Raw genomic sequence first — 54,077 nt, forward strand, 5'->3', positions numbered from 1 at the left:
GGGTGGGGAGGGGGAAAACCGCTGGCCACTCGATGTCCGTGAATGACACCCCTTTGACCTTTCTCAACCCCCGATCCGACGAGACGGACCAGAGTGATTCCAAACTGAGGCGGTCCGCGCAGATGGGCCGGATCGACAGGGAGCACGACGTGAGCATCGACGCGGTGCAGGACCAACGAGCCGAGACGCGCCGGCGGACCGCCGAGGCGCTGCCGCTGACCGGCAACGAGGCGATCGCGCGCGGCGCCTGGGAGGCCGGCGTCAAGGTCGCGGCCGCCTATCCGGGCACGCCCTCCACCGAGATTCTGGAGAGCCTCGCGACCTATGATCCCGCCGACATCACGGCGCAGTGGTCGGTCAACGAGAAGGTGGCGCTCGACACCGCGATCGGCGCGTCCTTCGCGGGGGTGCGCACGCTCGCCGCGATGAAGCATGTCGGCCTCAACGTCGCGGCCGATTCGCTGATGAGCTTCTCCTACATCGGTGCCCATGGCGGGCTGGTGCTGGTCGTCTGCGACGATCCCGGCATCCACTCCTCGCAGAACGAGCAGGACACGCGGCTGTTCGCCCGCCTCGCCGGCGTGCCGGTGCTGGAGCCGGCCGACGCCCAGGAGGCGCTCGACTACGTCAAGGCGGCCTTCGATCTGAGCGAGCAGTTCGACACGCCCGTGATCCTGCGCGGCACCACGCGGCTCTCGCACACGCGCAGCATCGTGACGGTCGGCGCCCGCACCGAGACGGCGTCACGCGGCTTCATCGGCGACCACACCCGCACCGTGACGATCCCGGCCAATGCGCGCCGGCTGCACCCCAAGGTGATCGCCCGCGAGGCGGCGCTGTCGCAGTGGATGGTGACGTCGCCACTGACCAAGCGCGACGACGGCACCGACCGGCGCTGCGGCATCGTGACGAGCGGCCTCGCCTATCTCTACGTCAAGGAGGCGGCGCCGCAGTTCCCGGTGCTCAAGCTCGCCGGCTCCTACCCGCTCGCCGCCGACGCGATCCGCGACTTCGCCGCGACGGTCGAGCGCGTGATCGTGGTCGAGGAGCTCGAGCCCGTGCTCGAGGAGGCGATCCGCGCGATGGGCATCCCGGCCGAGGGCAAGAGCCTGTTCCCCCGGCTCGGCGAGCTGTCGGTCGAGCTTCTCCGCGAAGGCCTCGCCAAGGCGGGCCTCGTCGACATGCCGGTGCCGTTGGCGCCGATCGACATCACGCCGATGGCGCGCCCGCCGGTCCTGTGCTCCGGCTGCCCGCACACCGCGAGCTTCTACGCGCTGCGCAGCGTCGGGGCGCATGTCGCCGGCGACATCGGCTGCTACACGCTCGCCGCCATCGACCCGCTGCGCTCGATGGACACCTGCGTCTGCATGGGCGCCAGCATCGGCAACGCCGTCGGCATGGCCAAGGCCGGCACCGAGAAGCCGGTCGTCGCCACCATCGGCGACTCGACTTTCCTGCATTCCGGCATCCCGCCGCTGATCGACGCGGTCTACAACAAGGCCGATCTCACGGTGCTGATCCTCGACAACCACATCACCGCGATGACGGGCGGACAGGATCATCCCGGCACCGGCCGCGATCTGCGCGGCGCGGCGGCGCCGCGCGTCGACTACGCGGCGCTGTGCCGGGCGATCGGCATCGACTGGGTCCGGGTCGTCGACCCCTACGAGGTCGGACGCTTGTTGCAGACGCTGCGCGAGGCGACGGCGCATCGCGGCGTATCCGTGATCATCGCGTCACGGCCCTGCGTGCTCGACCCGGTGAAGATCAAGGGCGCGCCCGTGGCGGTGCGCGCCAGCGCCTGCATCGCCTGCCAGTCCTGCATGAATCTCGGCTGTCCCTCGATCACCTGGTCGGGCGAGCTGTTCGAGGGCCGCCACAAGGTGACGATCGACGCCACGACCTGCATCGGCTGCACGATCTGCGCCCAGGTCTGCCCGACCGACTGCATCCAGCCGGTGACGAGGGGAGCCCCCAACTGATGCGTCCGCTGCCGCACGAAGACGACTCCGCGCCGGCGCCACGCCCCGCGACGGCCGGCCTCAACATCCTGGTGGTCGGCGTCGGCGGCCAGGGCGTGCTGATGATCTCCAAGGCCCTCGCACTGCTGGCGCAGCGTCGCGGCTTCGCGGTGAAGCAGAGCGAGGTGCACGGCATGGCGAAGCGGGGCGGCATCGTGTTCAGTCACGTGCGCTTCGCCGAGCAGGTGTGGTCGCCGACCATCGCGCGCGGCGAGGCCGACGTGCTGGTCGCGCTCGAATGGGCCGAGGCACTGCGCTGGCTCGATCATCTGCGCCCCGGCCGCGGCATCTTCATCGCCGACACGCGGCGGATCGTGCCGCCCTTCGCCTGCCGCAGCCGCAAGCCGGGCGCGCCCTCCGCCTATGCGCGCGAGACGCCGGCCGACGTGGTGGGCCGCCACGCCGAGGGCTGCGCGCTCGATGCCACCGGCATCGCGACGGCGCTCGGCGATTCACGCGCCGCCAACACGGTGCTGCTCGGCCGCCTCTCCGCGTGGCTCGATTATCCGGTGTCCGACTGGCACGAGGTGATCGCCGCGATCGTCCCCAAGGGCACGCGCGAGATCAACCGCGCCGCCTTCGACGCCGGCCGCGCCTGGACGGCGCCCGATCCCGACGAGAGCGAGGCGACGGCCCTCGCGACCGCCGCGCCGGCGCCCGATCTACACATCGGCGTCACCATCGACGCGGCCTGGTGCAAGGGCTGCGGCATCTGCGTGAAGCTGTGCCCGGAGCGCTGCCTGGCGATGAGCGGGCCGACCGCGATCGTGACGTCGCCGACGGCCTGCACGGGCTGCCGGGTGTGCGAATGGCTGTGCCCGGACTTCGCCGTCACGGTGCGTAACGAAGGAGTGCCGGCATGAGCACGCTCATGACGACGGGGCTTGCCACGACGCGGCTCACCGCCCTGCACGGCAACCACGCTTGCGCGCTCGCCGCCGTGGCGGCCGGCTGCCGCTTCTTCGCCGGCTACCCGATCACGCCGTCGAGCGAGATCGCCGAGCACCTGTCGCACGAGATGCCAAAGGTCGGCGGCACCTTCGTGCAGATGGAGGACGAGATCGCCTCGATCGCCGCCGTGATCGGCGCGTCGCTCGGCGGGCTCCGCGCCATGACGGCGACGTCCGGCCCCGGCTTCTCGCTGATGCAGGAGAACATCGGCTACGCCGCGATGACCGAGACGCCCTGCGTGATCATCGACGTGATGCGGGGCGGCCCGTCGACCGGCATGCCGACGCGGCCGGCGCAGGGCGACGTGATGCAGGCGCGCTTCGGCAGCCACGGTGATCGGCCCGTGGTCGCGCTCGCGCCCGCCTCCGTGCAGGAGATCTACACCGAGACGATCCGCGCCTTCGATCTCGCCGAGCGGCTGCGCACGCCCGTGACGGTGCTGTACGATCAGGTGATCGCGCAGCTTCTCGAGAGCGTCGCCGTGCCGGCACCTTCGACCATTCATGTGCGCGATCGCAAATGGGCGAACGGCGCCGGCAAGCCGTTCGAGCCCTATGCGGCGGACGACGACGGCATCCCGGCGATGGCGCGGCCCGGCGACGGGCATCGCGTCCACACCACCGGGCTGACCCATTCCGAGAGCGGCTTCCCGACCCAGGCGCCGCCCGTGGTCGACCGCATGATGCGGCGCCTGCTCGGCAAGATCGACGTCCACGCGGCGCTCCTGGAAAAATACGAGACGCTCGCGACCGACGACGCCGAGGTGCTGATCGTCGCCTACGGCATCACGGCCCGCGCAGCGCGCCGCGCCGTCACGGTGCTGCGCGAGGCCGGCATCCGGGCCGGCCTGTTCCGGCCGATCACGCTGTGGCCCTTCCCCGAAGCTGCGCTGGCGCGGCTCGCCGGGCGCGCCCGCGCCGTGCTGGTGCCGGAGATGAATGCCGGCCAGCTCGTCCTCGAGATCCAGCGCATCCTCGGCCATGCGCCGCCGGTGCGCGCGCTCGGCCGCATCGACGGCGAGCCGATCACGCCGAACGAGATCGCGACCGCCGTCAAGGAGCTCGCCGTCCATGCTTGACGCCACGCCCCACACGACGTTCGACCCGAAGGAATGGCTGCGGCTCGCCTACATGCCGCATTTCATGTGCCCCGGCTGCGGCCACGGCATCGCGCTGCGCGCGCTGCTCGCCGCCGTGCACGACTGTGGCATCGCCAAGGACGACCTCGCGGTGGTCTGCGGCATCGGCTGCTCGGGCCGGGTCGGCGGCTACATCGACGCCAACACGGTGCACACGACGCACGGCCGTCCGCTCGCCTTCGCCACCGGCCTGAAGCTCGCCCGGCCCGACCTCACCGTGGTGGTCGTCACGGGCGACGGCGACTGCCTCGCCATCGGCGGCAACCATTTGATTCACGCCGCGCGGCGCAACCTCGACATCACCTGCCTGATGCTCAACAACGAGGTCTACGGCATGACCGGCGGCCAGGCGTCGCCGACCACGGCGCAAAGCCGCTTCACCTCGACGACGCAGGCCGGCGCCATCGAGCCGACCTTCGACGCCTGCGCGCTCGCCGCTGCGGCGGGGGCCGGCTTCGTCGGCCGCGAGGTGACGCGCCAGGCGCCGGCGCTCAAGACGCTGATCGCCCGCGCGCTGCGCCACAAGGGTTTCTCCTTCGTCGAGGTGATGTCCGACTGCACCGAGATCTACGGCCGCAAGAACGATCTCGGCGAGGCGCCCGAGATGATCCTCAGTCAGAAGGCCGACATGCGGCCCGAGGCGCATCGCGACGCGCCCGACCAGCCGTTCCGGCCGAACGCGCTGCCGACCGGCGTGTTCGTCGAGCGCGACCTGCCGGAATACGGCGCGCGGCTGCGTGCCCACGCCGCGGCGCTGCGCGGGGAGGTGACGCCATGACGATGACTCCGGCGACCAACCGACGCGAGATCCGCCTCGCCGGCTCGGGCGGCCAGGGCCTGATTCTCGGCGCGCGGATCCTGTTCGAGGCCTTCGCCGTGGAGGGCCGGCGCGCCTCGCAGTCGCAGAGCTACGAGCCGACCTCGCGCGGCGGCTTCTGCCACTCCGACGTGGTGGTGAGCGAGGACCTCTCCGACTTCCCGCTGGTCACCGGGCTCGACGCGCTGATCGCGCTCGATCAGGTCGGCTTCGACCGCTCGATCGCGCTCGCCAAGCAAGACGCGCTGGTGATCGCCGACCTGCGCATCGACACCACGGCGGCGCAGGGCCGCCGCCTGCACCGGCTGCCGCTCGCCGAGCGGGCCGTGGCGACCGGCAACGCCCGCATCGCCAACATGGTGGCGCTCGGGGCGTTCGTCGCGCTGTCGGGCCTCGTGCGCGCGGCCTCGCTGGAGGAGGCGATCCGCCGCGAGACGCCGGAGAAGTTCTCCGAGCTCAACCTCACCGCCGCCCGCGTCGGCCTGGCGCTGGGGGAACGGCTGGCGGCGTAGAGCGAGGCGACGTGAAACCGCGACAGGTACAGACTTCGTCATGGCCGCGCTTGTCGCGGCCATCCACGTCTTTGCAGCGGCGAAGCAGACAAGATCGCGGATGGCCGGGACGCGCCCAGCCATGACGGTGAGGTGAGGCATGCGTGCCCGCCCCCTACCCCTCGCACTTCTTGTTGGACGCCGCGTCCGTCCCGGTGGCGGCGCGGCATTGGCAGCGTGGCGGGCGGTCGAGCAGCGACACCGTGACGGTGGTGATGCGGTCCTTCTTGACCACGAGCTCGCACAACGGCAGCGGGTCGCCCGAGCCGGCGACGGCGAGCTTGTGGGTGCCGACTTGCTGGCGCAGCACCGCGGCGCCCTTTTTCAAAGGCTCGAGCGCCTCGGAATCGAGGATGAGCTTCAGGTGTGGCGGCGGGTTCGCCGGGACGGTGCGGATCTCGATGTAGCCGGTCGACTTCTCGAGCTTGCAGGCCGACAGGCCGATGGCGCCCAAGGCCACGATCACGGAGGTCGCGGCGAACCCCGCCGCGCGAGAGAAACGCATCTCACACTCCGGGCGGCTTGAGCCCACCGATCAGCGACTTCAGCTTGGTCGAGGCATCGCGGATCTCGCGCGTGAGATTGCGGATCACGGCGATCGCCTCGGAGGCGCGGCGCACCTGCATCAGCTCGTCGATGAAGTCCTCGCGGGTCTGCAGGGTGCGCAGGAGATCGGCGAACTCCTTTCGCGCGCTCTCCAGATCCTCGCTGGCGCGCTCGGTCTCGGTGACGAGCTTGCGCCACTGGTCGAGCAGGAACTCCTTCTCCTCGGGCCGGAAGCGGGCGTCCTGCTCGATCGCCTTGAGCTTGGCGCGGCCGTGCGCCAAGGCCTTGGCGCCGAGCTGGGAGACCGTGCCGTTGTCGGAGACCGCGCCGAGCAGGCCGGCGACCATGCCGCGCAGCTCCTCGATCTCGGAGCGCGCCTTGCCGACGTCGGACAGCTCGTCGATGGTGCGGGTGGTGTCCTCGATGCGCTTGGACAAATCCGGGTAGCTCTTCTTCAGCTCCTCGACCTGCTTGGCGTACTCCTCCACCGGCGTTACGGCATCGCCGCCGCCGCTCGACGAAGAGCCCGAGCCGGCCGACTGGGCGAAGGCCGGAGCGCCCGCGATCACCAGAGCCGAGACGAGCAGAAGAAGCGCGGGCAGCCGCGCGATGCGCGAAGAAAAGCCCGATGCGGCCGGGCGCGGAGCGACGAGAGATCGGAGCATGGCGCGGGCCTCGCGGCGGGCCGGGCGGCCGAAGCGGCCGGCGGCGGCAATGGATCGGTCACGCACTAGGCCCCTACACTTGGGGCGGATTCTTGGCGCCCGCAAGCCCAATCGTCGCAGCCGCGCCGCAGCCGTGCGGCCGCCCCGCCGGTGCTCAGCGGCAGCGCGCCGGAAGCTGCCGTGGCGGCGTCCGCTCGGGCTGCTCTGCGCCGCCCGGGCGCCAGAAGGCCAGCACGGCGCCGACCAGCGCGAGCCCGCAGCCGATCAGGATGTCCTCCAGCCGCTCGACGATGAGGGATGAGACGGAGCGCGGATCGGGCAGCGCGAGGCGGAACGCGATCAGCAGCATCACGGCGATCAGCGCGGTCTGCAGCCAGAACCGCTTCGGCATCTGCAGCGGGATCAGCGGCGCGATGGCGAGGATCAGCACGATCGAGACGAGCGGGGTCGCGATGGTGTGGATCACCACCCAGGCGACGACGACACCGACCGTGGTGCCGAACATGAACTCGACGATGCGCCGATAGGTGGCCTCGGCGCCCGGCTGCATGACGACCAGCGGCGCCACCGTGATCCAGATCGCCCGCGTCATGCCGAGAGCGACGCCGATCCACAGGCCGAGCGCCGCGACGGCGCCGTAGGCGAGCGCGTAGCGCAGCCATTCGTGATGCCGCTCCAGTCGCGGAACGACGAGGCCGGGCGGGATCGGCATCGGCCCGAAGCGCAGATGATCGACGGTGCGCACGGCGGCGGCGACCACGAAGGCGAGGCCGGCGAACCAGTAGTCGCCCGGCGCGAAGGCCGGCATGCCGGCGGCGAGGCCGAGCGAGATGGCGCCGAAGCGGGCGCCGAGATGCGGCCCCTTGCCGATCCGGGTGAGCCAGCCGGCGGCGACGAGCGCGACGCAGAACAGCGGCCAGAACGGATACTCGTAGCCGTGCAGCGCGGTGCCGAGCGCGACGCCGACCGCCATGCCGACGCCGATCTGAACGAGGGCGAGGAGCCGCGCGCCGAGACCGCGCTCGTCCTCGTCGGCGAAGCACGCCATCATGCCGATGAGTGCGCCGAGCAGCGCGCCGCCCGGCGCGTCCATCAGCGTGCCGGCCGCGAACGGAATCCCGATGGTGACGAGGAACAACCACGAGCGCCGCAGCCCCGCCGTGTCGGGCACGGCACGCCGGGACAGATCGCGCGCGGAACGCCACGACAGGTCTCGCGCGGCCCGCTGCGAAAGGTCGCGCGCGACGCGCAGCACGCGCACCAGCGGGCGGGCGAAGAGGCGGCGACGCGTGGGACCCGGCGCGGGTCGCAGCGGCACGACGGCATCGGAGGAACGACGGGGAGCGGACGACAACAACTCGGTAACCATGACTCGTTCGGACGCGGCCTCGCTCGGATGCAGCCGCCGCCCGGCCGGTACCAGGCGCGTCCACCCCTGCGATGCGTGGGAGGCGACATAATAGGGCGACAATGGGCGCGGCCCGGAAGCCGGACCGCGCCAGATCATCGTCGTGATCGGATGTTGCGTCCCTGTTATCAGGCGATCGGGGCAGGATTATGGACCCGCCCGGGGGACGGTCGGGCGCGGCGCCCGGAGCGTCGCTCGGCCCCCTACTCGGCCGCCCGGCGGGTGTGGCGCCCCTCGGAAAACTCCTCGATCATCTTGCGGTTGAAGGCCGGAATGTCCTGCGGGTTTCGCGAGGTGACGAGCCCCTGGTCGGTGACCACCTCCTGGTCGACCCATTCTGCGCCGGCGTTGCGCAGATCCGTCTGCAGCGACGGCCAGGACGTCACCTTGCGGCCCTTCACGCCGCCCGCGTCGATCAGCGTCCACGGGCCGTGGCAGATCGCAGCGATCGGCTTTCCGGTCGTGACGAAGTGCTTCACGAAGGCGATGGCTTTCGGCTCCAGCCGAAGCGCGTCCGGATTGATCACGCCGCCGGGCAGCAGCAGCGCCTCGAACTCGTCCGGGCGCACCTGGTCGAGGGTGCGATCGACCGGGATCTGGTCCTTCTTGTCGTGATGATCGAAGCCCTGGATTTGTCCGGACTTCGGCGACACCACCGAGACGTCGGCGCCACTGTCGCGCAGCGCCTTCACCGGCTCGGTCAGCTCCACCTGCTCGACGCCGTCGGTCGCCAGCACGGCCACCTTGCAGCCTTTCAGATCACGTGCCATGTCGTCTCTCCTGGTTCCTGATTTGATGTCTCCCTCCCGCCTTCTCTGCCCACCAGAGTCGTCGTCGTAGGGTGGGCAAAGGCGTGCCGAAGGCGCGACGTGCCCACGCAGTTGTAGGGTGGGCAAAGGCGCGAAGCGCCGAGCCCACGCCGTCCGCGTGTCCCGCACGCACGGGCATCACCGACCGCGTGGGCACGCTTCGCTTTGCCCACCCTACGGAGTTGGCTTAGGCCAACAGATCCTCGATCCTGATCGGCAGGTCGCGGATGCGCTTGCCCGTCGCGTGATGGACGGCGTTGGCGATCGCCGCCGCGGTGCCGACATTGGCAAGCTCGCCGAGCCCCTTGACGCCGGCCGGGTTCACCTCGGCGTCTTCCTCGGGCACCATGATCACCTCGATCGACGGCACGTCGGCGTTCACCGGGATCAGATACTCGGCGATGTTGTCGTTGATGTAGCGGGCCTCGCGCGGATCGATCTCGGTCGCCTCGTGCAGGGCCGAGCCGATGCCCCAGATCATTCCGCCCATGAGCTGGCTGTGCGCGGTGCGCGGATTCATGATCCGCCCGCCCGCGAAGGCGCCGACGGCGCGCGGCACCCTCACCTCGCGGGTGCGCGCGTGAATCCGCACCTCGACGAACTCGGCGCCGAGCGCGTACATGATCTTGTCGCCGTGCGGCCCGCCGGTGAGCACCGCTTTGCCGCCATAGACCTGACGCAGGCCATCCCGCGGCACGCCGGGCGGCAGATACTCGGCATACTCCTCCAGCGCCGCGGTGCCGAGCCGCTTCATCACGTCGGTGACGCTTTCGGCGGCACCATCGGAGGCGACCGCACGGCCGTCCGTGAACGACAGCTCGCCGGGCGCGCGGCCGGCGAGCGGCCCGTCGTTCGCCGTCGAGGCGGCGCGCACCAGCTTCTCGCGGATCGCGTCGCACGCCATGATCACGGCCGAGCAGACACTCGCCGTGGTGTTGGAGCCGCCGGCGACCGGGCCCGGCGGCAGATCGGAATCACCGAGCTCGACCCGGACGGCGGCGAGCGGCACGCCGAGCCGCTCGGCCGCCTGCTGGCCGATCACCGTGTAGGCACCGGTGCCGATGTCGTGCGCCGCGACCTGCACCCGCACCTCGCCGCTCGGCAGCAGGCGCACGCGCGCCGCCGTGGCGCCGAGATGCGTCGGATAGCACGCGGTGGCGCAGCCCCACCCGATCAGCCAGTCGCCGTCGCGCATCGAGCCCGGCGCCGGGCTCCGCTTCGACCAGCCGAACGCCGCCGCCGCCTCGTCGTAGCACTTCATCAGCGCGCGCGACGACCACGGCTTGCCGCTGACCGTGTCCTTGGTCACGTCGTTGATGCGGCGCAGCTCGACCGGATCCATGCCGAGCTTATGCGCCAATTCGTCCATGGCGCTTTCGAGTGCGTAGACATAAGGCACCACGGGCGGCGAGCGCATGAAACCCGGCGTGTTGCGGTCGGCATGGACGACGCTCACCTTGGTCGCCACCGTGCCGAAGTCGTAGAGCCGCACCGTGTCGGCGACGCCGGCGACCTTGTAGGCGTCCGGGCGCGACGTGACCTCGCGGCCCTCGTGCGTGTAGGCGACGATCTTGCCGTCACGCCGCGCGCCGAGCCTGATGCGATGCCGCGTCTCGGCCCGGTAGGTCGCGATGGTGAAGCCCTGGTCGCGGGTCGCGACGAGCTTCACGGGGCGCCCAAGCGTCTTCGCCGCGAACGCGACCAGCGCGGTGCGCGGCGTCATCTGCGCCTTGGCGCCGAAGGCGCCGCCGACGAACGGGCTGACGACACGCACCTTGGCCGGATCCATGTCGAGCCGCTTGGCGACGGCGTTCTTGAGCCCGTAGACGAACTGGCTCGGCTCGTGGATGGTGAGCCGGTCGCCGTCCCACAGGCAGGTCGTGGTGAACAGCTCGATGGCGTTGTGGTGCTGGGTCGACGTGCCGTACGCGGCCTCGATCGTCACGTCGGCCGCGGCGAACGCCGCCTCGGCGTCGCCCGCCTTGGGGAACTCCTTGCCGGCCGGTTCTTCCGTCACGCCATTCGACTCGAAGGTGGCGCTCGGGTTCTCGCGCGCATAGGCCGGCGTCACGGCGTGCGCCGCCTCGCGCGCCGCTTCGAGCGTCTCCGCCACCACCATGGCGATGATCTGCCCGTCGTGGGCGATCTCCGGGCCGAGTTCCTGCACCGAGGTCGACGGACCGCCGCCGCCCGGAACGTAGTCGAGATGCTTCAGCGCCTTGGTGTTCTCGGCCGTGAAGATCTCGACGACGCCGGGCACGGCGCGCGCCGCCGCGGTGTCGAGGTCGGTCAGGCGACCGCGCGCGATGCCGCTGGTCACCAGAACGGCGTGGGCGAGATTGCCGGCCGGCATATCGGACGGATAGCGGGCCTCGCCCGTCACCTTCAGGCGAGCATCGAGGCGCGGCTCGGGCCGGCCCATGTTGGCTTTCGGTTCGGGAGCGGCGGTGCTCATGATCGACTCCGGTCAGGCGTTCAGGCGGGCGGCGTCGAGCAGCGCACGCACCAGCGTGGCGCGGCCGAGCGGCACCTTGTAGGCATTGTGCTCGCGCGTCTGCGCGCCGGCGAAGGCGGCCTCCGCCGCCGCTTCTGCGGCGTTCTCGTCGAGGCGCCTGCCCTTCAGCGCCTCCTCGGCCGCGGGCGCTCGCCACGGCACCGTGGCGACGCCGCCGAGCGCGATGCGGGCGTCGCGCACCGTCCCGTCGTTGGCGAGATCGAGCGCGACGGCCGCCGAGGCGAGCGCGAAGTCGTAGGACTCGCGGTCCCGCACCTTCAGATAGAGCGAGCGCCGTGTCCACGCACCCGACGGCACCACGATCGACGTGATCAGCTCGCCGGGCGCGAGCCGGGTCTCGACGTTCGGATCGGAGCCCGGCGGCTTGTGCAGCTCGGCGACTCGCAGAGCGCGCCGCCCCTGCGGCCCGGTGATCTCCAGCGTCGCGTCGAGCGCCACCAGAGCCTGGGCGAAGTCGCCCGGATAGGTCGCGATGCAGGCGTCGCTGGTGCCGAGCACGGCGTGCTTGCGGTTGATGCCGTCGAGTGCCGCGCAGCCGGAGCCCGGCTCGCGCTTGTTGCAGGCCGACCAGCTCACGTCGCGGAAATACGGACAGCGAGTGCGCTGCAGGAGATTGCCGCCCAGCGTCGCCATGTTGCGCAGCTGCTGGCTCGCGGCGAGCTCGAGTGCCTGGGCGATCACCGGATAGTCGCGGCGCACCGCCGGGTGATCGGCGACCTGCGCCATGCGGGCGAGCGCGCCGAGCCGCAGGCCGTCGCCCGTCGCCGCGATGCCGCCGTGGCGATCGGCCAGCGGGTTGATGTCCACCACTGTCGTCGGCCGCATCACGTCGATCTTCATCAGATCGAGGAGGGTGGTGCCGCCGGCGACGAACTGCACCGGCGCCTCGACGGGACTGCGCCCATCCGAAGCGGAGGCTCGTGCCGCCGCCTGCGCGGCCGCCTGCGTTGCGACATCGAGACTGTCGGCACGCTGGTAATGGAAGGGCTGCATGGTCAGGCCCCCATCTCGGTCTTCGCCTGCTGGATCGCGGCGACGATGTTGGGATAGGCGGCGCAACGGCACAGATTGCCGCTCATGTACTCGCGGATCTGCGCGTCGCTCGTCGCGTGCCCCTCCTTGACGCAGGCGACCGCGGAGAGGATCTGGCCCGGGGTGCAGTAGCCGCACTGGAACGCGTCGTGATCGACGAAGGCCTGCTGCATCGGATGCAGCTTGCCGTCCGGACCGGCGAGCCCCTCGATCGTCGTGATCTCGCGCCCCTGCGCCATCGTCGCGAGGGTGAGGCAGGACAGCACCCGGATGCCGTCGAGCAGCACCGTGCAGGCGCCGCACTGACCCTGATCACAGCCCTTCTTGGTGCCGGTCAGCCCGATGTTCTCGCGCAATGCATCGAGGAGGGTCGTGCGCACATCGAGCGCCAGCCGATGCCGCTGCCCGTTGATGGTCAAACTCACATCGAGCGGCCGGCGCAGATCGGCGGCCGGCGCGGCGGCCTGGGCCTGCGCCGCGGCGCCGCCGAGCAGCGGGACCATCGCACCGCTCGCCGAGGCGCCGAGGAAGCTGCGGCGATCGAGGCCGGCCGAATCCGCGGAGGCGTGCGCCTCGGGTCGCCCGGAAGGATCGGGGGTCATGGGAACTCCGTCGCGTTCTTGAAGCTCGCGCCGGTCCCGGCCGGCACTCGTCGTCTAGAACGTCTCGAAGCTCACAAGGTTCGGTGGATGGGCCGACATCACCGCAGCGGCCGCGACGTACCGCCTCGCGCGAAGGCGGACGTCGTCACGTCTGCGGTCGCGCGGCCGTCTCTCAGCACGCGTTGGAAAATCGCTCCAGGCAGGTCTTCAGCACCTCGTCGCCCGGCTTCTTCCACCAGTCGTCCGACGAGAAGATCTCGACCTCGTGGTAGCCGGTGAAGCCGGCGTCCTCGATCATCTTCGCGATGGCCGGCAGGTCGATGACGCCGTCGCCCATCATGCCGCGGTCGAGCAGCATGTCCTTGGTCGGCACCAGCCAGTCGCAGATGTGATAGGCGAAGATGCGTTTCTCACGGCCGGCGCGGGCGATCTGGCTCGCGAGGTCCGGGTCCCACCAGACGTGATAGGCATCGATCGCGACGCCGACGTCCGGCCCGAGCCTCTCGCAAAGATCCAGAGCCTGGCCCAGCGTGTTCACGCAGGCGCGGTCGCCCGCATACATCGGATGCAACGGCTCGATGGCGAGCGGCATTTTTGAGGCGCGGGCATGCGGCAGGATCGCGGCCATGCCTTCTGCCACCATCTCGCGGGCGCCGACGATGTCGCGCGAGCCCTTGGGCAGGCCGCCGACGACCAGCACCAGGCACTCGGCCCCGATCGTCACCGCCTCGTCGATGGCGCGGCGGTTATCGTCGATCGCCGCCTGCCGGCCGGCCGCGTACGGTGCCGGGAACATGCCGCCGCGACAGTAGCCGGTGACGTCCATGCCGTGATCCTTGATCACCTTGGCGGACTCCTGCAGCCCGAACGCGGCGACCTGATCACGCCACGGATCGACGGCCTTGATGCCGTGCCGGGCGCAGGCCGCGACGGCCTCGCCGAGGTTCCACTGCTGGCGCACGGTGGCGAGATTGATCGACAGGCCTTTGTTGGACATGGCTGAACCTGAAGTGATCTGGTCGGGAGGTGGCGCGAGACGCGACGAGTGCGCGCGAGCGCCGGGAACGGGTCAGGGGATGGCTTCGAGAAGGGCGCGGACATAACCGGCGGCGCGGGCCGCGCAGGCGGGGCCGTCCGGCTCGTAGACGAAGGGTTCGACCCCGATCACGTCGCGCCAGCCGACGTCGCGCAGCGCTGCGACGATCGGCGCGAACTGCAGGTCGCCCTCGCCCGGCCCACGCCGGTTGGGGTCGTTGAAGTGGACGTGGCCGATCAGGCCGGTCGGGATCCAGCGGCGGATCAGATCCGGGATCGTCTCCGCCTCGGTGACGGCCGAGGACGAGCAGTCGATCATGGTCTTCAGCGCCGGATTGCCGACCGCGGTGACGATCGCGGCGGCCTCCGCGACCGTGTTGATGCAATTCGTCTGGCGCTTCGACAAGGGCTCGATGCAGTAGACGACGCCGGCCGCGGCCGCCGCGGGCGCCACCGCCGCGAAGGCGTCAGCGGCGCGCTCGAGGCCCTCGGTCTCGGCGCCCGGATCGAGCCTGCGCTGGTCGGGCGAGCCGTGGATCAGCACCCCGGCGCCGAGATCGTGCGCCAGCTCGCACAGGCGCCGCATCACGTCGATGCTCTTGTCGCGAACGCCTCTGTCAGTTGTCGTGATCGACAGGCCCGCGGGCGCCCGCATCAGATAATGGAGGCCGGTGATCGCGATCCCGGCGTCCGCGGCGGCGCGGCGCAGCGCGGCGCGCTCGGCCGCCGGCATCAGATGCGGCGCGTCGGAGAGCGTGAACGGAGCAATCTCCAGCCCGTCGTAGCCGACCGCCGCGGCGAAGCCGCACTGCCGCTCGAACGGCAGCGCGGCGATCACCTCGTTGCACAGCGCGACGCGCATCAGGCCTTGTTCCAGCCGAACAGCCGCGCCACGCCGCGCTGCACGGCCGGGATGGCGCCGAGGATCACCAGCGCCGTGGTGATCCACAGCACCGCCGAGATCGGCCGGGTGAAGAACGGCGTCATGTCGCCGTCGGCCAGCACCAGGGCGCGCCGCAGGCTCTTGTCCAGGATGTCGCCGAGGATCACGCCGAGCACCAACGGCGCCATCGGGTACTTCATCTCGCGCAGGACGAAGCCGAGGATGCCGAAGAACAGCGTGACGTAGATGTCGAACAGCCGCAGCGTGATGGCATAGGGGCCGATGACGCAGAGCACGAACACGACCGGCATCAGCCGCTCGCGCGGCACCTTGAGGATCTTCAGGAGCGGCCGGGTGAGGAGGATGCCGAAGATGCCCATCGCGAGGGTCGCCAGCACCACCATCCAGACAACCTGGAAGACGAAGTCCGGGCTCTCGATCATGATCATCGGGCCGGGCCGCATGCCGTGGATCAGCATGGCGGCGAGCAGCACGGCGGCCGGCGCCGAGCCCGGCACGGCGAGCGTGAGGGCCGGGATGATGGCGCCCGGGATGGCGGCGTTGTTGCCGGTCTCGGCGGCGCACAGGCCCTCCTTCGAGCCCTTTCCGAACAGCTCCTTCTCCTTGCTCGCCCGACGCGCCGCCGCGTAGGAGATCCAGGCGCCGATGTCCTCGCCGACGCCCGGAATGATGCCGACCGCGGTGCCGATCAGGCCGGAACGCACCACGGTGCGACGGTAGTCCCAGAGGTCCTTCCAGCGCGGCACAACGTGATCGACCACGCTGGTCGCCATCTCGGCGGCGCGGTTGCGCATCACGGTGAGGATCTCGGCGACGCCGAACGTGCCGACCAGGGCGGGAATCAGCGCGATGCCGCCGGACAGTTCAGACCAACCGAAGACGAAGCGCTCCTCGGCATGGATGCCCTCCTGGCCGATCATCGCGACGAACAAGCCGAGGAAGCCGGCGATCCAGCCCTTCAGCGCGTCGTCGAACGAGCACATCTGGCCGGCGATGACGATGCCGAAGATGGCGAGCCAGAAATACTCGTAGGACTGGAAGTCGAGCGCGATCTCGGCGAGCGCCGGGGCGATGATGGCGAGAAACAGCACGCCGATGAAGGTGCCGATCATCGACGAGGTGGTGGCCAGCCCCATCGCCTCGCCGGCGCGGCCGGCCTTGGCGAGCGGGAAGCCGTCGAGCGTCGTCGCGGCGTTGGCCGGCGTGCCCGGGATGTTGAGCAGGATGGCGGAACGCGAGCCGCCGTAGATGGCGCCGACATAACAGGAGATCAGCACCAGGATCGCCTGCTCGGGTGCCATCTTGTAGGTGAGCGTCGTCAGCAGCGCGACGCCCATGGTGGCGGTCAGGCCGGGCAGCGCTCCGATCGTGATCCCGACCAGCGTGGCCCAGCAGACGTTGAACAGCGTGGTGAAGTTCGCGAACGTCTCGAACGCGGCGAACAGATGCCCCAGTCCCTCGAACATGATCGATAACCTTTAAGGAAGCCGGACGAGGAACAGCGTCTCGAACATGTAGGGGATGAGGCCCGCCGCCAGAACCGCGATCAGGGCCGCGATGGCGAACTTGCGGCCGCGCGAGGCCCAGGCCTCGTTCCGCTCCCATTCGAAGGCGACGATGAACACGAACACGAACAGGCCGGTGGCGAACCAGAACGGCGTGTGGCCGACCAGCACCACGGAGTAGACGAAGCACAGCACCGAGCAGAGCGCGAGACGGCGCCAAGCGGCGCGGCGCTCCTCCGGCGTGTCGTCGTCGAGCGGGATCTGCGGCCCGAAGGCGCCGGCGAAGGCCGAGCGCAGCGCCAGCACCAGGCCGAGCAGCGCGATGACGGCTCCGAGCAGGCCGGGCACCAGACCAGGCGCCGTCCACGGATTGATGCTTCGCTCCTCGAGCCGCGGCATTCCCCACGATTCGGCGAAGGCCGCGACGCCGAAGACCACCAGGATCACCCCGGTGATCAGGTCGGCGCGGGCGAGAGGTCTGGTGTGCATGGATCCTCGCGAGATGGGCAGGACGTGATGCGGGGCGGGCCGGGCCCGCCCCGCCGCGTGATCGATCGGGTCCGATCAGGGCTTCGGAATGCCGACAGTCGCGGGATCGACCTTGGCTTCCTTGCGCTCCCACATGCCCCAGGCGAACTCCTGGATGGCCGGCATGACGGCCTTCTTGGCCTCCTCGCCGTAGAGGGCCGCGACGATGGCGCCGCGCTGGGTCGCGTACTTCTTCAGCGCCTCGGACTTGCCGACCTTGTCCTTCCAGATCATCTCGAGCGTGGTGATCACCTCGGCCGGCGTGCCCTTCGGCACGAAGATGCCGAAGTAGTTGTCGGTCGCCTTGTAGGCCGGGATCGACGACGTGATGGTCGGGATGGTGCCGACGCCCTCGAGCTCGAGCGGTTTGGTGGCGAACACGCCCAGCGCCCGCAGGCGCTTGGCGCGAAGCATCTCGGCCTGCTCGACGGCGAGCTGGGTGGTCGCCTGGGTCTCGCCGCCCGCGGTGGCGATGACGGCCGGGTTGCCGCCGTCATAGGTCACCTGGCGGGGCTGCACGCCGGCGGCCTGGGCGAAGGCGCCGAGCGCCGCGCCGCCCGAGGAGTTGATGCCGGCGGTGGCGACCGTGATGCCGTTCGGCTTCTCCTTCATGGCCTTCACGAGGTCGTCGAGCGTCTTGTAGGGGGTCGCCGCGTTGACGCCCATCACCGACGCGTTGATCACGCCGAGGAACAGGTGCCAATCGTCGAGCTTGGTGTTCAGGAGCCCGGTCACCGGATAGGTGCCGAGGTCCTTGGCCGCCCCCGAGGCGAACATGTAGCCGTCCTTCGGCGCCTCGACGACCGACTTGGTGCCGATCGAGCCGGACGCGCCCGGCTGGTTGACGATCACGACCGTCTGGCCGATCGCGCCTTCGATCTCCTTCGCCAGGAGCCGCACGACTTGGTCGGTCGAGCCGCCGGCGCCCCACGGCACCACGACGGTGATGGGCTTGGTCGGCTTCCACGGATAGTTCTGGGCGTCGGCGACGCCCGTGAGGGCGAGGACCGCCGCGGCGGCCGCGAGCAGGGTTCGTTTCATTCGAGGTCTCTCCCTTTGTGTCGTTGGTGAGGACGTGATCGAGGTGACGCGCTTCTGCCGGCGCGTTTCGGGGGCTCCTTTACGCCGGCATCGTGACGAGCGGCCCGGGGGCGGCCGGCGGCAGGGAAACGAATCGCACGGTGGACATCCTCTCCTTGAACGTCACACCGTAACGGGCTTGTCGGCGAGCGCCGACACGGACGTCGGCAGCGCAGCAGGCACCACCATCGGCCGCATCGCGGCGAGATCCGGCATGGCACCGACCGCGAGGCCCGGGGCCGCCGCGATCGAGCCGAGCGACACGGCGCCGTCCCGGATGGCGAGGCGCGCGCGGGCGTTCGTGCGGGCATAGAGATCCGGATGGGCGACGAGGAACCGACCCTGCTCCGCGTCCGAGGCGCCCGCCATGCCGTCGACATAGTGATGCCCGTTGCGCTCCACATGGGTCATGCCCACGAGGGTCGCGAGCGCGAGATCCTGCTGCACCGCGACGCCGGCCTGCGTGGTGAGATCCTCGGCCGACATGAAGGCGCGCGCAACCCCCGTCGCGCCGTCGCCGGCGTTCCAGTGCGCGACGCGGGCGCGATTGATCAAGGCGCGATAAAATCCCTTGCACGACTTCGCCGAGATTCCGCGGTAGCCGAGCGCCCGGGCGCGCGGGAACACGTCGAGATCGCTGTCCGATTCGTCGACCTCGACCGGCACCAGGGCGGCGAGCGCGTGCACGGGCTCGGCGAGCGCGCGGGCGCGGCCGATCGGCTGCTCGATGTGCTGGGTCGACGCCACCATGCGAGCGAGTCGCGGCGTCTCGCCCATGCGGCGCCACAGCGCTACGACGGCGTCGACCGTGTCGTACTGCTCGTTGCCGTCGAGCGTGACGACGTAAGGCTCGGCGACGCGATCGATCACGGCGGCGATGCCTTCGAGCCGCGCGATGTCGGCGGCGATGTCGCCCGATACCTTCAGCTTGAAGTGACGGTGGCCGTAGGCGGCGACGACCTCCTCGAGACTCTCGGGCAGACCGTCGTCGAGCCTGTGGCCGGCCGTCTCGGCGCGGGTGAGCGCATCGACCATGCCGACCGTGTGGCGCACGAAGATCGACGGCGCGGGCTTCAGGCCCGCGAGGAACCGTTCCAGATCGAACCCTTCGAGATCGGGCGCGCCCTGCCCCGTGAGACCGACGCGGTTCGCTGCCACCAGCGCGAAGGCCGGGACGCCCTCGATGCGGGCCAGCGCGTCGAGGATCGCGCGCTCGATCTCGGCGATGCCGAACGAGGCGACGAGCCCGTTCAGCCCGGCCGCCGCGCAGGCGGCGCGATGCGCCGGCTCGATCGTGGCGGAGAGACCGAAGGCCGTGCCCTCACCGGCGGCGAGAAACTGCTCGCGTGCGATCGACAGCGAAGCGCGGAGCTGATCGAAGTTCTGCTCGTTGGTGAGGTCCGGCGACTTGTCGAACCATTTCGGCACCATCAACTGGGCCGCGATGCCGTCGCCTTCGCGCCCATCCGCGAGCCGGATGCGCACCGTCGTGAAGATCTGCGGCGCCTCACGCAGCGTCACCACGCCGAAGCGGAACGGCAGCCGCAGGGAGACGGGCCGCTCGTGGAACGTGGCGGAGAGAAGACACAGGCGCGGGGCGTCGGCTGTCGCTGCATTCATGGCCGACACCCGCCCGCCAGCCACGCGGCCGCACCGGGCGCGGCCGTGTCACGAGGTCCATAGATGCGCCGCCGACAAGACCCGGTCACGGGCAGCTCCTCTCATCTAATAACCAACTGGTTACATCTGGACCGAGAGTGTCGCAAGACCCGAAGCCGCCCCGCCCGACAAGATCCGCCATGCGGACATCGCAGGCGACGCGTCACAAAGCCTCGGCGCGACGTGAGGAATTGCTGCGTCTGCGAAGCGCCTGTGGAATCCTACCGTCCGTAAAACTGCGAAGCACGCCAGCGACGGCCCCCGACGAGACGACAATGGCCGGGACGAGCCCGGCCATCGTGCTTGGACATTCGTATCGCCTGCGCACCGCACCGGCAGCACTTCAGCCGCGATTCTCATCCCCTCGTCATGGCCGGGGTCGTCCCGACGATCCACCATCGTGCTCTTACGATGCGTCAGCTCGCGGATGCCCGCGACGAGCGCGGGCATGACGCGTCACGGGAGTCGAAGGCGCCTCACACCGTCAGCTTCGGCACGTCGAGCCAGCGGCGCTCCTGCCAGCTCTTCAGGCCGAGCTCGGCGAGCTGCACGCCCTTGGCGCCTTCGAGGAGGCCGTGCGCCCACGGGCCGTCCGCGACGACGTGGCGGATGAAGTTCTCCCACTGGATCTTGAAGCCGTTGTCGTACTCGAAATTGTCCGGGACCTCCTCCCACTGGTCGTAGAAGTTCATGGTCTGCGGGACATCCGGATTCCAGATCGGCCGCGGCGTGTTGACCCGATGCTGGGTCCAGCACTTGGAGAGGCCGGCGACGGCCGAGCCGTGGGTGCCGTCGACCTGGAAGGTAACGAGGTCGTCACGACGCACGCGCACGCACCACGACGAGTTCATGTGAGCGATCACGCCGCCTTCGAGCTCGAAGGTCGCGTAGGCGGCGTCGTCGGCGTCGGCCACGTAGGTCTTGCCGGTCTCGTCGACGCGGCTCGGGATGTGGGTGGCGCCGAGGCAGCTCACCGCCTTCACCTCGCCGAACAGATTGTCGAGCACGTAGCGCCAGTGGCACAGCATGTCGAGGATGATGCCGCCACCCTCGGCGAGCTTGTAGTTCCAGCTCGGCCGCTGCGCCGGCTGGCCCCAGTCGCCCTCGAACACCCAGTAGCCGAACTCGCCGCGCACCGAGAACATGCGGCCGAAGAAGCCGGCCTCCTTCAGCTTGGCGATCTTGCGCAAGCCCGGCAGGAACAGCTTGTCCTGCACGACGCCATGCTTGATGCCGCGTTCCTTGGCGAGCCTGGCGATCGCCAGCGCCTTGTCGACCGTGTCGGCGATCGGCTTCTCACAATAGATGTGCTTGCCGGCCGCGATCGCCTGCGTGATCAGATCGGCGCGCGCCTGCGTGGTCGCCGCGTCGAAGAAGATGGTGTCGTCGGGGTTCTTCAGCGCCGCGGCGAGATCCGAGGTGGTGCGCTCGATGCCGTACTGGCGGCCCAGCGCCGCGACCTTCTCGGCGTTGCGGCCGACCAGGATCGGATCCGGCATCACGCGATCGCCGTTGGGGAGCACGACGCCGCCCTGCGCCCGGATGGCGACGATGGAGCGCACCAGATGCTGGTTGAGACCCATGCGCCCGGTGACGCCGTGCATGATGATGCCGAGCTTCTTGGTGGCCACTTGCATGCCTCGCCTAATGTGAAAAAACGCGAAGACGGTCCTCACCGGCAGCCGCCGCAAGTAACCGCCTGGTTACAAATCACCACGACGCCGGGAGACCGTCAAGCGCCTTGTCACATTCAAAAATGCAGCCCGGCTTCGCGCTCCGGCATGGCTGCCCGATGCGCCGACTTCGCTGCGCTGCAGCAAGGCAACCTCGGCTTTGAAATAGCGTTGGGTCCGGGGCGCTTCACCCCGACCCGTCATTCCGGGGCGCGGACCTTCAGGTCCGCGAGCCCGGAATCCATACCCCCGGTGCCGATTGCTCTCGTGAGACAGGGCGTATGGGTCTCGCGCTCCGCGCTCGCGCCGCCCCGGGACGACCAGCGCCCCGCCAGGCTGCTCACGGCCGCAGATAGGCCAGCACCACGTCCTCGATGTGCCGGCCGCGGGCCTCGAGGCTCGCCGGATCGTCCATGCTGCGGCCGAAGATGGTGGCGAGCGTGTAGCGGTTGGAGAGATAGAAGAAGCCGAGCGACGCGATCGAGATGTAGAGCTGCACCGGATCGATGCCGGGCCGGATGACGCCCTTCTCCGCCCCGCGCGCGAGCTGATGCGACAGGGTGGCGACCAGCGGCGAGTGCAGGTCGCGGATGCGGGACGACTGCTTCAGAAATCGCGCGCGGTGGAGATTCTCGGTGCCGAGCAGGCTGAGAAACTCCGGATGGTCGATGAAGTAGCGCCAGGTGAAGCGGACCAGCTCGCAGATGGCGTCGAGCGGCTCGCGGTCGCCGAGATGCAGGTCGCCCTCGGCATGGCGGATCGCCGAATAGGTCGCCTCCAGGACCGCGACGTAGAGCCCCTCCTTGCCACCGAAATAGTGGTAGATCATCCGCTTGTTTACACCGGACCGCTTGGCGATGGTGTCGACGCGGGCGCCGGTGAGGCCCTTGGCGCGGAACTCGTGGGTCGCCGCCTCCAGGATCGCGGCGCGGGTGCGGACGGGATCGCGCGGACCGGTCGGCCGTTTCGGGGGGACGGCCTTCGGGGGATCCGTCTCGGAGGAAGTCGCGTCCATGGCCTCGCCTGCGGCGGAGTCGCGCTGCCGCCCGGGAGCACCATACAGCATTGTTTTCGTCTGCGGCACTCGCTCGCGCTGGATCACACCCGCAGATCACACCTGCAGATCACACCTGCAGCCAGCGCTGGCGCACCGTCTGGTCGGCGGCGAGGGCCGCCGACGACCCGGTCCACACGACGTGGCCCTTTTCCAGGACGACGTGCCGGTCGGCGAGCCGGGTCATGGCGTCGAGATGCTTGTCGACCAGCAGGATCGCCTGGCCCTCCTGCTTGAGCCGCCCGAGCCCGCGCCAGATCTCGGCCCGGATCAGCGGCGCGAGACCTTCGGTCGCCTCGTCCAGGATCAACAGGCGCGGATTGGTCATCAGGGCGCGGCCGATCGCCAGCATCTGCTGCTCGCCGCCCGAGAGCTGGCTGCCGAGATGGCCGCGGCGCTCGGCGAGCCGCGGGAAGAAGTCGTAGACACGGTCGAGCGTCCAGCGGTCGCCGTAGCGCGCAGCGGCGGTGGCGACGAGGTTTTCCCGGACCGTGAGAGTCGGGAACACCTGCCGTCCTTCTGGCACGAGGCCGAGCCCGAGCTGGGCGATGCGATACGGCGGCAGGCCGGTGACCGGCGCCCCGTCGAGCGAGACCGTGCCGCCGGTCGGCCGCACCAGGCCCATCAGCGCCCGGATGGTCGTCGTCTTGCCCATGCCGTTGCGGCCGAGCAGCGTCACCACCTCGCCGGCCGCGACCGCGAAGCCGACGTCGAACAGCACCGGCGTCTCGCCATACCCGGCCTCGAGGTTTTCCACCGTCAGCATGGGGCGCCCCGGCATTCCGACGTCGTCATGCCCGGCCTTGTGCCGGGCATCCACGTCTTTGCGTGGCGCCAAGGCGTGGATGGCCGGGACAAGCCCGGCCATGACGGAGGATGGAGCGAAACACCGCTCATCGCTCGAACTCGATCTCGTCGCCGAGATACGCTGCGACGACCTGGGGGTCCTCGCGCACCTCGTCGGGGCGGCCGCCGAGCAGGATGCGGCCGTAGATCAGCACCGAGATGTGGTCGGCGAGCGCGAACACGGCGGTCATGTCGTGCTCGACCAGCATCATGGCGAAGCGCCCTTTCAGCCGGCGCAACACCGTGATCAGGCGCGCCGTCTCCTCGCGGCCGGTGCCGGCCATCGGCTCGTCGAGCAGCAGGAGCTTCGGCTCGGTGACGATCGCCATGGCGAGTTCGAGCGCCCGCTTCTCGCCGTGCGAGAGATGGCCGGCCGGCACGTCGGCGCGCGCGGCGAGCCCGACCTCGGCGAGCGCGGCCATCGCCGGGCGGTTGAGCGCCGGCTCGGCGGCGGCGTCGCCGAACAGGCGGAAGCTCGTGCCGGCGCGCGCCTGCACGGCGATGGCGACGTTCTCCAGCGCCGAGAAGTTCGGCAGCACCGAGGTGATCTGGAACGTGCGGGCGAGCCCGCGCCGCGCCCGCTCGTGCGGGGCGAGCCGGGTGACGTCGTGGCCGGCGAACAGGATCTGGCCGGAGTCGGAGGGCAGCACGCCGGAGATCTGGTTGATCAGCGTCGTCTTGCCGGCGCCGTTCGGGCCGATCACGGCGTGCAGCTCGCCGGGCGCGACCGCGAGGTCGACCGAGTCGGTGACGACGAGGCCGCCGAACTGCTTTCGCAGGCTCTTCAACATCAGGATCGGCTCAGCCACGGCGCAGCCTCCGGCTCACGGCGCCGGCGAGCGCCGTCGCGATGCCGAGCAATCCGCCGCGCACGAACACGACGACCAGCACCAGGAGCGGGCCGAAGATCATCTTCCAGTGCTCGGTCAGGCCGGCGAGCCACTCCTCCAGCAGCAGGAACGCGGCGGCCCCGACGATGGCGCCGTGCAGGGTGCCGAGCCCGCCGAGCAGCACCATGATGATCAGCTCGCCGGACCGCTGCCACGACATGTAGGCCGGGCTGACGAACTCGGTCGCGTTGGCGAGCAGGAACCCGGCGAGCCCGCCGATCATGCCGGCGATCACATAGGCGGCGAGCTGGAAGCGATAGACCCGGTAGCCGAGCGTCGTCATTCTAAGCGCATTGTCCTTGGCGCCGCGCAGCACCCGGCCGAAGCGCGACGCGACGAGGGCGCGGCAGAACAGGTAGACGGCGATCATCACGGCGAGCACGACGTAGTAGAAGGCGAGCGGCCGGTCGAGCACGGCGAGGCCGAAGAGCGTCGTGCGGTCGTGGATGGTCAGCCCGTCGTCGCCGCCATAGGGCGCGAGCGAGGAGGCCGTGAAGAACGCCATCTGGCCGAAGGCCAGCGTGATCATGATGAAGTAGACGCCCTTGGTGCGCAGGCAGACGAGCCCGGTGACGAAGGCGAACAGGCCGGCAGCCACGAGCGCGGCCGGCAGCGCGACCACAAGGTCGTTGGCCTCGTGCGCGTCGAGGATGCCGACCGCATAGGCGCCGATGCCGACGAAGGCCGCCTGCCCGAACGTCACCAGCGCGGCGTGCCCGATCAAGAGCTCGACCGACAGCGCCGCGATGGCGAAGATCATCACCCGGGCGAACAGATCGAGCAGGTAGCCGGCCGACAGCGCCAGTGCGCCGACGGGCAGCGCCGCCAGGAGCGCGAAGAGGACGAGCGGCAGGACGACGCCGCGGCGCGGCCGGCGGGCCGCCGGAGCCGTGTCACCCGGAACCGCCGCGAGCGTCATCTCAGCGGCCCTTCGCCGGGAACAGCCCGGTCGGCCGGACATAGAGCACCACGGCCATCAGCAGGTAGATCAGCATCGAGGCGAGCGCCGGGCCGACCGTGCGGGCCGTCGAGGACGACAGGAACAGCCGCAGGATGTCGACCGCGAAGGAGCGGCCGAGCGTGTCGACGAGACCGATCAGCAGGGCCGCCACGAAGGCCCCGCGGATCGAGCCGATGCCGCCGATGACGATCACGACGAAGGCGAGGATCAGGATGGTGTCGCCCATGCCGGGCTCGACCGACAGGATCGGCGCGATCATGATCCCGGCGAAGCCGGCCAGCATGGCGCCGAAGCCGAACACCAGCGTGAACAGGCGGCGGATGTCGACGCCGAGCGCCGAGACCATCTCGGGGTTGGTGGCACCCGCCCGCACCAGCATCCCGACCCGGGTGAACGACACGAGCCCCCACAGCAGCACCGCGACCGCGATGCCGGAGCCGATGATGACCAGCCGCCACACCGGGTAGAGAAGGCCGGGGGCGAGCGCGACCGAGCCGGTCAGCACCTCGGGCACCGGCAGCGACAGGGGCGCGGCGCCCCACACGTATTTCACGGCGCTGTTGAGGAACAGGATGATGCCGAAGGTCGCGATCACGTGGTCGAGGTGGTCGCGCCCGTAGAGATGGCGGAACACCACGGCCTCCAGCAGCAGACCGAACACCAGCGCGGCGGCGAGCGCCAGCAGGAGCGCGGCGACGAAGCTGCCGGTGAGCCCGTAGAACATGACGGCCAGATAGGCCCCCAGCATGTACTGGACGCCGTGCGCCAGGTTGATGAAGTCCATCACGCCGAACACGAGCGTCAGCCCGGCCGCGATCAGGAACAGCAGCACCCCGAGCTGCAGGCCGTTGAGGACTTGGACGACGAGAAGCGTGGTGGACATGAACAGGTCGGATGCGCTCGTTTCACCTCCCCCCTGGAGGTGTAGGGTGGGCAAAGCGAAGCGTGCCCACGCCGTTGATGTCATGCCGGAGCCACGGCGGCCCCGCGGCGTGGGCACGGCGCGTGCGCGCCTTTGCCCACCCTACGGCGTCGTGTCCGGCGCCCGCCTTCACTTCATCTTGCAGCTGCCGACATAGGAGTCGGCGTAGTCGTCGAAGACCTTGGAGACGATCTCGGTCTGGAACTTGCCGTCGGGACGCTTGGCGACCTTGGTCAGGTAGAAGTCCTGGACCGGGTAGTTGTTGGTGTTGAACTTGAAGTCGCCGCGCAGCGAGGTGAAGTCGGCCTTGCGCAGCGCCGCCCGCAGCGCGTCCCGGTCCTTGGTGTCGCCCTTGGTGGCCTTCAGGGCGCCGTCGATCAGCATCGCGGTGTCGTAGGCCTGGAACGCATAGGTCGCCGGCACGGCGCCGAACTCCTTCTCATAGGCATCGACGAAGGCCTTGTTCTTCGGGTTGTCGAGGTTCGGGGCCCAGTTCGACCCGGCGAAGAAGCCCAGCGCCGCGTCCTGCTGGGCCGGCAGCGTCGATTCGTCGACCGTGAAGGTGGAGAGCACCGGGATCGTCTCGGCGAGACCGGCCTGCCGGTACTGCTTGACGAAGTTGACGCCCATGCCGCCGGGCAGGAACACGAAGACGACGGAGGGCTTCGCCGCGGCGATCTTCGACAGCTCGGCCGAGTAGTCGAGCTGGTTGAGCGGGACGTAGACCTCGTCGACCACGTCGCCCTTGAACCAGCGCTTGAAGCCGGCGAGCGAATCCTTCCCGGCCTGGTAGTTGGGCGCCATGATGAAGGCGGTCTTCATGCCCTTGTCCTGGGCGTACTTGCCCGAGACCTCGTGCATCTGGTCGTTCTGGTAGGACGTGACGAACAGGTTCGGGTTGCAGTCGCGCCCGGCATAGTTCGACGTGCCGGCGTTCGGGCTGATCAGGATGGCGCCGCCCTCGGTCGCCGGCTTCACGATCGCCTGCAGGATGTTGGAGAACACCGGGCCGACCACGAAGTCGACCTTGTCGCGCTCGACCAGCGCCTTGACCTTACCGACCGCGACGTCCGGCTTGAGCTCGTCGTCCTGGACCAGCACCTCGACCTCGCGGCCGCCGAGCTTGCCGCCCAGCTCCTTGACGGCGAGCTGGAAGCCGTTGCGGATCTGCTGGCCGAGCACGGCGGGCGGGCCCGACAGGGTGGCGATCACGCCGACCTTGAGGTTCTCCGGCGCCTGGGCCTGAGCTTGGGCCTGGGCCGGCAGGGGCGCAACAAGAGCGCAGGCCGCGACGGCGGCGAGCCACGAAACGGTTTTGGTCATCGCAACTGGTCCTCCGGAAACGGGATCGGCACGGGGGTGGGCAAGGAGACGAAAAGCGCCGGCCGCCGAGATAAGCCGGTCGGCGCCGCGGCGTTCAAGCAAAAAGTGCAGGCCGGGACGCAGTATCGTGTCCCCCCACCCTCCCCTCCTGCCCTCGGCTTGCGCGACGGGGGCGAAAAGAGCAATTTCCCGCCCGGACGCCATCGTCCCGGCCCGTTCGGGGCCGTTCCCGGTCCGCGCGGGGCCGGAGGGGGAGCATCGCATGATCGAGCCTTACAACGCGGTCGGCCTCATTCCGACCTTCTGGGGCATTCGCCGCCGCGAGGACATCAAGCACAACATCGAGCATTTGAAGAGCCTCACCAAGGCGGCCTTCTGGCTGTCCAATCTCGATATCCCGGTCCGCCTCCTCGCCATTCCCGAGGGCGGCCTGATGGGCTTCAACGACGAGGTCCTGGACGTCGACCACGCCGAGTTCGCCAACACCTGCGCGATCGACATCCCGGGCCCGGAGACCGACTGGGTCGGGGCGCTGGCGCGCGAGTGGAACGTCTTCATCATGGCGCAGGCGAAGGCCCGCCATCCGGACTGGAAGGACCGCTTCTTCAACGTCGGCTTCATCGTCGATCCGGACGGCGAGATCATCCTCAAGCACTACAAGCTCGGCGCGCTGCTGCCGGTCGAGCGCTCGGTGTCGCCGCACGACATCTACGACTGGTGGATCGAGAAGTACGGCCGCACGCTCGATGCCTTCTGGCCCGTCGCCGACACCAAGATCGGCCGGCTCGGCATCATGATGGCGATGGAGGGCTCGTATCCGGAGAACGGCCGTGGGCTGGCCATGAACGGCGCCGAGGTGGTCTACCGCGCCTCCCTGCCCGCCCCGTTCACCGAGAACGACTTCTTCGAGATCACCAACCGCTGCCGGGCGCTCGAGAACAACATGTACATCGTGGCGCCCAACATCGGCAGCTACCACCTCTATCCCGAGGGCAAGGTCGGCATCGACGCCGGCGGCGGCCAGTCGATGATCGTCGACTATCGAGGCCAGCTCGTCGGCAAGCAGCGCGACACCAACGGATCCACGTTCGTGTCCGGTGTCATCAACATCGAGGCGCTGCGGCATCACCGCGAGAGCGCTCAGGTGACCAACTGGCTCAAGGACGTGCGCACCGAGCTCGCCCAGATCATCTACGAGCAGCCCGTCTATCCGAAGAACATGTACATGGACAAGATTCCGGCCAAGCACGCCGACTACAAGCGCGACGTGATCGACCGGCAGGTCGCCCTCATGCAGGAGCGCGACATCTGGAAGAAGCCGTCGCGGTGAGCGGGGCGGCACGCTTCACCTCTCCCCGGCGGGGAGAGGTCGACGCGCGAAGCGCGGCGGGTGATGGGGTGCCGAGCCCTCCATCGACGCCTACGCCCCTCACCCCGGTCGCGAGCTGACGCTCGCGCCCGACCCTCTCCCCACGGGAGAGGGTGACGGAGCGAACCGGCAGGCTCTCACTTCGGACAGCCGGCCCGACCATCAACCCCGAAAGACCCGAACGCATGACCGATACCTACAAGTTCCTGCTGCCCGAGAACCGCATCCCGCGGGCCTGGTACAACATCGCGGCCGACCTGCCGGCGCCGCCCCCGCCGGTCCTGCATCCGGGCACGGGCAAGCCGATCGGCCCCGACGACCTCGCCGCGATCTTCCCGATGGAGCTGATCCGGCAGGAGGTCGCGACCGAGCGGGAGATCGAGATCCCCGAGCCGGTGCGCGAGATCTACAAGCTGTGGCGGCCGGCGCCGCTGCACCGCGCGGTGCGGCTCGAGCGCGCGCTCGATACGCCGGCCCGCATCTTCTACAAGTACGAGGGCGTCTCGCCGGCCGGCAGCCACAAGCCGAACACCGCGGTGGCGCAGGCCTTCTACAATCGCGAGGCCGGCATCCGGAAACTCGCGACCGAGACGGGCGCCGGCCAGTGGGGCTCCTCGCTCGCCTTCGCCGGGTCGATCTTCGGCCTCGAGGTGAAGGTCTACATGGTCAAGGTCTCCTACAACCAGAAGCCCTATCGTCGGGCCCTGATGGAGACCTACGGGGCGACCTGCATCCCGAGCCCCTCGATGGAGACGGCGGCCGGCCGCGCCGTGCTGGCGCAGAACCCGGACTCGAACGGCAGCCTCGGCATCGCCATCTCGGAGGCCGTAGAGGTCGCGGCGCAAAATCCCGACACGAACTACGCGCTCGGCAGCGTGCTCAACCACGTCGCGCTGCATCAGACCGTGATCGGTCTCGAGGCGATCGAGCAGATGGAGATGGCCGGCTTCTGGCCCGACGTCGTCATCGGCTGCGCCGGCGGCGGCTCGAACTTCGCCGGCATCGCGTTCCCGTTCCTCGGCAAGAAGCTGCGCGAGGGCAAGGACGTGCGGGTCCTCGCGGTGGAGCCGGCGGCGTGCCCGACGCTGACGCGCGGCAGCTACGCCTACGACTTCGGTGACACGGCGCATCTCACGCCGCTGATGAAGATGCACACGCTCGGCTCCAGCTTCATGCCGCCCGGCTTCCACGCCGGCGGCCTGCGCTACCACGGCATGGCGCCGCTGGTGAGCCACGCCAAGGAGCTCGGCTTGATCGAGGCGAAGGCCGTGCACCAGAACCCGTGCTTCGAGGCCGGGCTCCTGTTCGCCCGCAGCGAGGGCATCGTGCCGGCGCCGGAATCGACCCACGCGGTGCGGGCCGCCGTCGACGAGGCGCTCGCCGCCAAGGCCGAGGGCAAGCCGCGCACCATCCTGTTCAACCTGTCCGGCCACGGCCATTTCGACATGCAGGCCTACACGGATTACCTGTCGGGCAAGCTCGAGGACCGCGACTACGACGCGGCCGCGCTCACGGCCTCGCTCGACGCGCTGCCGAAGGTCGCGGCGGAGTAGGACGAGGAGCGGCGCTTTAAAACATGGCACGGCGCCCGCGCTCCTTCTCCCCGCGCGCGGGGAGAAGGTCGGGATGAGGGGGCTCTGCAGCAGGGCAGTGACTCGCGGAAACGCCCCCTCACCCGGATTTCGCGCCCGACGGCGCGAAATCCGACCTCTCCCCGCGCGCGGGGAGAGGTAAAACGAATACGCGCTGCAATCTTCGGGTGCGCCTAACAACCACAGGCTGTACACCCTCTTATTTTACCGTCAGCCAAGCTTGAATTCCGCGACGAAATGGCCCATATAGACGGCAGAGCGGATTGACCGACCTCTGGTTGGTCCCCCATGGGCCGCGTGAACGAAACAATCAACGGTTTCGGCCCGATCCGCCACCCGAAGGCAGCCCAGACCACGCGGGATGTCCCGTTCATCCGCTGCACGCGGCGCGCCAGAGCTGCGCCCGGGCCCTATCGCAGAACAGAAAGCACCCTTTGACTTCCTTCCAGGGATTTGGACTGGCCGAGCCGATCGCTCGCGCCCTCGTCGACGAGAACTACGTCACCCCCACTCCCATCCAGGCCCAGACGATCCCCCTCGCGCTCGAAGGGCGCGACGTGATCGGGATCGCCCAGACCGGCACCGGCAAGACCGCCGCCTTCGCGCTGCCGATCCTCAACCGCCTGCATTCCGACCCGAAGCCCACCGTCCGCAAGAGCTGCCGCGTCCTGGTGCTCAGCCCCACCCGCGAGCTCTCGGGCCAGATCCTCGACAGCTTCAAGGCCTATGGGCGCCACATGAAGGTCGCCTCGGACCTCGCCATCGGCGGCGTCTCGATGGGCCGCCAGGTGCGCGCCGTGCTGCCCGGCCTCGACGTGATGGTCGCCACCCCGGGCCGCCTCCTCGACCTCGTGAACTCCAACGCGCTGCGGCTCAACGCCGTCGAGGTGCTGGTGCTCGACGAGGCCGACCGCATGCTCGACATGGGCTTCATCCACGACATCCGTAAGATCGTGTCGAAGCTCCCGAAGGACCGCCAGACGCTGTTCTTCTCGGCCACCATGCCGCAGCAGATCGCCGAGCTCGCCGCCCAGATGCTGCGCGACCCGGCCCGCGTGTCGGTGACGCCGGCCGCCTCCACGGCCGAGCGCATCGACCAGCGCATCGTCCATGTCGACAAGTCGGCGAAGCCGCAGATCCTGGCCGAGGTGCTGAAGAGCGAGCCGATCGACCGCTGCCTCGTCTTCACCCGCACCAAGCACGGCGCCGACAAGGTCGTCCGCGGCCTCGACAAGGCCGGGATCGCGTCGGCCGCCATCCACGGCAACAAGTCGCAGAACCAGCGCGAGCGGGTGCTGGCGGCGTTCCGCACCGGCGAGGTGCGGATCCTGATCGCCACCGACATCGCGGCCCGCGGCATCGACGTCGAGGGCGTGTCGCACGTCGTCAACTACGACCTGCCGAACATCCCGGAGAGCTACGTCCACCGCATCGGCCGCACCGCGCGGGCCGGCGCCGAGGGCATCGCGATCTCGTTCTGCGACAGCGAGGAGCTGCCGTTCCTGCGCGACATCGAGAAGCTGATTCGCTTCGCCATCCCGGCGACCGACCGGCGCACCGGCGGCCGTCCGCTGCCGGCCTCCCGGCCGGCCCAGCAGGGCGCGCGCGGCCGCAACGGTGGCGATGGCCGCCGTGACGGCGAGCCGCGTCGCGCCGGCGGCGAACAGCGCCGCGACGGCGGCCGCGGTCGCCTGCCCGATCGTGACCGGCCCCGCGCCGAGCAGCCGCGGCGCGACCGTGACGAGGCGGTGCGTGCCGCCCCGCAGCGTCCGCAGCGCGAGCCCCGCGAGGCGGGCCGCCATCCGGCGGAGCGTCCGCAGGAGAACCGGAATCGCGGGCACCAGGCGCAGCCGCAGCGCGGCCGCGCCCACGAGCCGCGGGCCGAGCGACAGCAGGCCGCGTCCGGTCCGCAGCGCCAGCCGGCCCGGGACAACGCCGGCCGTCCGCACCGCAACGGTGGCCAGCACCCGTCGCCCGTGCGGGTCGGAGTGCCGCTCGCCGAGCGTCCGGCCCAGCGCAACAGCGGACCCGCGGTCGAGGCCGCGCTCGATCAGGTGGCGTTCCTGCGCCGAGGCGCGCCGGGTCGCCGCGACACCGGACACAGCGTCGAACGCTGAGAATTATCGGAGCACAGCGATGGCGAAAGAAGAGCTGATCGAATTCGAAGGACTGGTTACCGAGATCCTGCCGGACACGCGCTACCGGGTGACGCTGGATACGGGCCACGAGATCATCGCCTACACGGCCGGCAAGATGAAGAAGAACCGCATCAAGACGCTCGCGGGCGACCGCGTGATCGTCGAGATGTCGCCCTACGACCTCGAGAAGGGCCGGATCATCTTCCGTCACAAGGAGGCCAATTCCGGCCCCGGTGGCGCGCGCCGACCGCCGCAGCGTCAGCAGTTCCGCCGTCGCTGATCCGTCGCCGCCGGTCTCCCGGCGGCCCTGACCGCCACGGGGCGGCCGCGTGCCGTCCCGCCGCGGCGTCCGGGAGGGGAGAAAGGCAAGACCATGCGACTGTTCATGTTCGAGTCGGAGACCACGAGCGACCTGCGGGCCTTCGCGGGGGACTCCTCCGGCAGCAAGCTCCCCGAGCGGCTCGGCCCCTGGCTCTCGACCGGGGTCGTGCGGCCGGACCGCGATCCGCCGCACAAGCTGTCGCGGGCCGCGATCGAGAAGGCGATCACCTCGACCGGCTATCAGCTGTGGCGAATGAAGCCGACCGAGGCGGCGGTCGCCGCCAAGACGGCCAAGACCACTGCAGCCAAGATCGCCGCGGCCAAGCCGGCCGCCGCCAAGACGGCCGTCGCCAAGTCGGCGGCGAGCGCGGTCGCGACCAAGAAGACGCCGGCCGGAGCTGCCGTCGCGCGCAAGCCGGCGGCCGTGAAGGCCTGACGCGGTTCGCGCGCGACGCCGGTTCGCACCGCATGGTCCAGCGTCGACGGCACCGCCGTCGACGCGACGTTCTCAAACGCGACGTCTTCAGGCGCGTTGCTTACAGTGAAACGGACGAGGCGAGCCCGACAGCGGCTCGAATCAAAAAAAAACGGCGCAGCCGGATGGCAGCGCCGCGACGAGGTACGAGAGCGTCGCGCAATCTCGCGCCGACAAAGCCCTCGAAGAGAATTCGGGCCGACTTACGAGAAAGCCCGCCGAGGCGGGCTTTCGGGCAGTGCAGGCTCAGACGGCCCGAAGCTGGTCGGCCGAGCTCTTGCCCGTACGACGGTCCTGGGTGAGCTCGTAGGACAGCTTCTGGCCTTCACGCAGATTGGTCATGCCAGCGCGCTCGACGGCGCTGATATGAACGAACACGTCCTTCCCGCCATCGTCGGGCTGGATGAAGCCGTAACCCTTCTGCGCGTTGAACCACTTCACGGTGCCAGTGCTCATGGACGTCCTTTCGACTGACGAGCAGGTCTAGGTCCGCGGACAGCGAGCCGCCCGCGGCGGGTTTCTCGAGTGTTCAGTCAGATCTCGTCGGTCAGTCGCAGGAACGGGGCCCGCATACATGGCCAAGTCGTTCGGCCGAAACTTCGATCCAATCTGATTATCATGACTTGAAACGGGCACAATCCGTCGCCCGCCGGTTCGGCAAATTTTTTTCGCGGCGCCCCCTGTTTAGGCATGCCGCCGAATTGGGCTCGGCCGCACAGCGGCAATCCCATTTCGTTTCGCGATGACCTATCACGGATCGCATATGGATTTCGTCTGTCCGGATCCCCACACAAGCACCTCCGTCGCGCCGCGACGTTACATTGTTCGACTCCGCCGATCGACTTCTTCGCGGCCCGCATCACGATGCGCGAATGAGGGCCAATGCGGATCTTGACCGAGATCAGGGCGCGCGCCCGACGCCATGGCTCATGAGGCGAAACCCGGCCGCTCGCACCCCGGCGGCCGGTCCGCCGCCGACACGGGCCCGACCTCATCTCGACCGTCACCCCCCGCACCGGCCGCCCCGCGACAGCGGTATCCGCGGCCCGACACTTGCAAGGACGAAGGCGAATGCCGGGGCGCAGCTTTCTCGGACACTCGACCAATCTGGTCGGCCTGCCGACCGATCTCGTGGCGAGCTGCGCCTTCAACGAGCACCCCGTTCCGCTGCGGATCTCGGGGGTGCGGGAGATGAACCGGAGCCTGTTCGAGATGCTGTCGCACGCCCCGGATCTGCCCGACGCCGGGATCGCCTTCGCCAGCTACATGATGGCGATGTTCGGTCTCGACCCGGAGCAGCAGGAGCCCGAGCCCGACGGCCGGCCCCGCGGGCCGCGCCGCTATCGCTCGTCGTTCCTGCGCCTGATCAAGGGCTGGGGCTACGATTCGAACAGCCCCGAAGGCGCCGTGATGAAAGGCTGGGTGGAGAGCCGCTTCGGCATCTTCCCGACCTTCCACAAGCAGGTGATCGACCGCACCACGGGCGACGGCTGGACCACCTATGTCGAAGAGAAGATGTCGAGCCGCTTCCACAACAACTCGATCTACACCCAGCTCGATCTCGTCTACGAGTTCTGCCAGTGGGCGCTCACCACCATGGTGGCGCCGGGCGAGAGCCACGTGACGCTCTATCGCGGCGTCAACGATTTCGACGAGCATCAGATCGTCGAGCGCGCCGACAAGCGCAACGCCGTGGTCCGCATGAACAACCTCGCCTCCTTCACGTCGGAGCGCGACGTCGCCGACTGCTTCGGCGACATCATCCTCACCGCGAAGGTGCCGGTGGCCAAGATCGCCTTCTTCAACACGTTGCTCGCCCGCCATCCGCTCAAGGGCGAGGGCGAGTATCTGGTGATCGGCGGTGATTATCGCGTGAAGGCGAGCTACGTTTAGGATCAAGCATGCTGGCACCGACCCTGGACGACCGGGCGCTCGGCGCCTTCCTGGGTCTCGCCGTGGCCGACGCGCTCGGCGGCACCGTGGAGTTCATGACCAAGGGCGAGATCGCCACCCGCTACGGGTTGCACGATCGCATCGTCGGCGGCGGCTGGCTGCGGCTGGCCGCCGGCCAGGTCACCGACGACACCGAGATGGCGCTGGCCCTCGGGCGCTCGCTGATCCGCAAGGAGACGCTCGACCTCCAGGATCTGTGCGAGGAGTTCGCCCGCTGGCTACGCTCCGGGCCGATCGACGTCGGCAACACCTGCCGGCGCGGCATCCGCCGCTTCCTCACCGAGGGCTCGGTCCAGGGCCCGTTCTTCGACGGCGACGCCGGCAACGGCGCGGCGATGCGGCTGCTGCCGGTCGCGCTCGCCACGCTCGGATGCCCCGAGATCGGCGCCGACTGGTGCGTCGCCCAATGCCGCACCACGCATCACCACCCGCTGTCCGACGCCGCCTCGCTGGCGCTCCTGACGATGCTGCACCGGCTGCTCGCCGGGGCCGGCCGCGACGAGGTGCGCGACATCGCCGACGCGCTCGTCGCCCAGCATCGCGGCTTCCGCTTCGAGGTGTCGCCGGGGCAGTCGAGCGCCTATGTGGTCGACACGCTGCGCACCGTGCTGCACTTCTACTTCACCACGTCGACGTTCCAGGAGGCGGTGGTGAAGACCGTCAACCAGGGCGGCGACGCCGACACGACCGGCGCCATCGTCGGCATGCTGGCCGGAGCCACCTACGGGGTCGACGCGATTCCCGCGAGCTGGCTCAAGCGCCTCGACCGCGAGGTCGCGGTCGAGATCCGCAACCAGACCCCGCGACTCCTCGGCATCGCCGCGACGCTGCGGGCCAGGGCAGCCCATCCGCCGCGCGCGCCCGCCGCCCCGGAGCTGCCGACCCCGCTGCCGTTCGCGCCGGTGAACAAGCCGCGGCCGTAGCCACGGGACCCGAGCCGTAGGGTGGGCAAAGGCGCGGCAGCGCCGTGCCCACGCGGTCGATGTGATCAGCTCGAACCGCCAATTCCGGACGGCGTGGGCAGGCCGTGGCGCGGCCTGCCCACCCTACGAGGCTCGTATCTGTGAGGATCTCGCCCCCGGCTCAGCCGAACTTGAACAGCACGCCGTAGCCGCCGCGCGGATAGGTCCAGGTGATGTCGCCCTGCCCTTCGGCCAGCACCCGGCAGGTGCCGCATTCCATGCAGCCGTCGTGCGCCACCTCGACCTGGCCCTTGTCGTTCTGCGTGTAGCAGTGCGCCGGGCAGACCTTCACCAGCGCCAGCAGCTCGGGCGACGGCGTCTCGTGCGGCTTGATGGTGATGTGCGAGTTGCCGGAATCGACCCGGTAGCGATTCTGGTAGAGCTTGTCTTCCACCTTGACTTCGGGCTCGGTCGTCATCGGGCGCCTCCGGGTGTGAACATGGTCGCGTCGGTGATCGAACTCGTCATCGCCACGCCCGGGCGATCTTCACGACGTCGCCCACCAGTCCGGTGAGCGAGCGCGCCGCGAGCACGGACTTGAAGGTCCGCTTCTCGGCCTCGATCTTGGGCGTGCCGTCGACCCGCACGAAGTTCTCCATCGCCTTGGCGACGAGCTGCGGGTAGGTCAGGAAGAAGTTCTGGGTGTTGTGGTGAAGGAGCCCGGGAAGATCCTTGTACTTCTTCAGGTCCTTCATCACGAACGACTCGGTCAGGCGGGTCCGGTAGAGCGCCAGGTTGCGCTTGGTCGGCTCGGCCCCCTGCTGCTTCAGGTCGGCGATCGTCTCGCCGGCCATCTGGCCCGAGGCGAGCGCGAGGTTCGAGCCCTCGCGATGCACCGCGTTGTTGAGCTGGGCCGCGTCGCCGCACACCACCCAGCCGTCGCCGGCCAGCTCCGGCACGGCCCGGTAGCCGCCTTCCGGAATCAGATGACCGGCATACTCCTTCACCTCGGAGCCTTCGATCAGCGGCGCCACGGAAGGATGCTTCTTGAAGCCCTCGAGCAGCTCGTAGGGCGCGTAGTTGTTCCTGGCGAAGTCCGACACCAGGCAGCCGATGCCGATCGAGATGCTCTCGCGGTTGGTGTAGATGAAGCCCATCCCGGCCATGCCCTTGGAGATGGTGCCGGCCGCCTCGATGACGACGCCCTCGTCGCCCTTGAGGTTGAAGCGCGCCTCGATGGTCTCGCGCGGCAGGAAGTGCATCTCCTTGACGGCGAGCGCGACGTTCTCGCGCTTCGGCCGCTCGCGCAGCCCCGCCCGCGTGCCGAGCAGGCCGTTGACGCCCTCGGCCAGCACCACGACGTCGGCGAACACCTCGCCGTCGCGCCGGTCGGTGCGCACGCCGACCACCTTGCCCTTCGCGTCCTGCAGAAGCTCGAGCGCGGTCGTTTCGGTGAGCACGACGGCGCCGGCGTCGCGGACGTGCCGCGAGAACCAGCGGTCAAACTGCGAGCGGATGATGGTGTAGCGGTTCGGCCGCTCCTCGTTGAACTCGTCGTTGCGGTGATGCAGGCCCGTGTGAGACGTCTCGCTCATCATCCAGAAGCGCTGCTCGATCAGATGGCGCTCGAGCGGCGCGTCCTCGCGGAACTCGGGGACCAGCTTCTCGACCTGGGCGGCGTAGAGGATGGCGCCCTGCACGTTCTTCGAGCCGGCGTACTCGCCGCGCTCGAGCTGCAGCACCTTCAGGCCGCGCTTGGCCATCGTGTAGGCCGCGGCGTTGCCGGCCATGCCGGCCCCCACGACGATCGCGTCGAACTTCTCGGTCATGGCGCGGTTTCCCTCAGCTCGCGATGCGATCGCGGATATGGGCCGACAGGCGGTGACGGAACGCCTCGGTGAGCTGCGGCAAGAGATGCAGCGCGTCGGTGACGACGCCGATATGGGCGAAGTCGAAGATCGGCGCGTTCTTGTCGGTGTTGATGGCGACGATCAGGTCGGCCCCCTCGACGCCGACCCGATGCTGGATCGCGCCCGAGATGCCAGCCGCGATGTAGAGCTTCGGCCGGATGGTCTTGCCGGTCTGGCCGATCTGCCGCTCGGCCGGCTGCCAGCCCTTCTGCACCAGCGGGCGCGAGCAGCCGTACTCGGCGCCGAGCACGGAGGCGAGCTGGGTGACGAGCTGGAAGTTCTCCGGCGAGCCCAGTCCGAGGCCGCCGGCCACCACCACGTCCGCATAGGCGAGGTTCGACTTCGCCTGGTCGCGGTCCGGGATGAACTTCAGCACCTTGGTGACGATGTCCTCCTCGGCCATCGCGAGCGGATGCTCGACGAGGCGGCCGAGCGGGCGCTCGACGCGCTCCGGCATCGGCATCACGCGCGGCCGGATGGTCGCCATCTGGGGCCGGAAGTTGAGCGTGTAGATGGTGCACAGGAGCGAGCCGCCGAAGGTCGGGCGGGTCGCGGCGAGCGAGCCGTCCGGATCGACGTCGAGGGCCGTGCAGTCGGCGGTGAGGCCCGTCGCCAGCGTGGTCGCCACCGAGCCGGCGAGGTCGCGGCCGAGCGTCGTCGCGCCGAGCAGCAGGATCTCCGGCTTGAAGGTCTCGACCGCGTCGGTGAGGGCCTTCGTGTAGGGATCGTTGCGGTAGTCGGCGAAGACCGGGTTGGTCACCGTGTAGACGAGATCGGCGCCGTAGCAGGCGGCTTCCTGGGCGGCCGCGAGCGTCGCCTCGCCGGGCGGCCCGATGATCACGCCGGCGAGCTCGACCTTGAGCTTGTCGGCGAGGATGCGGCCGGCGCCCATCAGCTCCCAGGAGACGGGATGGACGTGCCCGCGCTCCTGCTCGATGAACACCCAGACGTGCTTGTGATTCCGGAACCGCTCCGGCAGCTCCTTCTTCATCGAAGCGCGGCCACCGGCGGCGGGGGCGGGTTTCTGCTCGGCCATCGTGGTCTCCGGATCGGGTTTCGGGTGCCGCTGGTCAGTAGCCGCGGGCGAGCGTGGTCAGCTCTTCCTCGAGGGTCGGACGATGCGCGAACAGCGCGTCGATCAGCGCCTCGGGCAGCAGGGTCTTGTGCTGCTCCTTCGGGGTCGCCTTCAGCTGGGCCTGCGACACCTCGATGATCTTGGCCTTCTCGGAGCGCGGCGTCGGCGCGAACACGCGCTTCACCACGGTCGGCGAGCCACGCAGGCCGCAGCGCGTCACGTCCTCGATGCCGGCGTCCTTGGCGCTCCAGGTGACGATCTCGGCGCGGGCAGCGCGCAGCGCGTCGGGCAGCGAGCCGCGACGGATCTCGTTGGTGCCTTCCAGCATGGTGATCAGGCAGGGCAGCGCGGTCTTGAGCGCCTGGACGCCGCCCTCGGCGCGACGCTCGACGTCGATGCTGCGGCCGGCGAGATCGAGGGCCGACACCTTCGACACATAGGTGAGCTGGTTGAGCCCGAGCCGCTTGGCGATGCCGGGGCCGACCTGGGCGGTGTCCCCGTCGATCGTCTGCTTGCCGGTGAACACGATGTCGACGGGCTCGAAGGTCTCGCCGATCTTCTTGATCGCGGTGGCGAGCGCGAACGAGGTCGCCAGCGTGTCGGAGCCGGCGAAGAAGCGGTCGGTCAGCAGCACGGCGCGGTCCGCCCCGAAGGTCAGCGCCTTGCGCAGGCTCTCCTCGGCCATCGGCGGGCCCATGGTGAGGATCGTCACGGTGCCGCCGTGCTGATCGCGCAGGCGCAGCGCCTCCTCGACCGCGAACAGGTCGTAGGGGTTGATGATGGTCGGCACGCCCTGCCGCATGATGGTGTTGGTGACCGGATGGACGCGGATCTGCGCCGAGTCCGGGACCTGCTTGATGCAGACGACGATGTGCATGGCGGTCTCGCTCACGTGTGGGTCGGGGCCGGGGTGACTCGACCGGCCCGGCTCGGCTCGCTTCGGCTCGCTACGGTTCGGCGCGTCGCGTGTTCGCGCTGTTCACTTCAGGTCGTCGAGCGGCACGAAATTCTTCGGCGCCTTCGGCTCGACCGCCTCCTTCAGCACCTTGAAGACGCGCTTCTCCAGCGGCGAGGAGGCGACGAACTCCTCGTAGGCGCGCTCCAGCACGCTCTTGCAGCGGGCGACCGCGATCATGTCGGGGATGCCGTCGAGCTCGTCGCCCGAAAGGTACTCGCCCATCCGCTTGAGGATGTGCAGGCGCGCGACATTGACGACCTGCGGGTCGTAGGCGACGCCGAGAATCTGGAAGAACTCTTCCGCCGACTCGGCCTTCCGCAGCTTCGCCATCGCGTCCGGCACGACGACACCGTGGTTTCCACACATGCTCATTGCAGCGCCTCCTCGACACGCCGGATCGGGGTCTTGACCTCGCGCCAGATGGCGCGCAGCGCGTCCTCGCCCACCGGTCCCTTGACCGCGACGGCCCGCTCGCGCACCCGCGCCAGGATGGCCGGCAGCTCGTGCTCCTCGGCCGGCAGCCGCAGCTCGGCCAGCGACATGGCGATCGCCGCCAGCCCTGAGTGCTTGCCGATGGTGATGCGGTGGGCGCGACCGAGCAGGCCGGGATCGAGCGCCTGGTAGGTGCGGTGATCCTTCAGGAGCCCGTCGACATGAATGCCGGACTCGTGGGTGAAGATGTGATCGCCGACGATCGCCTTGTCGACCGGGATCGGCCGCGCCGCGGCGGCCGCCACCACGGCGGCGACGTCGGCGAGCTTTTCGAACGCGGCCCCCGTATCCCGCCCATAAAGTTGCTTGAGCGCCACGGCGACCTCCTCCAGCGGCGCGTTGCCGGCGCGCTCGCCGAGGCCCATCACGGTGACGGAGGCATGCGTCGCGCCAGCCTGCACGGCGGCGAGCGTGTTGGCGGTGGCGAGCCCGAGGTCGTCGTGGCCGTGGAACTCGATCTCCAGATCGGTCGCGGCCCGCACGGCCGAGACCAGCGCGCGGGTGGTGAAGGGATCGAGGACGCTCAGCGTGTCGGCGATGCGGAAGCGCCGGGCGCCGGCGGCCTTCGCGGCCGCCACCACCTGCGCCAGGAAGGCCACGTCGGCGCGCGACGAGTCCTCGCCGCCAACCGCGACGTCGAGCCCGTGGGAGCGGGCGTAGCCGACCACGTCGGCCAGCATGGCGAGCCCGGCCTCGCGGCCGCCCTTGATCTTGGCGGCGATCTGCACGTCCGACACGGGCAGCGACACGTTGACCATCGAGACGCCGGCGGCGCGCGCCGCGTCGACGTCCTCGCGCCGCATGCGGCACCAGGCGATGGCGGTGAGCGGCAGCCTCGCCTCGACGACGGCGCGGATCGCCGCGATCTCCTGCGGACCCATCGCCGGCGTGCCGGCTTCGACCTCGGGAACGCCCGCCGCGGCGAGCGCGCGCGCGATCGCCACCTTCTCGTCGGCCGTGAAGGCGACGCCCGGCGCCTGCTCGCCGTCGCGCAGCGTCGTGTCGTTGAGGACGACGCGGGGCGCGCGACTGTCGGGCGTCGTCGGGGCGGCGACGGGTCGGGTCATCGGTTCACTCCTCAGGCCGCGGGATCGAGGGCATCGGCCCGCAGATCGGCAATCACGTCGCTCACGCAATCGATGGTGCGTGCGATTTCATCCGCCGTGGTGTCGCGCGACAGCGAGAAGCGCACGACGCCGCGGGCGAACTGTTCCAGCACGCCCATGGCCCGCACCACGTGCGAGGGCTCGACCGAGCCGGCCGCACAGGCGGAGCCCGACGACACGGCGATGCCGCGGCGATCGAGCAGGCGCACGACCGCCTCGCTCTCGACATCGGCGAAAGCGATGCTGGTCGTGTTGGCGACGCGAGAGTCTGGATCGCCGAGCACTTTTGCCTCGGCGATCCGGGCGAAAAGCCCGGTCTCCAGAGAGTCTCGCAACGCCGCGATCCGGGGGGTGTCGGACGGGAGCCGCTCGGCCGCCAGCGCACAGGCGGCGCCGAGCGCGACGATGCCGGGCACGTTCTCGGTGCCGGCGCGCCGGCCCCGTTCCTGAGCTCCGCCGATCGTCTGGGCGCCGAGCCTCACGCCACGACGGACGTAGAGCGCACCGACACCCTTCGGCGCGCCGAGCTTGTGTCCGGACAGCGAGAGAAGATCAATCATCCTTTCGGCGACCCCGAAGGGCAGCCGGCCGACCGCCTGGACGGCGTCGGTGTGAAAGAGCGCGCCCTTATCCTTGGCCTGCGCGGCCAGATCGGCGACCGGAAAGATCGTGCCGGTCTCGTTGTTGGCCCACATGATCGAGACCAGCGCGGTGCGCTCGGACAGTGCTGCCGCGTAGGCATCGCGGTCGATGCGGCCGCGGCCGTCGACCCCGATCTCGTGCACGACGATGCCGCGGGTCTTCGTAAGCGAGGCGCAGAGCTTCCTCACGGCCGGGTGCTCGACCGCGCTGATCACGACCTCGCTGCGACCGGTCGTCGCGCCCCCTGCCCCGGCGGTTGCGGCGAGCGCGCCCAGGATCGCGAGCGTGTCGCTCTCGGTGCCGCCCGACGTGAACACGATCTCGTCCGCATGCGCGGCGCCGATCAGCGCCCGCACCTGCTCGCGCGCCGTCGCCACGGCCGTCTTGGCGGACGCGCCGAAGGAATGCGCGGAGGACGGATTGCCGAAGACGCCCGAAAACATCGGCAGCATCGCCTCGAGCACGCGGGGATCGACCCGCGTGGTGGCGTTGTTGTCGAGGTAGACGGGGGTCATCGCGCCCTGCTCTCTCTGGTCTATGCGGCCGGGACGACGCGGATCGGGAAGCCGAGCTTGGCCATCAGCCGGCCCTGCACGCCCTGGATCGTCACCGAGGCGAGGACGCAGCCGACGCAGTTGCCGGTCAGCTTCACATGGACGGTCGTGCCCTCGATCTTGACGAGCTCGCAGTCGCCGCCGTGCTTCTGGATGTTGGGGCGCAGCTCGGCGACCGCGTCGGCGATCAGCTTTTCACGCAGCGCCGCGGCCGCGGCCGGATCGAGGACGGGCGCGGCGGGGAGTTCGGTGGCGGGAAGAGTGCCGTGCATGGGACCGCTCCTCAGCCGAACGACTTGCCGCAGGAGCAGCTCGACGCCGCGTTCGGGTTCTCGAACGTGAAACCCTTGCCGGCGAGCGTCTCGGTGAAGCCGATGGTGAGACCGGTGACGAGCGGCTGCGACTGCGGGTCGACGAACAGCTTCACGCCGCCCGACTCGATCACGGCGTCGTCGGGGCGCGGCGTGGCGTCGAGGCCGATCATGTACTTGTTGCCGGCGCAGCCGCCTGTCTCGATCATCACCCGCAAGCCCGCGTCGGGCTTGCCGGCGCGCGACATCGCGGTCTTCACGGCGGCGGCGGCTTCGGTCGACAAGGTGATCATCTCGGGGGGCTCCTTCCAGCTCCGGCTGAAGGACCGATGAGCAACTGCCGTGCCAGCGCCGCGGACACGCGAGAAACGCCGACAACTCAACGGTTTCTGCGATCGCGCTGGACCCGCGGCGGCGCCCGCGTCGGCCCGCCGTCGCAAAGCCGACACGCCCTGCGGACGACGCATGTCGGGTTTGTCGCAAGCGCCGTCCTCGTCATGGCCGGGCTCGTCCCGACCATCCACGTCCTGCGCGGCGCATGTCAGAAAGGACGTGGATGCCCGCGACGAGCGCGGGCATGACGGAGACCGGATGACGGGTGGCCAAGCTGTTCGCTGGCCACATGGTTCGAGACGCGCGACTGCGTCGCGCTCCTCACCATGAGGGGAAGAGCCGTCGCCCGGCTGGAGCGAAGCGCAGTCCGGGCTGCCTCGCGGCCCGACGTCCCGCATTCCGCTGCGCTTCATGCGCTACGAGCGCTGGCTACGGGAGCGGGCCCCTCACGACAGCGGCGGCGGCGCGTCGCGACGGGCGCGGGCGAGGCGGCTCTCGCCGGTCTCCTCGCCGAAGCAGGCCTCGAAGTCGGCGCAGTGCGAGCACACCGGCGTCGCGCACATCACGAAGCCGTCGGTCTCGCACATGGTGCGATAGAAGAACCGCTTCCACCGCATGTTGCGGGTGTTCTTGGCGGCGAGCGCGCCGAAATGCCGTTGCAGCAGCCGGGTCAGCTCGCTGCGGTCGCGCAGGCCCAGATCCTCCCACAGATGGTTCGGCTCGACCGCGCGGCGGGCCACCATGGCGGCGAGCCAGCGCGCGTCCTCGTCGTCACGGCTCGCATAGGCGCGCAGGAGGTCGTGCACCATCGCGACCTCGTCGTCGTGCGGCACCGCGTCGCCGTCGTCCGGGCGCAGCAGGATCGTGGCGCCGGGGAAACGGCGCTCGACCAGTCGCTTCAGCTCGGCCGCCGAGAGGCCGAGCCGCAGATGCACGGCGCCGCCCTCCGACGCCGCGACGGCAATCAGCGAGGCGAACACGTGCGCGTCGAAGTCGTCGTCGTCGTGGATGCTGACCTCGGCCGGCCACCAGCCGGTGAGGCCGCGATAGATGGCAGCGGCGCTGCGGGCGCCGCAGGCCGCATCGCGGCAGAAGCCGGGCGGGATCGCGCCGGCGAGAACAGGCGAGGCCGCGGGTGCCATGGTCAGGCCGCCGCGAGCGCGCCGGCCGGAACGTGGGTCTGGCAATTCTTGGGGCAGACCCGGGCGCAGGCGCCGCAGCCGATGCAGTTGCCGGCCTGGTGCAGCACCATCACCTTGCGGACGAACTCCTCGTCGTCGTCGTCGTCGCCCGAGCAGGCGACCAGCTCGTCGTCGTCGTTGACACCCATCAGGTTCATCACGTCGCGCGAGCACACCTTGAAGCAGCGGCCGCAGCCGATGCACTTGTTACCGTCGATGGCGGTGATGTAGCTCGGCTCCCAGGGCGAACCGTCGCGGGTCGTGAACATGTCGCTGTCTCCTTCGCGGCGGAGCCGCGCTGCCGACGCGGCGCCTCAGGCGCGCGCGACCTCGGGGAATTTCTCGATGATGGCCGTGCAGGCGGCGACCTGCTTGGTGCCCTCGGCGGCGAGCGCCGCGAGGCTGTCGAAGCCGAAGCGGTGGACGTCGCGCAGATGCTTGGTGAGCACCACGAGCCGGCCCGTGGTGAGGATCATGCGGCCGAAGCCCTCGTGGTGCATCTTCATCATCGGGCTGGCGACGAGGCCGGTGCCCTGCTCGATGGCGAGCCCGATGGCGCCGTAGAACTGCTCGATCCGCCACAGCACGTCGGGATCGGGGTCGCCCATGATCGGCATGGCGCGACGCTGCTCCTTGGTGACGATGTAGGCGGCGAGGATCTGCGCGTCGCTCTTGCCGTCCCAGGCGCCGTAGGAGTCCTGCGCCCGGATCAGCCGGACCAGGCTCTGCAGGAACGGCGTCGCCAGCGCCTCGAGATCGGCGACGGCCGGATCGCGGGCCGTGGTGGTGTCGGTCATCGTGCGGGCTCCGGGCTCACTCGTCGTCGTCGACGAAGGACGGCTTGTCGGTGGCGACGCCGGCATTCGCCAGCACCTTGCGCAGCCACGGCGGCGGCGCACCGTCCAGCATCACGCGGGTGCGCTCCAGCACCGCGTCGATCGGCTGGGCCGACATCTTTATCGGGTGGATCTTGGCCGCCACGACCTTCGCCGCGGAAGGCCCGCCGATGGCGACGCAGAACAGGAGGTGACAGCCCTTGAGCGCGTCGACCTTCGGGGTGATGCGATCCTCCCCGTCGGTCTGATGCGTGCCCTGCTCGTCCGACACGTCGTCGCACGTGATGGTCTCGACATGCGTCCAGCCCTGCGCGGTCACGTCGTAGACCGTGAAGCAGCGGGCGGAGCCGAAATGGGCGTTGAGCCCCTTCCGGTCCTGGGTGGCGATCGCCACCCGCACGGCGCCGGCCGTTCCGGCCGGTGCGGTTTCGTCCTGATCAATGATGCGCAACTTGCGAATGGCCGACATGGGTCTCTCCACGATCCCGGAACGGGTCGAGACTCTCGGGGGTGTTGATGCGCTGGTGCGCCTGGAAGATGTTCGCGGCCTCGATGATCTGGTCGCGAACGCCGTCGTAGAGAACGGTGCGGCGGTGCTGGCTGCCGAGCCGATCGAAGATCGGGAAGCCGACCCGCATGAGCGGCACGCCGAGCCGCTCCTCGGCCTGGCGGCCGTGGCTGTGGGTGACGAGCAGGTCGCAGCCCGCAGCGCCTGCGAGCTGCTCGAAGTCGTCGAGATCGCCGACCGTGACGGTCTCGGCCGGCACGCTTTCGAGGATCGACGAGTGCCCCGTGGTGGTGACCGCGGTGACGACCTCGGCCCCCATCCCGGTGAAGAACGTGGCGAGCTGATAGAGATGGTCGGGCTCGGCCGCGATTGCGACGCGCTTGCCGCCGAAGTGGAAGTGGCCGTCGAGCATCGCGTCCTGCAGGCGGCTGCGGGCGCGGCGCAGCTTCGCCGGCACGGGCCGGCCGGAGATTTTTGCCAGCAGCGCGACGAAGCGGTCGCTCGCCTCCAGCGAGCCGAGCGTGTCGAGCACCGTGAACGGCACGCCGCCGATCGCCGAGAGCCGCTCCGCGGCGCGGCGCACATGACGGCCGATGGCGATGCAGTGGGCCGCGTCGCCGAGGGCGCGGATGGCTTCCACGGTCGTGCCGCCATAGGTGGTCGGGATCCAGCGGCCCGGCACGGTGCCGTCGAGCGAGCCGGAGATGTCCGGCACGATGACGGGCTCGAGCCCGAAGCTCTCGACCGTATCGCGGATGTGGTCGATGTCGGCGACCGTGTGATGCCAACCCGGGAGGATCGCGATCTTGGTGGCCGAGCGTGCCGACCCGACCGCGCCCGGCTGGACGAGACCGTCCACCAGGGCCGCCACGGCCTTGCCGTATCCCTCCTCGATCGCCCCCTCGAAGTCCGGCGTATGAACCAGCAGCACGTCCGTGCCGGCGAGCTCCTCGGCCCGCTTCTGCTTGATCTGCTTGATGTCGCCCCAGAAATCTTCGCCGCGGGTCTCGACCAACGCGGTCGTGCAGACGCCGATCAGCTTCGGCTTGGTGCGGTTCTTCAGGTTGAGCAGCGCCTCTTCGAGGTGATCGGCACCGCCCAGAATCGTCGCCACCTCGTCCATGGCGGTGGTCTGGAGCGGGATCGTCTCCTTGAAGTGGCGCACGAACAGAACGAGGGCGAACGACGTGCAGCCCTGGCTGCCGTGGAACAGCGGCATCGCCTCGGCGACGCCGAGGAAGGCGAGCGCCGCGCCGAGCGGCTGCGACGACTTCAGCGGATTGACGCTGGCGGCCTTCTGGGTGGCGGTGACCACGGCCATCTCAGCACTCCCCCATGTCGTCGGCGTCGGTGTTCTTGAACTTCTTGCGATGCCGCGCGAGGTAGTCGGGATCGGAGTTCTCCACCCGGCTCTCGGCGAACTTCTTCCGGTGCCGGGCCGCGAAGCCGACGTCGGGCTCGGTGGCGGACGGGAGCTGATGAACCGTGGCGGTCGCAACGTTCTCGATCACCTCTCCCCTGTGGGGAGAGGTCGGCGCCGAAGGCGCCGGGTGAGGGGGGACACCCCTCTCCGACGTCGGCACCCCCTCACCCGCGCGCTGCGCGCGCGACCTCTCCCCGCTGGGGAGAGGTGAAGGAGCGTCCGTCGCAGGGAGCCTCACCACGGTCTCGATCAGGTTGCCGTCGGCGTCCCACGGCGGCGGGGTGCGGACCTGGGCCCAGAGCGGATTGTGGAGCGCGATGTCGATCTGCTTCACCAGCTCGACCATGCCGTCGTAGCCACCGTAGGGGTGGACGCGCTCCTGGTTGATGTCGAGCCAGGCGGTACGGGCCTTCAGCGCGATGAACTGGGTGCGGCCGCCCGACAGCATGATGTCGGCTTCGCCGTCGGCCAGCATCTTGTAGAGGTCGCGCGGCGCCATCGATTCGAACATGTGCGGGTCTTCCCGCATGAGGATCTTGATGCGCTCGCGATCCTCGGTCGTCGACTTCTTGACCGAGGTGCCGACGATGTCCATGCCGACTTCCATCAGCGCGGCGACTACCGACCACGACTTGACGCCGCCGGTGTTGAGCAGCACGCGCTTGCCGGCGAGCCGCGCCTTGTAGGGCTCGAGCCGCGCGAAGACGCGGGCCTCCTCCTCGGTCACCAACGCCTCGGTGCGCGCGATCAGGTCGGCCGGCGCGCCGCGCGCGACCAGGAGCTTCGCCATCTGGCGCAGCGACTCGGAAGTGTCGAGCACGCCGTAGAACGACCCCTCGAAATACGGGATGCCCCAGCGCTCCTGCATCTGGCGGGCGAGGCCGACCAGCGCGGTCGAGCACACCACCATGGTGGCGCGCGCCGTGTGGGCCGCGGCGATCTCGGCGTAGCGGGCGTCGCCCGGCACGCAGGCGCGGACTTTGATGCCGAGCTTGTCGAGCAGCGGCTTCACCTGCCAGAACTCGCCGGCGAGATTGAACTCGCCGAGGATCACGACGTCGGTCGGGCCGGCGTCGTCCGGCTCGACCGTGCCGATCACGTGGTCGAGCAGCGCCTGGCCGGCGATCTTGTTGCCGAGGTTCTTGGAGCCGACGAAGCCGGCACTCTGCACCGGAATGACGGGGATGCCATACTTGGCGGCGGCCGCCTTGCACACCGCGTCGATGTCGTCGCCGATCAGCGCCGTGACGCAGGTCGCGTAGACGAACACGGCGGCGGGCTCGAAGCGCTGCTTGATCTCGCGGATCGCCTTGTAGAGCTTCTTCTCGCCCGTGCCGGTGACGATGTCGAGCTCGGTCAGATCGGTGGTGAAGGAGCGGCGCCACAGGTCCGAGCCGGACGAGCCGGAGCCGCGATTGTCCCAGGAGTTGCCTTCGCAGGCGAGCGGACCGTGGATCAGGTGCGCCGCGTCGGTGACGGGCTGGAGGGCGATCTTCGCCCCGTCGAAGGCGCAGCCGCCGGCGGCGGCCCCGGGCGTCAGCGGCTTGGAGCAGCCCGCCTTGCGGTCCTTCTCGGATTTGGCCTGGTTCTTCCCGCAGGCCGGCTCCTCGAACAGCGCCTTGACCTTGTCCTTCAGCATCCGTCTCACCTCCCGGAGTGAGCCGCCGCGGCGATCGCCGCAGTGGTCTTCACCTCTCCCCTGTGGGGAGAGGTCGACATCTGCACCGAAGGCGCAGATGTCGGGTGAGGGGGAGCCGAGGTCACCAATTTGCTCCCGACCCCCCTCACCCCAGCCCTCTCCCCGATGGGGAGAGGGAGCAGACCTCGTCGCTGGACGAGGCCTCAGCGGGTCAGGTCGAACGAGATGTCGGTCTTGGCCGGGATCTCGCTGTCGCGATCGAGCTTGTCGAACACCTTGTCTAGGATGGTCCGCAGGAGCTGCAGGCCGCCCTGGTAGCCCATCAGCGGGAAGCGGTGATGGTGGTGGCGATCGAAGATCGGGAAGGTCAGGCGGATCAGCGGCGCGCCGGTGTCGCGCTCGAGATACTTGCCGTAGGAGCTGCCGATCACGAAGTCGACCGGCTCGGTCAGCATCAGCGAGCGGAGCGCCCACAGGTCCTTGCCGGCCCACACCTTGGCATCCTTGTCGAACGGCGAGGAGGCGAGCAGCGTGTTCATCTCCTCCTCCCACGCCTTGTTGCCGTTGGTGGCGAGGCAATGGGTCGGCTCGCCGCCCGTCTCCAGGACGAAGCGGGCCATCGCGTAGACGAAGTCCGGATCGCCGAAGATCGCGTACTTCTTGCCGTGCAGATAGGCCTGGCTGTCGGCCATGGCGTCGACCAGGCGGCCGCGCTCGAGCGTCAGGCTCTCGGGGATCTCCACCCCGGCGAGCTCGGAGATCTTCATCAGAAGCTCGTCGGTGCCGGCGACGCCGAGCGGATAGTGGAAGCTCGCCGTCTCCTGGCCCTTGTCGCCGACGTAATCGAGCGTCTTGCGGGTGCAGTAGGTCTGCAGCGAGACGGTCGCCTTGGCGTTCAAGGCGCCGGCCGTGTCGGCCAGCGTGGTGCCGCCCGAATACATGCGGAAGTGACCGTCGGAGGGCGTGTCGAACTGGTCAGAGGCGTCCGACAGGATCGTGTAGCTCACGCCCATCAGGTCGAGGACGCGCTTGAGCTCACGGTTGTTGCCGACGCAGAAGCCGTCGAAGCCCGGGATGATGTTGACCGAGGCGCCGGGGTTACGCTCCTTGCCCTCCCAGAAGTGCTCCAGGATGCCCTTCATCATGTTGTCGTAGCCGTCGACGTGGCTGCCGACGAAGGCGGGCGTGTGGGCGTGCGGGACGTCGAACTCCTGCGGCACCGAACCCTTGTTCTTGGCGTTGCCGATGAAGGACTTCAGGTCGTCGCCGATGACCTCGGCCATGCAGGTGGTCGAGACCGCGATCATCTTCGGGTCGTAGAGCGAGTAGGTGTTGGCGAGCCCGTCGATCATGTTGTTGAGGCCGCCGAACACCGCCGCATCCTCGGTCATCGACGAGGAGACGGCCGAGGCGGGCTCCTTGAAGTGACGCGACAGGTGCGACCGGTAGTAGGCGACGCAGCCCTGCGAGCCGTGCACGAACGACATCGTCTTCTCGAAGCCGGCGGCGGCGAACACGGCACCGAGCGGCTGGCAGGCCTTGGCCGGGTTGATCACCAGCGAGTCGCGGGCGAGGTTCTTCTCGCGGTAGTCCCAGGTCTTGGCGTATTCGCGCTGGGCGTCGATCGCCTCCTGCGCGGACGGACACTCGAAGACCTCGCGCTTGCGCTTGAACAGCTCCTGATACTCGGGCTCGTGGAAGAGCTTTGCGTGATCGAGGACTTTTTCGGCCGACTGCGGCATGGGTAGCTCCTGTCTTCTCTGCGCGGCCGCGCCATACGGCGACACGCGGCATAGAGCGCGTTCGGCGAAAGCTCTTCCCCGTTCACGGCGTCCGAACGCGCTCGGACACGAGGGGACGACGATCCGCGAGACCGGCTCGGGCGGGGTGTCCCGCGACGAGCGGCCAAGGCCGCCGTCGCGGGCTCCCCTTCACGCGAGTGCCGGGAACCCGCGCGAACCGTCTATTCGGCGGCTTGCAGGACGGGCGCCTCGCCCTTCTTCTTCCAGGGGGCGTCGAACAGGCCCCACACCGGATTGTTGATGGCGAGATCCATGTCGCGGGCGAAGATCGCGAAACCGTCGTAGCCGTGATACGGGCCCGAATAGTCCCACGAATGCATCTGCCGGAACGGGATGCCCATCTTCTGGACCGGGTACTTCTCCTTGATGCCGGAGCCGACCAGGTCCGGGCGGACCTTCTCGATGAACTTCTCGAGCTCGTAGCCGGTCACGTCGTCGTAGATCAGCGTGCCCTTGCGGACGTAGTGGCCGGTCCGCTGGTAGTCGTCGTTGTGGGCGAACTCGTAGCCGGTGCCGGCGATCTGCATGCCGAGGTCTTCGTAGGCCGTTACCACGTGGCGCGGACGCAGGCCGCCGACATAGAGCATCACGCTCTTGCCCTCGAGCCGCGGCCGGTACTTGGCGACGACGGCGTCGACGAGGGGCTGGTACTTGGCGATGACCGCTTCGGCCTTCTCCTCGATCTCCGGACCGAAGTGCTTGGCGATCTTGCGCAGCGAGTGAGCGATCTGGCTGGGGCCGAAGAAGTTGTACTCCATCCAGGCGATGCCGTACTTCTCTTCCATGTGCCGGCAGATGTAGTTCATCGACCGGTAGCAGTGGATGAGGTTGAGCTTCGCCTTAGGGGAGCGCTCGATCTCGGCGAGGGTCGCGTCGCCGGACCAGTTTCCGACCACCCGCAGGCCCATCTCCTCGAGCAGCATGCGCGAGGCCCAGGCGTCGCCGCCGATGTTGTAGTCGCCGATCACGTTGACGTCATAGGGGCCGGCCTCGAAGGTGGTCTCCTTCTTGTCGAGCACCCAGTCGCGGATCGTGTCGTTGGCGATGTGGTGGCCAAGCGACTGCGAGACGCCGCGGAAGCCTTCGCAGCGAACCGGCACGATGGTCTTGCCGATCTCCTTGCCCTTCTTCTTCGACACCGCCTCGATGTCGTCGCCGATCAGGCCGATCGGGCACTCGGACTGGATCGAGATCCCGTGGTTGAGCGGGAACATCTGCTCGATCTCGTCGATCACCTTGGCGAGCTTCTTGTCGCCGCCGAACACGATGTCACGCTCCTGGAAGTCGGAGGTGATCTGCATCGTGACGAAGCTGTCGATGCCGGTCGAGCCGATGTAGTAGTTGCGGCGCTGCGACCACGAGTACTGGCCGCAGCCGACCGGGCCGTGGCTGATGTGGACCATGTCCTTCACGGGGCCCCAGACCACGCCCTTGGAGCCGGCATAGGCGCAGCCCCGGATGGTCATCACGCCCGGGATGGACTTGATGTTCGACTTGACGTCGCACTCGGAGAGGAGCTGGCCTTCCTCGCCTTCCGCTCCGGTGGCGCCCTCCTCGGCTCCCTTGGCGACGCTGAGGTGCTTCTTGCGCCGCTTGGCGAACTTGTCCGGATAGGCGGACAGAACTTCCTCGATGACCTTCTCGTTGAAGGCGCCATCGTTCTCGTAATCGAGGCTCATGGCTCGTTCCTCGTTCGGATGTCGACGGCGGCGACCGGCGGTCGCCGCGCTGCTCGTGTCGGACGGGATCGGGTCAGACCGCGGCGGCCGCCTTGGCGGCTTCCTTGGCGGCGAGCTCGGCGAGCTGCTGCTCCTCGGTCTTCATGATGCCGAAGTCGAGCAGCATCTGCTCGAGCTCGTCCATGGACACCGGGGTCGGGATGGTGCCCTTGCCGCAATTTGCATGGATCTTCTCGGCCAGCGTCCGGTACTCCTTCGCCTGCTGCGAGTCGGGCGCGTACTGGATCACGGTCTGGCGGCGCAGCTCGGCGTGCTGGACGATGTTGTCGCGCGGCACGAAGTGGATGAGCTGGGTGTTGAGCTTCTTGGCGAGCGCCTCGGAGAGGTCGATCTCGCGGTCGGTCTGGCGCTCGTTGCAGATGAGCCCGCCGAGCCGGACGCCGCCCGAATGGGCGTACTTGAGAATGCCCTTGGAGATGTTGTTGGCGGCGTAGAGCGCCATCATCTCGCCGGACATGACGATGTAGATTTCCTGCGCCTTGTTCTCGCGGATCGGCATGGCGAAGCCGCCGCACACCACGTCGCCGAGCACGTCGTAGGAGACGTAGTCGACGTCGTCGTAGGCGCCGTTCTCCTCGAGGAAGTTGATCGACGTGATGACGCCGCGGCCGGCGCAGCCGACGCCCGGCTCCGGACCGCCGGACTCGACGCACTTGATGCCCTTGAAGCCGATCTTCAGGACATCGTCGAGCTCCAGGTCCTCGACCGAGCCGGCCTCGGCGGCGAGGCTGAGCACGGTGTCCTGCAGCTTGGTGTTGAGGATGAGGCGGGTCGAGTCGGCCTTGGGATCGCAGCCGACGATCAGGATCTTCTGGCCCATCTCCACGAGGGCCGCGAGGGTGTTCTGCGAGGTGGTGGACTTGCCGATGCCACCCTTGCCGTAGAAGGCGATCTGCCGAAGAGAGCTCATACCGGTTCCTTTCGTCTCGCGCCTTGCGTCGCTGGTGACATCGGCGCCCGTTCCGCACCCTTGATCAGCAACCCCCGTGCCAACCGCTCCGCGACGCGTCGCGACAACGAAGAAGCGCCTGTTTTGCAAGGGCTTGTCGCATCGTGTCGGCACCGCTGTCGGGCCCTGTCGGGCTGTTTGGAAACCGACAAAGGTGACAAGCCTGTCGGAGGTGGCGGGGAGACGACGGGAGACGTCGGGCCGGAGGTGAGCTACGGCAAGCGCCGCTCACCCCCCTCCCTGTCCCTCCCCCACAAGGGGGGAGGGAACGACGACGACAAACGCCGTCGTGATCACGAGGCGCTCGCGATGTGGGCCGCGCGCACCGACGGACATGACGAGGTGACGACAGTGCGACACCCTGTTCCCTCCCCCCTTGTGGGGGAGGGATAGGGAGGGGGGGTGAGCCCCGGGCACGAGCGATGTGGGGAGAG

General features: G+C 69.3%; 51 protein-coding genes. 12 read left to right on the forward strand and 39 right to left on the reverse strand.

Going from position 1 to position 54,077, the window contains the following annotated elements:
- The first annotated feature begins 149 nt into the window (after positions 1–149).
- From iorA to CCR97_RS11920, 5 genes are read left to right on the forward strand one after another with little or no spacing between them, the layout of a single operon-like run.
- Entirely contained in the window at positions 150–1,982 is a 1,833-nt protein-coding gene (gene iorA, locus CCR97_RS11900) for an indolepyruvate ferredoxin oxidoreductase subunit alpha (protein ID WP_338049074.1), read from the forward strand.
- The gene (locus CCR97_RS11905; protein WP_111358412.1) at positions 1,982–2,884 is read left to right on the forward strand and encodes a 2-oxoacid:acceptor oxidoreductase family protein; all 903 of its coding nucleotides are present in this window, start codon (positions 1,982–1,984) and stop codon (positions 2,882–2,884) included. The genes iorA and CCR97_RS11905 overlap by 1 nt, the downstream gene beginning before the upstream one ends.
- Entirely contained in the window at positions 2,881–4,050 is a 1,170-nt protein-coding gene (locus tag CCR97_RS11910; protein ID WP_111358411.1) for a 2-oxoacid:acceptor oxidoreductase subunit alpha, read from the forward strand. The genes CCR97_RS11905 and CCR97_RS11910 overlap by 4 nt, the downstream gene beginning before the upstream one ends.
- Complete coding sequence (locus CCR97_RS11915; protein WP_111358410.1) at positions 4,043–4,888, forward strand: thiamine pyrophosphate-dependent enzyme; 846 nt, start codon at positions 4,043–4,045, stop codon at positions 4,886–4,888. The genes CCR97_RS11910 and CCR97_RS11915 overlap by 8 nt, the downstream gene beginning before the upstream one ends.
- Entirely contained in the window at positions 4,885–5,439 is a 555-nt protein-coding gene (locus CCR97_RS11920) for a 2-oxoacid:acceptor oxidoreductase family protein (protein ID WP_111358409.1), read from the forward strand. Before CCR97_RS11915 ends, CCR97_RS11920 begins: the two co-directional genes overlap by 4 nt.
- Before the next feature lie 154 nt (positions 5,440–5,593).
- Here the strand turns inward: CCR97_RS11920 and CCR97_RS11925 are convergent, their stop codons facing one another.
- From CCR97_RS11925 to CCR97_RS12020, 20 genes are all read right to left on the reverse strand, one after another.
- Positions 5,594–5,983 (reverse strand): hypothetical protein, encoded by a 390-nt coding sequence (locus CCR97_RS11925; RefSeq protein WP_111358408.1) that lies wholly within the window; start codon positions 5,981–5,983, stop codon positions 5,594–5,596.
- 1 nt (position 5,984) lies between these two features.
- On the reverse strand, positions 5,985–6,689 hold the full coding sequence (locus tag CCR97_RS11930; protein ID WP_146618808.1) for a hypothetical protein: 705 nt from the start codon (positions 6,687–6,689) through the stop codon (positions 5,985–5,987).
- 154 nt (positions 6,690–6,843) lie between these two features.
- A complete protein-coding gene (locus tag CCR97_RS11935; protein WP_170145929.1) occupies positions 6,844–8,007 on the reverse strand; it encodes an FUSC family protein in 1,164 nt (387 codons plus the stop codon).
- 293 nt (positions 8,008–8,300) lie between these two features.
- On the reverse strand, positions 8,301–8,867 hold the full coding sequence (locus CCR97_RS11940) for a type 1 glutamine amidotransferase domain-containing protein (protein ID WP_111358405.1): 567 nt from the start codon (positions 8,865–8,867) through the stop codon (positions 8,301–8,303).
- Between the two features lie 226 nt (positions 8,868–9,093).
- A complete protein-coding gene (locus tag CCR97_RS11945) occupies positions 9,094–11,361 on the reverse strand; it encodes a xanthine dehydrogenase family protein molybdopterin-binding subunit (RefSeq protein ID WP_111355173.1) in 2,268 nt (755 codons plus the stop codon).
- Positions 11,362–11,373: 12 nt separating this feature from the next.
- Positions 11,374–12,414, reverse strand: a complete 1,041-nt coding sequence (locus tag CCR97_RS11950; RefSeq protein WP_111355174.1) for an FAD binding domain-containing protein — start codon at positions 12,412–12,414, stop codon at positions 11,374–11,376.
- Between the two features lie 2 nt (positions 12,415–12,416).
- Complete coding sequence (locus CCR97_RS11955; RefSeq protein WP_111355175.1) at positions 12,417–13,055, reverse strand: (2Fe-2S)-binding protein; 639 nt, start codon at positions 13,053–13,055, stop codon at positions 12,417–12,419.
- 172 nt (positions 13,056–13,227) lie between these two features.
- Positions 13,228–14,052 carry a sugar phosphate isomerase/epimerase family protein gene (locus CCR97_RS11960; RefSeq protein WP_111355176.1) on the reverse strand — a complete coding sequence of 275 codons (825 nt, stop codon included), beginning with the start codon at positions 14,050–14,052 and terminating at the stop codon, positions 13,228–13,230.
- Between the two features lie 72 nt (positions 14,053–14,124).
- Entirely contained in the window at positions 14,125–14,952 is an 828-nt protein-coding gene (locus CCR97_RS11965; protein ID WP_170145650.1) for a sugar phosphate isomerase/epimerase family protein, read from the reverse strand.
- A complete protein-coding gene (locus CCR97_RS11970; RefSeq protein WP_111355177.1) occupies positions 14,952–16,460 on the reverse strand; it encodes a tripartite tricarboxylate transporter permease in 1,509 nt (502 codons plus the stop codon). Before CCR97_RS11970 ends, CCR97_RS11965 begins: the two co-directional genes overlap by 1 nt.
- 12 nt (positions 16,461–16,472) lie before the next feature.
- Entirely contained in the window at positions 16,473–16,988 is a 516-nt protein-coding gene (locus tag CCR97_RS11975) for a tripartite tricarboxylate transporter TctB family protein (protein ID WP_111355178.1), read from the reverse strand.
- A 75-nt stretch (positions 16,989–17,063) separates the two neighbouring features.
- On the reverse strand, positions 17,064–18,068 hold the full coding sequence (locus tag CCR97_RS11980) for a Bug family tripartite tricarboxylate transporter substrate binding protein (RefSeq protein ID WP_111355179.1): 1,005 nt from the start codon (positions 18,066–18,068) through the stop codon (positions 17,064–17,066).
- 162 nt (positions 18,069–18,230) lie between these two features.
- On the reverse strand, positions 18,231–19,727 hold the full coding sequence (locus CCR97_RS11985) for an enolase-like domain-containing protein (RefSeq protein WP_244670399.1): 1,497 nt from the start codon (positions 19,725–19,727) through the stop codon (positions 18,231–18,233).
- 515 nt (positions 19,728–20,242) lie between these two features.
- On the reverse strand, positions 20,243–21,370 hold the full coding sequence (locus tag CCR97_RS11990; RefSeq protein ID WP_111355190.1) for a Gfo/Idh/MocA family protein: 1,128 nt from the start codon (positions 21,368–21,370) through the stop codon (positions 20,243–20,245).
- A 409-nt stretch (positions 21,371–21,779) separates the two neighbouring features.
- Positions 21,780–22,454, reverse strand: a complete 675-nt coding sequence (locus CCR97_RS11995) for a TetR/AcrR family transcriptional regulator (RefSeq protein WP_111355180.1) — start codon at positions 22,452–22,454, stop codon at positions 21,780–21,782.
- Positions 22,455–22,563: 109 nt separating this feature from the next.
- Positions 22,564–23,259 (reverse strand): ABC transporter ATP-binding protein, encoded by a 696-nt coding sequence (locus tag CCR97_RS12000; RefSeq protein WP_111355181.1) that lies wholly within the window; start codon positions 23,257–23,259, stop codon positions 22,564–22,566.
- Between the two features lie 127 nt (positions 23,260–23,386).
- Positions 23,387–24,148, reverse strand: a complete 762-nt coding sequence (locus CCR97_RS12005) for an ABC transporter ATP-binding protein (RefSeq protein ID WP_245428678.1) — start codon at positions 24,146–24,148, stop codon at positions 23,387–23,389.
- Positions 24,141–25,148, reverse strand: coding sequence for a branched-chain amino acid ABC transporter permease (locus CCR97_RS12010; RefSeq protein ID WP_111355182.1), 1,008 nt, complete (start codon positions 25,146–25,148; stop codon positions 24,141–24,143). The genes CCR97_RS12005 and CCR97_RS12010 overlap by 8 nt, the downstream gene beginning before the upstream one ends.
- Position 25,149: 1 nt before the next feature.
- Positions 25,150–26,073 (reverse strand): branched-chain amino acid ABC transporter permease, encoded by a 924-nt coding sequence (locus tag CCR97_RS12015; protein ID WP_111355183.1) that lies wholly within the window; start codon positions 26,071–26,073, stop codon positions 25,150–25,152.
- A gap of 168 nt (positions 26,074–26,241) precedes the next feature.
- Positions 26,242–27,435, reverse strand: coding sequence for an ABC transporter substrate-binding protein (locus CCR97_RS12020; RefSeq protein WP_111355184.1), 1,194 nt, complete (start codon positions 27,433–27,435; stop codon positions 26,242–26,244).
- A 262-nt stretch (positions 27,436–27,697) separates the two neighbouring features.
- On the opposite strand from CCR97_RS12020, the gene CCR97_RS12025 reads away from it, so the two are divergent.
- From CCR97_RS12025 to CCR97_RS12045, 5 genes are all read left to right on the forward strand, one after another.
- On the forward strand, positions 27,698–28,765 hold the full coding sequence (locus CCR97_RS12025; protein ID WP_111355185.1) for a nitrilase-related carbon-nitrogen hydrolase: 1,068 nt from the start codon (positions 27,698–27,700) through the stop codon (positions 28,763–28,765).
- A 224-nt stretch (positions 28,766–28,989) separates the two neighbouring features.
- A complete protein-coding gene (locus CCR97_RS12030; protein ID WP_111355186.1) occupies positions 28,990–30,357 on the forward strand; it encodes a TrpB-like pyridoxal phosphate-dependent enzyme in 1,368 nt (455 codons plus the stop codon).
- A 473-nt stretch (positions 30,358–30,830) separates the two neighbouring features.
- Positions 30,831–32,513, forward strand: coding sequence for a DEAD/DEAH box helicase (locus CCR97_RS12035; RefSeq protein WP_111360225.1), 1,683 nt, complete (start codon positions 30,831–30,833; stop codon positions 32,511–32,513).
- Between the two features lie 19 nt (positions 32,514–32,532).
- Entirely contained in the window at positions 32,533–32,814 is a 282-nt protein-coding gene (infA, locus tag CCR97_RS12040) for a translation initiation factor IF-1 (protein WP_111360226.1), read from the forward strand.
- Between the two features lie 93 nt (positions 32,815–32,907).
- Positions 32,908–33,291 (forward strand): hypothetical protein, encoded by a 384-nt coding sequence (locus CCR97_RS12045; protein WP_201159521.1) that lies wholly within the window; start codon positions 32,908–32,910, stop codon positions 33,289–33,291.
- 285 nt (positions 33,292–33,576) lie between these two features.
- Here CCR97_RS12045 and CCR97_RS12050 read toward each other — a convergent pair whose 3' ends face one another.
- Positions 33,577–33,786 (reverse strand): cold-shock protein, encoded by a 210-nt coding sequence (locus CCR97_RS12050; RefSeq protein WP_111357322.1) that lies wholly within the window; start codon positions 33,784–33,786, stop codon positions 33,577–33,579.
- A 615-nt stretch (positions 33,787–34,401) separates the two neighbouring features.
- Between CCR97_RS12050 and CCR97_RS12055 the strand changes: the two genes are divergently transcribed.
- On the forward strand, positions 34,402–35,223 hold the full coding sequence (locus CCR97_RS12055; RefSeq protein WP_111357323.1) for an NAD(+)--dinitrogen-reductase ADP-D-ribosyltransferase: 822 nt from the start codon (positions 34,402–34,404) through the stop codon (positions 35,221–35,223).
- An 8-nt stretch (positions 35,224–35,231) separates the two neighbouring features.
- Entirely contained in the window at positions 35,232–36,206 is a 975-nt protein-coding gene (gene draG, locus CCR97_RS12060) for an ADP-ribosyl-[dinitrogen reductase] hydrolase (RefSeq protein WP_111357324.1), read from the forward strand.
- Between the two features lie 160 nt (positions 36,207–36,366).
- Here draG and CCR97_RS12065 read toward each other — a convergent pair whose 3' ends face one another.
- From CCR97_RS12065 to nifH, 18 genes are all read right to left on the reverse strand, one after another.
- Positions 36,367–36,663, reverse strand: coding sequence for a ferredoxin family protein (locus tag CCR97_RS12065; protein WP_111357325.1), 297 nt, complete (start codon positions 36,661–36,663; stop codon positions 36,367–36,369).
- 46 nt (positions 36,664–36,709) lie between these two features.
- Positions 36,710–38,014 (reverse strand): FAD-dependent oxidoreductase, encoded by a 1,305-nt coding sequence (locus tag CCR97_RS12070; protein WP_111357326.1) that lies wholly within the window; start codon positions 38,012–38,014, stop codon positions 36,710–36,712.
- A 13-nt stretch (positions 38,015–38,027) separates the two neighbouring features.
- On the reverse strand, positions 38,028–39,131 hold the full coding sequence (locus tag CCR97_RS12075; protein WP_111357327.1) for an electron transfer flavoprotein subunit alpha/FixB family protein: 1,104 nt from the start codon (positions 39,129–39,131) through the stop codon (positions 38,028–38,030).
- A 34-nt stretch (positions 39,132–39,165) separates the two neighbouring features.
- Complete coding sequence (locus CCR97_RS12080) at positions 39,166–40,047, reverse strand: electron transfer flavoprotein subunit beta/FixA family protein (RefSeq protein ID WP_111357338.1); 882 nt, start codon at positions 40,045–40,047, stop codon at positions 39,166–39,168.
- Positions 40,048–40,149: 102 nt separating this feature from the next.
- On the reverse strand, positions 40,150–40,494 hold the full coding sequence (gene nifW / locus CCR97_RS12085; protein WP_111357328.1) for a nitrogenase stabilizing/protective protein NifW: 345 nt from the start codon (positions 40,492–40,494) through the stop codon (positions 40,150–40,152).
- A gap of 2 nt (positions 40,495–40,496) precedes the next feature.
- Positions 40,497–41,687 carry a homocitrate synthase gene (gene nifV / locus CCR97_RS12090; RefSeq protein WP_111357329.1) on the reverse strand — a complete coding sequence of 397 codons (1,191 nt, stop codon included), beginning with the start codon at positions 41,685–41,687 and terminating at the stop codon, positions 40,497–40,499.
- A gap of 11 nt (positions 41,688–41,698) precedes the next feature.
- Positions 41,699–42,883 carry an aminotransferase class V-fold PLP-dependent enzyme gene (locus CCR97_RS12095; RefSeq protein WP_111357330.1) on the reverse strand — a complete coding sequence of 395 codons (1,185 nt, stop codon included), beginning with the start codon at positions 42,881–42,883 and terminating at the stop codon, positions 41,699–41,701.
- A gap of 20 nt (positions 42,884–42,903) precedes the next feature.
- Entirely contained in the window at positions 42,904–43,194 is a 291-nt protein-coding gene (locus CCR97_RS12100) for a NifU family protein (protein ID WP_111357331.1), read from the reverse strand.
- Between the two features lie 11 nt (positions 43,195–43,205).
- A complete protein-coding gene (locus tag CCR97_RS12105; RefSeq protein ID WP_111357332.1) occupies positions 43,206–43,526 on the reverse strand; it encodes a HesB/IscA family protein in 321 nt (106 codons plus the stop codon).
- A 486-nt stretch (positions 43,527–44,012) separates the two neighbouring features.
- The gene (locus CCR97_RS12110) at positions 44,013–44,708 is read right to left on the reverse strand and encodes a nitrogen fixation protein NifQ (RefSeq protein WP_111357333.1); all 696 of its coding nucleotides are present in this window, start codon (positions 44,706–44,708) and stop codon (positions 44,013–44,015) included.
- Between the two features lie 2 nt (positions 44,709–44,710).
- Entirely contained in the window at positions 44,711–45,016 is a 306-nt protein-coding gene (gene fdxB / locus CCR97_RS12115) for a ferredoxin III, nif-specific (protein WP_111357334.1), read from the reverse strand.
- Between the two features lie 45 nt (positions 45,017–45,061).
- On the reverse strand, positions 45,062–45,544 hold the full coding sequence (locus tag CCR97_RS12120) for a NifX-associated nitrogen fixation protein (protein WP_170145828.1): 483 nt from the start codon (positions 45,542–45,544) through the stop codon (positions 45,062–45,064).
- Positions 45,545–45,560: 16 nt separating this feature from the next.
- The gene (gene nifX, locus CCR97_RS12125) at positions 45,561–46,052 is read right to left on the reverse strand and encodes a nitrogen fixation protein NifX (RefSeq protein WP_111357336.1); all 492 of its coding nucleotides are present in this window, start codon (positions 46,050–46,052) and stop codon (positions 45,561–45,563) included.
- Positions 46,021–47,412: a nitrogenase iron-molybdenum cofactor biosynthesis protein NifN gene (gene nifN, locus CCR97_RS12130; protein ID WP_111357337.1), complete on the reverse strand. Its 1,392-nt coding sequence runs from the start codon at positions 47,410–47,412 to the stop codon at positions 46,021–46,023. The genes nifX and nifN overlap by 32 nt, the downstream gene beginning before the upstream one ends.
- A gap of 1 nt (position 47,413) precedes the next feature.
- Positions 47,414–49,153: a nitrogenase iron-molybdenum cofactor biosynthesis protein NifE gene (gene nifE, locus CCR97_RS12135; protein WP_201159522.1), complete on the reverse strand. Its 1,740-nt coding sequence runs from the start codon at positions 49,151–49,153 to the stop codon at positions 47,414–47,416.
- Positions 49,154–49,356: 203 nt separating this feature from the next.
- Positions 49,357–50,895, reverse strand: a complete 1,539-nt coding sequence (nifK, locus tag CCR97_RS12140; protein ID WP_111359694.1) for a nitrogenase molybdenum-iron protein subunit beta — start codon at positions 50,893–50,895, stop codon at positions 49,357–49,359.
- Between the two features lie 221 nt (positions 50,896–51,116).
- On the reverse strand, positions 51,117–52,634 hold the full coding sequence (nifD, locus tag CCR97_RS12145) for a nitrogenase molybdenum-iron protein alpha chain (RefSeq protein WP_111359695.1): 1,518 nt from the start codon (positions 52,632–52,634) through the stop codon (positions 51,117–51,119).
- A gap of 73 nt (positions 52,635–52,707) precedes the next feature.
- Positions 52,708–53,604, reverse strand: coding sequence for a nitrogenase iron protein (nifH, locus tag CCR97_RS12150; protein ID WP_111359696.1), 897 nt, complete (start codon positions 53,602–53,604; stop codon positions 52,708–52,710).
- Positions 53,605–54,077 lie beyond the last annotated feature (473 nt).

It is taken from the genome of Rhodoplanes elegans (genome assembly GCF_016653355.1).
Taxonomy (GTDB): Bacteria; Pseudomonadota; Alphaproteobacteria; order Rhizobiales; family Xanthobacteraceae; genus Rhodoplanes; species Rhodoplanes elegans.

Excerpts from the sequence above, each read along its gene's own strand:
- CCR97_RS11975 (WP_111355178.1), bottom strand. The coding sequence starts at position 16,988 with ATGCACACCAGACCTCTCGCCCGCGCCGACCTGATCACCGGGGTGATC.
- CCR97_RS12020 (WP_111355184.1), bottom strand. The coding sequence starts at position 27,435 with ATGACCAAAACCGTTTCGTGGCTCGCCGCCGTCGCGGCCTGCGCTCTT.
- CCR97_RS11995 (WP_111355180.1), bottom strand. The coding sequence starts at position 22,454 with ATGGACGCGACTTCCTCCGAGACGGATCCCCCGAAGGCCGTCCCCCCG.
- nifD (WP_111359695.1), bottom strand. The coding sequence starts at position 52,634 with ATGAGCCTCGATTACGAGAACGATGGCGCCTTCAACGAGAAGGTCATC.
- CCR97_RS11980 (WP_111355179.1), bottom strand. The coding sequence starts at position 18,068 with ATGAAACGAACCCTGCTCGCGGCCGCCGCGGCGGTCCTCGCCCTCACG.
- CCR97_RS11970 (WP_111355177.1), bottom strand. The coding sequence starts at position 16,460 with ATGTTCGAGGGACTGGGGCATCTGTTCGCCGCGTTCGAGACGTTCGCG.
- CCR97_RS11910 (WP_111358411.1), top strand. The coding sequence starts at position 2,881 with ATGAGCACGCTCATGACGACGGGGCTTGCCACGACGCGGCTCACCGCC.
- CCR97_RS12105 (WP_111357332.1), bottom strand. The coding sequence starts at position 43,526 with ATGATCACCTTGTCGACCGAAGCCGCCGCCGCCGTGAAGACCGCGATG.
- CCR97_RS12120 (WP_170145828.1), bottom strand. The coding sequence starts at position 45,544 with ATGACCGACACCACCACGGCCCGCGATCCGGCCGTCGCCGATCTCGAG.
- CCR97_RS12070 (WP_111357326.1), bottom strand. The coding sequence starts at position 38,014 with ATGACCGAGAAGTTCGACGCGATCGTCGTGGGGGCCGGCATGGCCGGC.
- CCR97_RS12025 (WP_111355185.1), top strand. The coding sequence starts at position 27,698 with ATGATCGAGCCTTACAACGCGGTCGGCCTCATTCCGACCTTCTGGGGC.
- nifH (WP_111359696.1), bottom strand. The coding sequence starts at position 53,604 with ATGAGCTCTCTTCGGCAGATCGCCTTCTACGGCAAGGGTGGCATCGGC.
- nifK (WP_111359694.1), bottom strand. The coding sequence starts at position 50,895 with ATGCCGCAGTCGGCCGAAAAAGTCCTCGATCACGCAAAGCTCTTCCAC.
- CCR97_RS11925 (WP_111358408.1), bottom strand. The coding sequence starts at position 5,983 with ATGCGTTTCTCTCGCGCGGCGGGGTTCGCCGCGACCTCCGTGATCGTG.
- CCR97_RS11920 (WP_111358409.1), top strand. The coding sequence starts at position 4,885 with ATGACGATGACTCCGGCGACCAACCGACGCGAGATCCGCCTCGCCGGC.
- CCR97_RS12045 (WP_201159521.1), top strand. The coding sequence starts at position 32,908 with ATGCGACTGTTCATGTTCGAGTCGGAGACCACGAGCGACCTGCGGGCC.
- CCR97_RS11945 (WP_111355173.1), bottom strand. The coding sequence starts at position 11,361 with ATGAGCACCGCCGCTCCCGAACCGAAAGCCAACATGGGCCGGCCCGAG.
- nifN (WP_111357337.1), bottom strand. The coding sequence starts at position 47,412 with ATGGCCGTGGTCACCGCCACCCAGAAGGCCGCCAGCGTCAATCCGCTG.
- CCR97_RS11955 (WP_111355175.1), bottom strand. The coding sequence starts at position 13,055 with ATGACCCCCGATCCTTCCGGGCGACCCGAGGCGCACGCCTCCGCGGAT.
- CCR97_RS12065 (WP_111357325.1), bottom strand. The coding sequence starts at position 36,663 with ATGACGACCGAGCCCGAAGTCAAGGTGGAAGACAAGCTCTACCAGAAT.
- CCR97_RS11905 (WP_111358412.1), top strand. The coding sequence starts at position 1,982 with ATGCGTCCGCTGCCGCACGAAGACGACTCCGCGCCGGCGCCACGCCCC.
- CCR97_RS11990 (WP_111355190.1), bottom strand. The coding sequence starts at position 21,370 with ATGCACGGCGTCACCGGGCGCATGGGTCTCAACCAGCATCTGGTGCGC.
- draG (WP_111357324.1), top strand. The coding sequence starts at position 35,232 with ATGCTGGCACCGACCCTGGACGACCGGGCGCTCGGCGCCTTCCTGGGT.
- CCR97_RS12030 (WP_111355186.1), top strand. The coding sequence starts at position 28,990 with ATGACCGATACCTACAAGTTCCTGCTGCCCGAGAACCGCATCCCGCGG.
- nifX (WP_111357336.1), bottom strand. The coding sequence starts at position 46,052 with ATGTCGGCCATTCGCAAGTTGCGCATCATTGATCAGGACGAAACCGCA.
- CCR97_RS12095 (WP_111357330.1), bottom strand. The coding sequence starts at position 42,883 with ATGACCCCCGTCTACCTCGACAACAACGCCACCACGCGGGTCGATCCC.
- CCR97_RS11950 (WP_111355174.1), bottom strand. The coding sequence starts at position 12,414 with ATGCAGCCCTTCCATTACCAGCGTGCCGACAGTCTCGATGTCGCAACG.
- CCR97_RS12010 (WP_111355182.1), bottom strand. The coding sequence starts at position 25,148 with ATGACGCTCGCGGCGGTTCCGGGTGACACGGCTCCGGCGGCCCGCCGG.
- CCR97_RS11960 (WP_111355176.1), bottom strand. The coding sequence starts at position 14,052 with ATGTCCAACAAAGGCCTGTCGATCAATCTCGCCACCGTGCGCCAGCAG.
- nifE (WP_201159522.1), bottom strand. The coding sequence starts at position 49,153 with ATGCTGAAGGACAAGGTCAAGGCGCTGTTCGAGGAGCCGGCCTGCGGG.
- CCR97_RS11985 (WP_244670399.1), bottom strand. The coding sequence starts at position 19,727 with ATGAATGCAGCGACAGCCGACGCCCCGCGCCTGTGTCTTCTCTCCGCC.
- CCR97_RS12055 (WP_111357323.1), top strand. The coding sequence starts at position 34,402 with ATGCCGGGGCGCAGCTTTCTCGGACACTCGACCAATCTGGTCGGCCTG.
- infA (WP_111360226.1), top strand. The coding sequence starts at position 32,533 with ATGGCGAAAGAAGAGCTGATCGAATTCGAAGGACTGGTTACCGAGATC.
- CCR97_RS11915 (WP_111358410.1), top strand. The coding sequence starts at position 4,043 with ATGCTTGACGCCACGCCCCACACGACGTTCGACCCGAAGGAATGGCTG.
- CCR97_RS12050 (WP_111357322.1), bottom strand. The coding sequence starts at position 33,786 with ATGAGCACTGGCACCGTGAAGTGGTTCAACGCGCAGAAGGGTTACGGC.
- CCR97_RS11965 (WP_170145650.1), bottom strand. The coding sequence starts at position 14,952 with ATGCGCGTCGCGCTGTGCAACGAGGTGATCGCCGCGCTGCCGTTCGAG.
- nifW (WP_111357328.1), bottom strand. The coding sequence starts at position 40,494 with ATGTGTGGAAACCACGGTGTCGTCGTGCCGGACGCGATGGCGAAGCTG.
- CCR97_RS12100 (WP_111357331.1), bottom strand. The coding sequence starts at position 43,194 with ATGCACGGCACTCTTCCCGCCACCGAACTCCCCGCCGCGCCCGTCCTC.
- CCR97_RS12080 (WP_111357338.1), bottom strand. The coding sequence starts at position 40,047 with ATGCACATCGTCGTCTGCATCAAGCAGGTCCCGGACTCGGCGCAGATC.
- fdxB (WP_111357334.1), bottom strand. The coding sequence starts at position 45,016 with ATGTTCACGACCCGCGACGGTTCGCCCTGGGAGCCGAGCTACATCACC.
- CCR97_RS11940 (WP_111358405.1), bottom strand. The coding sequence starts at position 8,867 with ATGGCACGTGATCTGAAAGGCTGCAAGGTGGCCGTGCTGGCGACCGAC.
- nifV (WP_111357329.1), bottom strand. The coding sequence starts at position 41,687 with ATGACCCGACCCGTCGCCGCCCCGACGACGCCCGACAGTCGCGCGCCC.
- CCR97_RS12015 (WP_111355183.1), bottom strand. The coding sequence starts at position 26,073 with ATGTCCACCACGCTTCTCGTCGTCCAAGTCCTCAACGGCCTGCAGCTC.
- CCR97_RS12110 (WP_111357333.1), bottom strand. The coding sequence starts at position 44,708 with ATGGCACCCGCGGCCTCGCCTGTTCTCGCCGGCGCGATCCCGCCCGGC.
- CCR97_RS12075 (WP_111357327.1), bottom strand. The coding sequence starts at position 39,131 with ATGGCCGAGCAGAAACCCGCCCCCGCCGCCGGTGGCCGCGCTTCGATG.
- CCR97_RS12000 (WP_111355181.1), bottom strand. The coding sequence starts at position 23,259 with ATGCTGACGGTGGAAAACCTCGAGGCCGGGTATGGCGAGACGCCGGTG.
- CCR97_RS11930 (WP_146618808.1), bottom strand. The coding sequence starts at position 6,689 with ATGCTCCGATCTCTCGTCGCTCCGCGCCCGGCCGCATCGGGCTTTTCT.